52 protein-coding genes, 2 tRNA genes, 1 other RNA gene and 1 pseudogene (2 of these 56 only partly in view) are annotated in these 56,443 nt (G+C 56.9%); 33 read left to right on the top strand and 23 right to left on the bottom strand.

Annotated elements, in window-relative coordinates; genetic code table 11:
- The 4 genes from ACF8PE_RS01680 to ACF8PE_RS01665 form a co-directional block, all read right to left on the bottom strand.
- Positions 1-1,257: the 5' portion of a TonB-dependent hemoglobin/transferrin/lactoferrin family receptor gene (locus tag ACF8PE_RS01680; protein ID WP_144883169.1), read on the bottom strand. The gene continues 729 nt to the left of window position 1, outside the view; 1,257 of the gene's 1,986 nt are visible here — the first part of the coding sequence; it begins with the start codon at positions 1,255-1,257; its stop codon lies off the left edge, out of view.
- A 68-nt stretch (positions 1,258-1,325) separates the two neighbouring features.
- Entirely contained in the window at positions 1,326-1,562 is a 237-nt protein-coding gene (hemP, locus tag ACF8PE_RS01675) for a hemin uptake protein HemP (RefSeq protein WP_032617757.1), read from the bottom strand.
- A gap of 167 nt (positions 1,563-1,729) precedes the next feature.
- Positions 1,730-2,776 (bottom strand): 3-deoxy-7-phosphoheptulonate synthase AroH, encoded by a 1,047-nt coding sequence (gene aroH / locus ACF8PE_RS01670; RefSeq protein ID WP_392494369.1) that lies wholly within the window; start codon positions 2,774-2,776, stop codon positions 1,730-1,732.
- Positions 2,777-2,930: 154 nt separating this feature from the next.
- Entirely contained in the window at positions 2,931-3,764 is an 834-nt protein-coding gene (locus ACF8PE_RS01665) for a pyruvate, water dikinase regulatory protein (protein ID WP_032617758.1), read from the bottom strand.
- Between the two features lie 338 nt (positions 3,765-4,102).
- Between ACF8PE_RS01665 and ppsA the strand changes: the two genes are divergently transcribed.
- Positions 4,103-6,481: a phosphoenolpyruvate synthase gene (gene ppsA / locus ACF8PE_RS01660; protein ID WP_392494367.1), complete on the top strand. Its 2,379-nt coding sequence runs from the start codon at positions 4,103-4,105 to the stop codon at positions 6,479-6,481.
- Positions 6,482-6,704: 223 nt separating this feature from the next.
- Here the strand turns inward: ppsA and rprA are convergent.
- Positions 6,705-6,815, bottom strand: an RNA gene (gene rprA / locus ACF8PE_RS01655) — antisense sRNA RprA.
- 188 nt (positions 6,816-7,003) lie between these two features.
- Positions 7,004-8,116, bottom strand: coding sequence for an AI-2E family transporter YdiK (ydiK, locus tag ACF8PE_RS01650; RefSeq protein WP_059308143.1), 1,113 nt, complete (start codon positions 8,114-8,116; stop codon positions 7,004-7,006).
- A gap of 207 nt (positions 8,117-8,323) precedes the next feature.
- Here ydiK and ACF8PE_RS01645 point away from each other — a divergent pair, with 207 nt between their 5' ends.
- The 9 genes from ACF8PE_RS01645 (at position 8,324) to ACF8PE_RS01605 (ending at position 19,143) form a co-directional block, all read left to right on the top strand.
- Positions 8,324-11,380 (top strand): FAD-binding and (Fe-S)-binding domain-containing protein, encoded by a 3,057-nt coding sequence (locus ACF8PE_RS01645; RefSeq protein WP_059308142.1) that lies wholly within the window; start codon positions 8,324-8,326, stop codon positions 11,378-11,380.
- Positions 11,377-11,787 (top strand): 1,4-dihydroxy-2-naphthoyl-CoA hydrolase, encoded by a 411-nt coding sequence (gene menI / locus ACF8PE_RS01640; protein ID WP_032617763.1) that lies wholly within the window; start codon positions 11,377-11,379, stop codon positions 11,785-11,787. Before ACF8PE_RS01645 ends, menI begins: the two co-directional genes overlap by 4 nt.
- A 724-nt stretch (positions 11,788-12,511) precedes the next feature.
- Positions 12,512-12,880, top strand: coding sequence for a Fe-S cluster assembly scaffold SufA (gene sufA, locus ACF8PE_RS01635; protein WP_032617764.1), 369 nt, complete (start codon positions 12,512-12,514; stop codon positions 12,878-12,880).
- An 8-nt stretch (positions 12,881-12,888) separates the two neighbouring features.
- On the top strand, positions 12,889-14,376 hold the full coding sequence (gene sufB / locus ACF8PE_RS01630; RefSeq protein WP_032617765.1) for a Fe-S cluster assembly protein SufB: 1,488 nt from the start codon (positions 12,889-12,891) through the stop codon (positions 14,374-14,376).
- A gap of 16 nt (positions 14,377-14,392) precedes the next feature.
- Entirely contained in the window at positions 14,393-15,139 is a 747-nt protein-coding gene (sufC, locus tag ACF8PE_RS01625; protein ID WP_032617766.1) for a Fe-S cluster assembly ATPase SufC, read from the top strand.
- Positions 15,114-16,385: a Fe-S cluster assembly protein SufD gene (gene sufD, locus ACF8PE_RS01620; RefSeq protein ID WP_103793171.1), complete on the top strand. Its 1,272-nt coding sequence runs from the start codon at positions 15,114-15,116 to the stop codon at positions 16,383-16,385. The genes sufC and sufD overlap by 26 nt, the downstream gene beginning before the upstream one ends.
- Positions 16,382-17,602 carry a cysteine desulfurase SufS gene (gene sufS, locus ACF8PE_RS01615; RefSeq protein ID WP_059308140.1) on the top strand — a complete coding sequence of 407 codons (1,221 nt, stop codon included), beginning with the start codon at positions 16,382-16,384 and terminating at the stop codon, positions 17,600-17,602. The genes sufD and sufS overlap by 4 nt, the downstream gene beginning before the upstream one ends.
- A gap of 13 nt (positions 17,603-17,615) precedes the next feature.
- Positions 17,616-18,032 carry a cysteine desulfuration protein SufE gene (gene sufE, locus ACF8PE_RS01610; RefSeq protein WP_032617769.1) on the top strand — a complete coding sequence of 139 codons (417 nt, stop codon included), beginning with the start codon at positions 17,616-17,618 and terminating at the stop codon, positions 18,030-18,032.
- Between the two features lie 97 nt (positions 18,033-18,129).
- The gene (locus ACF8PE_RS01605) at positions 18,130-19,143 is read left to right on the top strand and encodes a L,D-transpeptidase family protein (RefSeq protein ID WP_392494364.1); all 1,014 of its coding nucleotides are present in this window, start codon (positions 18,130-18,132) and stop codon (positions 19,141-19,143) included.
- Between the two features lie 63 nt (positions 19,144-19,206).
- On the opposite strand, the gene lpp is transcribed toward ACF8PE_RS01605, so the two are convergent.
- Both lpp and pykF read right to left on the bottom strand, forming a co-directional pair.
- Positions 19,207-19,443: a murein lipoprotein Lpp gene (gene lpp, locus ACF8PE_RS01600; protein WP_001082307.1), complete on the bottom strand. Its 237-nt coding sequence runs from the start codon at positions 19,441-19,443 to the stop codon at positions 19,207-19,209.
- Between the two features lie 310 nt (positions 19,444-19,753).
- Positions 19,754-21,175: a pyruvate kinase PykF gene (pykF, locus tag ACF8PE_RS01595; protein ID WP_032617771.1), complete on the bottom strand. Its 1,422-nt coding sequence runs from the start codon at positions 21,173-21,175 to the stop codon at positions 19,754-19,756.
- Between the two features lie 111 nt (positions 21,176-21,286).
- Here pykF and ACF8PE_RS01590 point away from each other — a divergent pair, with 111 nt between their 5' ends.
- The 5 genes from ACF8PE_RS01590 to fumD all read left to right on the top strand — a co-directional run bounded on the left by ACF8PE_RS01590 (position 21,287) and on the right by fumD (position 24,602).
- Complete coding sequence (locus ACF8PE_RS01590) at positions 21,287-21,556, top strand: hypothetical protein (RefSeq protein WP_155166630.1); 270 nt, start codon at positions 21,287-21,289, stop codon at positions 21,554-21,556.
- A 204-nt stretch (positions 21,557-21,760) separates the two neighbouring features.
- Complete coding sequence (locus ACF8PE_RS01585) at positions 21,761-22,783, top strand: methionine ABC transporter ATP-binding protein (RefSeq protein WP_144837701.1); 1,023 nt, start codon at positions 21,761-21,763, stop codon at positions 22,781-22,783.
- Positions 22,776-23,444, top strand: a complete 669-nt coding sequence (locus ACF8PE_RS01580; protein ID WP_032617773.1) for a methionine ABC transporter permease — start codon at positions 22,776-22,778, stop codon at positions 23,442-23,444. The genes ACF8PE_RS01585 and ACF8PE_RS01580 overlap by 8 nt, the downstream gene beginning before the upstream one ends.
- A gap of 25 nt (positions 23,445-23,469) precedes the next feature.
- Positions 23,470-24,282, top strand: coding sequence for a MetQ/NlpA family ABC transporter substrate-binding protein (locus tag ACF8PE_RS01575; protein ID WP_032617774.1), 813 nt, complete (start codon positions 23,470-23,472; stop codon positions 24,280-24,282).
- A gap of 110 nt (positions 24,283-24,392) precedes the next feature.
- Positions 24,393-24,602 carry a fumarate hydratase FumD gene (fumD, locus tag ACF8PE_RS01570; RefSeq protein ID WP_032617775.1) on the top strand — a complete coding sequence of 70 codons (210 nt, stop codon included), beginning with the start codon at positions 24,393-24,395 and terminating at the stop codon, positions 24,600-24,602.
- A gap of 4 nt (positions 24,603-24,606) precedes the next feature.
- On the opposite strand, the pseudogene ACF8PE_RS01565 reads toward fumD, so the two are convergent.
- A pseudogene (locus ACF8PE_RS01565) lies at positions 24,607-24,767 on the bottom strand (amino acid ABC transporter permease); the annotation flags it as partial.
- A 206-nt stretch (positions 24,768-24,973) separates the two neighbouring features.
- Between ACF8PE_RS01565 and ACF8PE_RS01560 the strand changes: the two are divergent.
- From ACF8PE_RS01560 to ACF8PE_RS01545, 4 genes are all read left to right on the top strand, one after another.
- A complete protein-coding gene (locus ACF8PE_RS01560) occupies positions 24,974-25,129 on the top strand; it encodes a hypothetical protein (protein ID WP_165717320.1) in 156 nt (51 codons plus the stop codon).
- Positions 25,130-25,289: 160 nt separating this feature from the next.
- Positions 25,290-26,618: a sensor histidine kinase gene (locus tag ACF8PE_RS01555; RefSeq protein ID WP_392494354.1), complete on the top strand. Its 1,329-nt coding sequence runs from the start codon at positions 25,290-25,292 to the stop codon at positions 26,616-26,618.
- Positions 26,611-27,234 carry a response regulator transcription factor gene (locus tag ACF8PE_RS01550; RefSeq protein ID WP_032617778.1) on the top strand — a complete coding sequence of 208 codons (624 nt, stop codon included), beginning with the start codon at positions 26,611-26,613 and terminating at the stop codon, positions 27,232-27,234. Before ACF8PE_RS01555 ends, ACF8PE_RS01550 begins: the two co-directional genes overlap by 8 nt.
- A gap of 77 nt (positions 27,235-27,311) precedes the next feature.
- The gene (locus tag ACF8PE_RS01545; protein ID WP_032617779.1) at positions 27,312-27,794 is read left to right on the top strand and encodes a heme-binding protein; all 483 of its coding nucleotides are present in this window, start codon (positions 27,312-27,314) and stop codon (positions 27,792-27,794) included.
- 73 nt (positions 27,795-27,867) lie between these two features.
- Here the strand turns inward: ACF8PE_RS01545 and ACF8PE_RS01540 are convergent, their stop codons facing one another.
- Positions 27,868-28,008: a hypothetical protein gene (locus tag ACF8PE_RS01540; RefSeq protein WP_032617828.1), complete on the bottom strand. Its 141-nt coding sequence runs from the start codon at positions 28,006-28,008 to the stop codon at positions 27,868-27,870.
- A gap of 127 nt (positions 28,009-28,135) precedes the next feature.
- Here ACF8PE_RS01540 and ACF8PE_RS01535 point away from each other — a divergent pair, with 127 nt between their 5' ends.
- The gene (locus ACF8PE_RS01535) at positions 28,136-28,954 is read left to right on the top strand and encodes an MBL fold metallo-hydrolase (protein ID WP_392494353.1); all 819 of its coding nucleotides are present in this window, start codon (positions 28,136-28,138) and stop codon (positions 28,952-28,954) included.
- Between the two features lie 43 nt (positions 28,955-28,997).
- On the top strand, positions 28,998-29,633 hold the full coding sequence (locus ACF8PE_RS01530; protein ID WP_032617781.1) for a carbonic anhydrase: 636 nt from the start codon (positions 28,998-29,000) through the stop codon (positions 29,631-29,633).
- A 40-nt stretch (positions 29,634-29,673) separates the two neighbouring features.
- On the opposite strand, the gene ACF8PE_RS01525 is transcribed toward ACF8PE_RS01530, so the two are convergent.
- From ACF8PE_RS01525 to ACF8PE_RS01500, 6 genes are all read right to left on the bottom strand, one after another.
- A complete protein-coding gene (locus tag ACF8PE_RS01525) occupies positions 29,674-30,840 on the bottom strand; it encodes a hypothetical protein (protein WP_032617782.1) in 1,167 nt (388 codons plus the stop codon).
- Between the two features lie 11 nt (positions 30,841-30,851).
- A complete protein-coding gene (locus tag ACF8PE_RS01520) occupies positions 30,852-31,640 on the bottom strand; it encodes an HpcH/HpaI aldolase/citrate lyase family protein (RefSeq protein WP_032617783.1) in 789 nt (262 codons plus the stop codon).
- Complete coding sequence (locus ACF8PE_RS01515) at positions 31,627-32,355, bottom strand: alpha/beta fold hydrolase (protein ID WP_032617784.1); 729 nt, start codon at positions 32,353-32,355, stop codon at positions 31,627-31,629. The genes ACF8PE_RS01520 and ACF8PE_RS01515 overlap by 14 nt, the downstream gene beginning before the upstream one ends.
- Before the next feature lie 8 nt (positions 32,356-32,363).
- Entirely contained in the window at positions 32,364-33,128 is a 765-nt protein-coding gene (locus tag ACF8PE_RS01510) for an SDR family NAD(P)-dependent oxidoreductase (protein ID WP_032617785.1), read from the bottom strand.
- 3 nt (positions 33,129-33,131) lie between these two features.
- Positions 33,132-34,454 (bottom strand): histidinol dehydrogenase, encoded by a 1,323-nt coding sequence (gene hisD, locus ACF8PE_RS01505; protein WP_051916137.1) that lies wholly within the window; start codon positions 34,452-34,454, stop codon positions 33,132-33,134.
- A gap of 73 nt (positions 34,455-34,527) precedes the next feature.
- Complete coding sequence (locus ACF8PE_RS01500) at positions 34,528-35,772, bottom strand: MFS transporter (protein ID WP_032617786.1); 1,245 nt, start codon at positions 35,770-35,772, stop codon at positions 34,528-34,530.
- A gap of 351 nt (positions 35,773-36,123) precedes the next feature.
- Between ACF8PE_RS01500 and ACF8PE_RS01495 the strand changes: the two genes are divergently transcribed.
- From ACF8PE_RS01495 to ACF8PE_RS01475, 5 genes are all read left to right on the top strand, one after another.
- On the top strand, positions 36,124-37,194 hold the full coding sequence (locus ACF8PE_RS01495) for a LacI family DNA-binding transcriptional regulator (protein ID WP_392494349.1): 1,071 nt from the start codon (positions 36,124-36,126) through the stop codon (positions 37,192-37,194).
- A complete protein-coding gene (locus ACF8PE_RS01490; protein WP_059308126.1) occupies positions 37,191-38,162 on the top strand; it encodes a nuclear transport factor 2 family protein in 972 nt (323 codons plus the stop codon). Before ACF8PE_RS01495 ends, ACF8PE_RS01490 begins: the two co-directional genes overlap by 4 nt.
- A 131-nt stretch (positions 38,163-38,293) precedes the next feature.
- On the top strand, positions 38,294-39,433 hold the full coding sequence (locus ACF8PE_RS01485) for an ester cyclase (RefSeq protein WP_032617790.1): 1,140 nt from the start codon (positions 38,294-38,296) through the stop codon (positions 39,431-39,433).
- Positions 39,433-40,743 carry a histidinol dehydrogenase gene (gene hisD, locus ACF8PE_RS01480; RefSeq protein WP_032617792.1) on the top strand — a complete coding sequence of 437 codons (1,311 nt, stop codon included), beginning with the start codon at positions 39,433-39,435 and terminating at the stop codon, positions 40,741-40,743. The genes ACF8PE_RS01485 and hisD (ACF8PE_RS01480) overlap by 1 nt, the downstream gene beginning before the upstream one ends.
- Positions 40,744-40,809: 66 nt before the next feature.
- Positions 40,810-42,123: an amidase gene (locus tag ACF8PE_RS01475; RefSeq protein WP_392494346.1), complete on the top strand. Its 1,314-nt coding sequence runs from the start codon at positions 40,810-40,812 to the stop codon at positions 42,121-42,123.
- Here ACF8PE_RS01475 and ACF8PE_RS01470 read toward each other — a convergent pair.
- On the bottom strand, positions 42,110-43,720 hold the full coding sequence (locus ACF8PE_RS01470) for an FAD-NAD(P)-binding protein (RefSeq protein ID WP_392494344.1): 1,611 nt from the start codon (positions 43,718-43,720) through the stop codon (positions 42,110-42,112). The two genes, ACF8PE_RS01475 and ACF8PE_RS01470, sit on opposite strands and share 14 nt — an antisense overlap.
- A gap of 297 nt (positions 43,721-44,017) precedes the next feature.
- Here ACF8PE_RS01470 and ACF8PE_RS01465 point away from each other — a divergent pair, with 297 nt between their 5' ends.
- Genes ACF8PE_RS01465 through ACF8PE_RS01450 form a run of 4 tightly spaced genes read left to right on the top strand, consistent with a single transcriptional unit; the run spans position 44,018 to position 48,734 of the window.
- Positions 44,018-46,417 carry a DMSO/selenate family reductase complex A subunit gene (locus ACF8PE_RS01465; protein ID WP_392494342.1) on the top strand — a complete coding sequence of 800 codons (2,400 nt, stop codon included), beginning with the start codon at positions 44,018-44,020 and terminating at the stop codon, positions 46,415-46,417.
- On the top strand, positions 46,401-47,033 hold the full coding sequence (locus ACF8PE_RS01460; protein WP_059308121.1) for a DMSO/selenate family reductase complex B subunit: 633 nt from the start codon (positions 46,401-46,403) through the stop codon (positions 47,031-47,033). Before ACF8PE_RS01465 ends, ACF8PE_RS01460 begins: the two co-directional genes overlap by 17 nt.
- On the top strand, positions 47,026-47,859 hold the full coding sequence (locus tag ACF8PE_RS01455) for a DmsC/YnfH family molybdoenzyme membrane anchor subunit (RefSeq protein WP_150870646.1): 834 nt from the start codon (positions 47,026-47,028) through the stop codon (positions 47,857-47,859). Before ACF8PE_RS01460 ends, ACF8PE_RS01455 begins: the two co-directional genes overlap by 8 nt.
- Entirely contained in the window at positions 47,859-48,734 is an 876-nt protein-coding gene (locus tag ACF8PE_RS01450; protein WP_392494340.1) for a 4Fe-4S binding protein, read from the top strand. The genes ACF8PE_RS01455 and ACF8PE_RS01450 overlap by 1 nt, the downstream gene beginning before the upstream one ends.
- A 61-nt stretch (positions 48,735-48,795) precedes the next feature.
- On the opposite strand, the gene ACF8PE_RS01445 is transcribed toward ACF8PE_RS01450, so the two are convergent.
- From ACF8PE_RS01445 to mdtK, 3 genes are all read right to left on the bottom strand, one after another.
- A tRNA-Val gene (locus ACF8PE_RS01445) sits at positions 48,796-48,872 on the bottom strand.
- Positions 48,873-48,883: 11 nt separating this feature from the next.
- Positions 48,884-48,960: transfer RNA gene (locus ACF8PE_RS01440), tRNA-Val, on the bottom strand.
- Between the two features lie 151 nt (positions 48,961-49,111).
- Entirely contained in the window at positions 49,112-50,485 is a 1,374-nt protein-coding gene (mdtK, locus tag ACF8PE_RS01435) for an MdtK family multidrug efflux MATE transporter (RefSeq protein ID WP_032617830.1), read from the bottom strand.
- A gap of 221 nt (positions 50,486-50,706) precedes the next feature.
- Between mdtK and ACF8PE_RS01430 the strand changes: the two genes are divergently transcribed.
- Complete coding sequence (locus ACF8PE_RS01430; protein WP_032617799.1) at positions 50,707-51,351, top strand: riboflavin synthase; 645 nt, start codon at positions 50,707-50,709, stop codon at positions 51,349-51,351.
- 33 nt (positions 51,352-51,384) lie between these two features.
- On the opposite strand, the gene cfa is transcribed toward ACF8PE_RS01430, so the two are convergent.
- Positions 51,385-52,533 (bottom strand): cyclopropane fatty acyl phospholipid synthase, encoded by a 1,149-nt coding sequence (cfa, locus tag ACF8PE_RS01425; protein ID WP_148569051.1) that lies wholly within the window; start codon positions 52,531-52,533, stop codon positions 51,385-51,387.
- A 276-nt stretch (positions 52,534-52,809) separates the two neighbouring features.
- On the bottom strand, positions 52,810-54,006 hold the full coding sequence (gene punC / locus ACF8PE_RS01420; protein ID WP_148569052.1) for a purine nucleoside transporter PunC: 1,197 nt from the start codon (positions 54,004-54,006) through the stop codon (positions 52,810-52,812).
- Positions 54,007-54,121: 115 nt separating this feature from the next.
- On the opposite strand from punC, the gene punR reads away from it, so the two are divergent.
- The gene (punR, locus tag ACF8PE_RS01415; protein ID WP_032617803.1) at positions 54,122-55,054 is read left to right on the top strand and encodes a DNA-binding transcriptional activator PunR; all 933 of its coding nucleotides are present in this window, start codon (positions 54,122-54,124) and stop codon (positions 55,052-55,054) included.
- On the opposite strand, the gene purR is transcribed toward punR, so the two are convergent.
- The gene (gene purR, locus ACF8PE_RS01410) at positions 55,051-56,076 is read right to left on the bottom strand and encodes an HTH-type transcriptional repressor PurR (RefSeq protein ID WP_032617804.1); all 1,026 of its coding nucleotides are present in this window, start codon (positions 56,074-56,076) and stop codon (positions 55,051-55,053) included. The genes punR and purR overlap by 4 nt on opposite strands.
- 295 nt (positions 56,077-56,371) lie before the next feature.
- On the opposite strand from purR, the gene ACF8PE_RS01405 reads away from it, so the two are divergent.
- Positions 56,372-56,443, top strand: partial view of a YnhF family membrane protein gene (locus tag ACF8PE_RS01405; protein WP_032617805.1) — the 5' portion only. It continues 18 nt past the right edge of the window; 72 of the gene's 90 nt are visible here — the first part of the coding sequence; the start codon lies at positions 56,372-56,374; its stop codon lies beyond the right edge, outside the window.

The following is a 56,443-nucleotide window of genomic DNA, read 5'->3' as shown; positions in this document are numbered from 1 at the left end:
GATGGTGATCCCGGCGCGGGATGACCATTTATCCGCATCCACATCCTCGTAGCCATCGCTGCTGCCGCGATAATTATCGTAGCGGGTGCCGCCCAGCAGAGTGACGGGCAGATCGCGCAGGGTGATCTCATCCTGCAGCCAGCCGGAGCTGAAATCGATACGCGCATCCGGGAAGCCGGTGGTGGCACCGGACGGCTCCTGCTCCTGACGATAATACTCCCCGCCGTAAGTCAGCAGGTGCGAGGCGAAGGAGTCGGCGAACAGGCGGGTGCGGTTCTCGACTTTGCCGCCTTTGGTGGTCTGCTGGCGGAATTCGCCGGTGCCGTCGATATTCTGGGCATTGATACGCGCTTCAGACCAGTAGATGCGGGCATCGGCGTTTAGCCAGTCATTGCCCGCCGGAGCGATATGATATCCCAGCTGCACGTCCCGCTGAATGGTGGAGCGGTCGGTCATCGGGTTGCTGCTGTCATCGGCCGCGATAGTTTGCGGGTTCTTCGGCTCCTGCGCCGCGTTGTTGTAATAGCGCAACGATCCGCTCAGGGACTGGGCCTGATCCAACTGCCAGCTGCCTTTAGCCAGCATGTTGTTGATGGATTCGTCATTCGGCGCGGTACCGCCGCCGCCCTGACGGATATCCCCGCGATCCCGGCTCGACCAGGCCACAAGGCCATCGAGGGTATCAGTGCGGCCAAAGGCGCTGGCACCCATCCCGAGGCTGTGATCGCCGGTGGCGGCAGTGCCAAATACGCGATAGCCGCTGGTTTGTCCGGCCTGGAGCAGGTCTTTCGCATCGGCAGTGTCATAGGCGATCACCCCGCCCATCGCGCCGCTGCCATACAGCAGGGCCGATGGCCCGCGCACGATCTCAATGCGCTTAATCAACGCCGGGTCGAGGAAGGTACTGTTCAGGTGACCGGTATCAGTGCCCTGACGCACGCCGTCAACCAGCACCAGCACGCCGCGACGATCGTAGCCGCGCAGATTGACGTCCTGGCCATTGGTACGACCGGTCCCGTCGAGCGTCAGACCGGGCACGTGGCGTAGCAGATCGGTGGCAGAACTGGCGGTTTGATTTTCCGGGGCGCTGGCGTCAATGACGCTGACCATCATCGGGGCTTCGAAGGCGCTGCGGGCATTACCGGTGGCGGTAACGGTCATGTCGTCGGTGGCGGCAACAGCCGCTCCCGGCAGGGCACTGACGATCGCCAGCGCCAGCAGCGACGGGCGTAAAGACGCGGTGTTCAGGTATGGCATGAGCCACTCTCCATTTAAAAGTGAAAAGCGCTGGCTGCCTGGGGAACCTGGGTGGCTGGCGGGGGGGCTTATTTTGTGAGAATTAATTTTCCGGCATGTGTCTGACGCAGCAGGTAGTGCTGGCCGTCATGCTCGATAATGACGCGGCCCTCTTTGCCCAACAGTTGTTTACTGTCGATGCGACGGTCGGTCGCGCCTGGTGCAGGCTGTGTTTTGTCTTCAGGACGAGTGAGCGTTGCAGCAGTGTTATCCATACGTGACATAGTGTTTTTCAAAATAGCAATCAATGTAACAATGATAATCATTATCAACAAATCGATTTTGACGGCAAGCGTTTTATGAAAAAACAGTGACGTGAGGGAGGTGCGGGGTAACGCGGTCTGTAAAAAAGCCCGGTGGCATGGCGCTTACCGGGCCTGTGAAGGGAGATTGAGCAGGCCGGGCAAGACGCAACTGCTACCCGGCGCAGGCATTAAAAACGGGAATTTACCGCCGCAGCAAGTTTATCCAGCAGGACTTCGGTATCTTCCCAGCTCAGGCAAGGGTCGGTAATCGACTGACCGTAGGTGATAGGCTGACCGACCACCACTTTTTGCGTGCCTTCGCGCAGGAAGCTCTCGGCCATAATCCCGGCAATAGCGGTAGAGCCGTTGCGGATCTGCTGGCAAACCTCATCGCAAACGTCCAGCTGACGGCGGTGCTGTTTCTGGCAGTTGCCGTGACTGAAATCCACCACCAGTTGCTCGGGCAGATCAAATTCACGCAGGGTATCGCAGGCTTCGGCCAGATCCTGAGCGTGATAATTTGGCTGTTTGCCGCCGCGCATAATGATATGGCCGTATGGGTTGCCGCTGGTCTGATAGATGGTCATCTGACCGTTCTTATCCGGCGACAGGAACATATGGCTGGCACGGGCTGCGCGGATGGCATCCACCGCAATACGCGTATTGCCGTCGGTGCCGTTTTTAAAGCCCACCGGGCAGGAGAGCGCCGAAGCCATTTCACGGTGGATCTGGCTTTCAGTGGTGCGGGCACCAATAGCCCCCCAACTGATCAGATCGGCGATAAACTGTCCGGTCACCATATCGAGGAATTCGGTAGCAGTGGGAACGCCCAGCTCGTTAACCTGCAACAGCAGCTTGCGCGCCAGCTGAATGCCGTGATTTACCCGGTAGCTGCCGTTCAAATCGGGATCGGAGATCAGCCCTTTCCAGCCCACTACGGTGCGCGGCTTCTCGAAGTAGGTGCGCATAACGATTTCCAGGCGGGCGTGGTGTTTGTCCCGCAGCCCTTTCAGGCGCTGGGCATAGTCCATTGCGGCATCAAGGTCGTGAATAGAACAGGGGCCAACAATCACCAGCAGGCGGCGATCTTCACCGTTAAGGATTTTTTCAATACGCTTACGTGACGTTGTCACGTTTTCTGCCACTGCCGCAGAAACAGGGTACCGCTGGGCCAGTTCAGCTGGCGTGACCAGGCTATCGATACGCGCTGTGCGGAGTTCATCGGTTTTATTCATGGTATTTCTCAGAATGTAGTGCTTCATCGGTAACTTACCGGGAAGTGATGGGCATCACCTTAAACCAATCCCCGCTGAATTCAAGTGCAGGGCACAAGCGGTGCCCTGTGATGGAGTGCGAGTATAAAGGATTATGGACTAATGTACTAGCCTGTTAGTACATGCGGCGATTGAGACCCATAATATCGAGGATTTTGGTGGCGATCTCTTCTACCGAATAGTTAGTGCTGTTCAGACACGGGATGTTGTTCTTACGGTACAAGGCTTCCACTTCAGCCACCTCCAGCCGGCACTGGCGCATCGAGGCGTAGCGGCTGTTCTCCCGGCGCTCTTCGCGGATCGCCGCCAGTCGTTCCGGGTTAATGGTCAGCCCAAACAGCTTATGCTGCAGGGGTTTGAGCGCCGCGGGAAGGACAAGGTTATCCATATCGTCGGCGATAAAGGGATAGTTTGCTGCGCGGATCCCGAACTGGAGGGCCAGGTAAAGGCTGGTGGGGGTTTTGCCGCAACGCGAGACGCCGAGCAGGATGACCTGCGCCTGATCGAGGTTACGCATTGAGATGCCGTCATCGTGGGCGAGGGTATAGTCAATGGCGGCGATTCGGGCGTCGTACTTGATAAGATTGGCCGGGTTCAGGCCGTGGGTGCGGTGCGCCACTGGTGTAGGGTCCAGCTTCAGCTCTTCCTGCAGTGGGGCCACCAGCGCCTGGACAATGTCCTGACAGAAGCCTTCGCTTTGCAGAATGATATTGCGAATTTCCGGGATCACAATCGAGTAGAACACCAGCGGACGCTCGCCGGTCTGCTGGAAAATGGCGTCGATTTGATCTTTAACCGCTCTGGCTCGGCTCTCGTTTTCCACGAACGGCAGCGTGATGCTGTTGATAGACACCGGGAATTGCGACATCACCGCATGGCCTAACACTTCGGCGGTGATGGCCGTACCATCGGAAATATAAAAAACGTGGCGATCGACAGCATTATCCATTTGGCACACTCTGTATATCAGATGTAATTGACTGAAAGCTTAAATTAAAAAAGTAAAATACAACAGTCAATGCCGCACCTAAATTAAAAATGAAACGCTATTTTTATTTTTAATGAAAGGGGTGTTTCATTTTTCAAAATCACCCTAAAGTCTGATGTTTTTTGTGGGATTCTATAATAATCATCAGGTTAGGATTTAAGCGGGAACAGTCTGAAAAGCTAAAAAATAAAAGTGCTTACACGATTCACCGTTTTTTTAGCGCGGATAAATATGACAGTATAAATACGCAGTAAGGAGTTTCTTAAAACCCGTTCATATATCACAAAAGGATTGTTTCGATGTCCAACAATGGCTCGTCACCGCTGGTGCTTTGGTATAACCAACTCGGCATGAATGATGTAGACAGAGTTGGAGGCAAAAATGCCTCCCTGGGTGAAATGATTACGAATCTGTCCAGTATGGGTGTCTCCGTACCGAATGGATTTGCTACTACCGCCGATGCCTTTAACTATTTTCTGGATCAAAGCGGCGTAAACCAGCGCATTTACGAACTACTGGATAACACGGACATTGATGATGTCTCTGAGCTTGCCAAAGCCGGGACCCAAATCCGCCAGTGGATCATCGATACACCTTTCCAGCCTGAACTGGAAAAAGCCATTCACGACGCCTACAACCAGCTTTCTGCTGATGATGCTCAGGCCTCCTTTGCCGTGCGCTCATCTGCCACCGCAGAAGACATGCCGGACGCCTCGTTCGCCGGGCAGCAGGAGACCTTCCTCAACGTGCAGGGCTACGATGCCGTGCTGGTGGCGGTAAAACATGTGTTTGCCTCCCTGTTTAACGATCGTGCGATCTCCTATCGCGTGCATCAGGGTTATGACCACCGCGGCGTTGCGCTGTCGGCTGGCGTGCAGCGCATGGTGCGTTCGGATCTGGCCTCGTCAGGCGTGATGTTCTCTATTGATACCGAATCGGGTTTCGATCAGGTGGTCTTTATCACTTCCGCCTGGGGTCTGGGCGAGATGGTGGTGCAGGGTGCTGTCAACCCGGACGAATTCTACGTTCACAAACCAACCCTGGCCGCGGATCGTCCGGCAATCGTGCGTCGCACCATGGGTTCGAAAAAAATCCGCATGATCTATGCGCCGACCCAGGAGCATGGCAAGCAGGTGCGGATCGAAGATGTGCCACAGGAGCAGTGTGACCGCTTCTCGCTGACCGATGCCGAAGTGCAGGAGCTGGCGAAGCAGGCGGTGCAGATCGAGAAGCACTATGGCCGTCCTATGGATATCGAGTGGGCCAAAGATGGCAACACCGGCAAACTGTTTATCGTCCAGGCGCGTCCTGAAACCGTGCGTTCCCGCGGTCAGGTAATGGAGCGTTACACGCTGCATGCGCAGGGCAACATCATCGCTGAAGGCCGTGCTATCGGTCACCGCATCGGCGCAGGTCCGGTGAAGGTGATCCACGACATCAGCGAAATGAACCGTATCCAGCCGGGCGACGTGCTGGTCACCGACATGACCGACCCGGACTGGGAACCGATCATGAAAAAGGCGGCGGCGATTGTCACCAACCGTGGCGGCCGTACCTGTCACGCGGCCATCATAGCTCGTGAGCTGGGCATCCCGGCCGTGGTCGGCTGCGGTGACGCCACCGAACGCATGAAGGACGATCAGAACGTTACCGTCTCCTGTGCCGAAGGCGATACCGGTTACGTCTATGCCGAGATCCTCGACTTTAGCGTGAAGAGCTCCAGCGTTGACACCATGCCGAGTCTGCCGCTGAAGATCATGATGAACGTCGGTAACCCGGATCGTGCCTTTGACTTCGCCTGTCTGCCAAACGAAGGGGTGGGCCTGGCGCGTCTGGAGTTCATCATCAACCGTATGATCGGCGTTCACCCGCGAGCGCTGCTGGAGTTCGACGACCAGGATCCGAAGCTGCAGAAAGAGATCCGCGAGATGATGAAGGGCTACGACTCGCCGAAAGAGTTCTACGTTGGCCGTCTGACCGAAGGGATCGCCACGCTGGGCGCAGCTTTCTACCCGAAACGCGTCATCGTGCGTCTCTCTGATTTCAAATCTAACGAATACGCTAACCTGGTGGGCGGCGAGCGTTACGAGCCGGAAGAAGAGAACCCGATGCTGGGCTTCCGTGGTGCCGGTCGTTACGTTTCCGACAGCTTCCGCGACTGCTTTGCGCTGGAGTGCGAGGCGGTAAAACGCGTGCGCAACGATATGGGGCTGACCAACGTCGAAATCATGGTGCCGTTCGTGCGTACCGTCGATCAGGCGAAAGCGGTTATTGACGAGCTGGCCCGTCAGGGGCTGAAGCGCGGCGAGAACGGCCTCAAAATCATTATGATGTGTGAGATCCCGTCCAACGCCCTGCTGGCAGAGCAGTTCCTGGAACACTTCGACGGCTTCTCTATCGGCTCCAACGATATGACGCAGCTGGCGCTGGGTCTGGATCGTGACTCCGGCGTGGTCTCTGCGCTGTTTGATGAGCGTAACGAGGCAGTCAAAGCGCTGCTGTCGATGGCCATCCGTGCCGCGAAGAAACAGGGCAAGTACGTCGGCATCTGTGGTCAGGGGCCGTCCGACCATGAAGACTTTGCTGCCTGGCTGATGGAAGAGGGGATTGATAGCCTGTCCCTGAACCCGGACACCGTGGTGCAAACCTGGCTGAGCCTGGCGGAACTGAACAAGTAACGTCACGCTTCTGCAATATAAAAAGGCGAGGACTTAGGTTCTCGCCTTTTTATTTTTCCCTGTTTGCTCAATCTAAAGAGACTGGAATGCGGCAGCTCTGTTTTTCAGATACAAGGTAAATTATTGATTATTAGAAATTAAAATTTTGATAATTTGCGCTTCCGGTGTTTGCATGCATATTGCTCACCTCAAAACGTAAAACGCATAACCGCCTGAAAAATTGATAAAAAAAAGCCCATCGTGGGAGATGGGCAAAGACTACACACAGCAATTCGTTGTTTCACTCAGGGGATTTCCATGCTTATAAATCAAGGTGTTGTTGATTCATAACCGTGACCTAATAGTAGGCATGGTGGATTTTTGCGTCGATCAGATTCGTCTCAATAGTTTAAAGAAAATGAAGATTTTATTAGAGGAATGAGGCAATTGCGGATAAAAACGGCTTTAGCTGCGCTTAAGGGAAATCTGAATGATAAGTGACGCTTAACATTCTGGTGGGCGAACCCACCAGAAGCATGAGCATTACTTTTTAAGCTCTCGTTCGTCCTGAAGCGTCTGGAACAGGACATCCGGGTCGGTCGGCGGCAGCGGAACTTCATGCACCCACGCGGAAAACAGTCGCCAGGAGACCGCCAGCAGCACCGGCCCGATAAACAGCCCGATCATCCCGAAAGCAATTAACCCGCCGATAACGCCGGAGAGGATCAGGATTAACGGCAAGTCGGCACCCATACGAATCAGAATCGGTCGGATCACGTTGTCCATCGTGCCCACCACGCAGCTCCAGACCAGCAGCACCGTGCCCCAGGTGGTATCCCCGCTCCAGTAGAGCCACACAATCGCCGGGACCAGTACCAGCAGAGGGCCAAGCTGCATCAGGCAGGTCAACAGCATCAGCACCGTAAAGAGCGTGGCGTAAGGCACGCCAGCAAGCGCCAGACCAATCCCACCCAGCACCGACTGTACCAGCGCCGTCACGACCACGCCCAACGCTACCGCGCGCACGGCCTGCGCCGCCAGCAGCATCGCCGCATCGCCACGCGCTGACGCCAGACGTGTCGCAAAATGACGAACCCCGAGGGCAACCTGCTCGCCGCGCCAGTACAGCAAGGCGCTGAACAACAGCATCAGGACACAGTGGACAACAAAGCGACCCAGGTGCGCAGCAGTCCCCACAAACCAGGTGGTGGTCGCGCCAATATAGGGCCGAACTTTGGCCATAATGGCGCTGCCACCCATGTCCAGCAGGTTGTGCCAGCCGGCATAGAGCTTATCGCCAATCAGCGGAATATCGTTGAGCCAGTCCAGCGTCGGGAGCGTCATATCCCCGCTGGTAATGCTGGAGATGAGCGGGCCGCTGCCGTCCACCAGGCTGTTCACCAGTAACGCCACCGGGATCACAAAGAGCAGCACCAGCAGCAGCGTCATAACCAGCACGGCCAGCGCGCGGCGACCAAAAAGTAAACGTTCCAGCCGAAGAAACAGCGGCCAGGTGGCGATAACCACCGTGCCTGCCCAGGCAAAGCCCAGAATGAAGGGTTGTACAATCCACAGACACGCAATAATCATGATTGCCAGAAACAGCACCGACAGCAAAACTTGCGCAACGTCCCTGGGCTGGTGTCGATTGACCATATATGAATTTCACCTTTGAATTACACCGGAAAGGCCGGTGAGAACAGGAAACCGCATCACTACAATCATTAGTGATTTCAGCGATTTTTAACAGGCAGATTCTGCCTGTAATTCTGTCGGGCGCATAAGAAAAAAATGTGATACAAACAGGGAAGCACAACGCAAACGATTATCTACAACAATTCAGATGGGGCAGGGTCGACAGTAATGATCCCACAAATTTCTCAGGCACCTGGCGTCGTTCAGCTGGTGCTCAATTTTTTGCAGGCTTTGGAGCAACAGGGTTTTACCGGCGATACCGCCACACGTTATGCCGACAGGCTGACCATGGCGACCGACAACAGTATCTACCAGCTACTTCCCGATGCAGTCGTTTTTCCCCGTTCTACCGCTGATGTGGCCCTGCTGGCCCGTCTGGCTTCCCAGGAGCGTTTCGCTTCGCTGATCTTTACCCCACGCGGCGGTGGCACTGGCACCAATGGCCAGGCGCTGAATACGGGGATCGTTGTCGATATGTCCCGCTATATGAACCGCATCATTGAGATCAACCCGGAAGAGGGGTGGGTGCGGGTAGAGGCCGGGGTGATTAAGGATCAGCTTAACCAGTACCTGAAGCCCTTCGGCTACTTTTTTGCGCCGGAGCTATCGACCAGTAACCGCGCCACTCTCGGTGGGATGATCAACACCGACGCCTCCGGCCAGGGGTCGCTGGTGTACGGCAAAACCTCCGATCACGTCCTTGGCGTGCGGGCGGTGCTGCTGGGTGGGGATATTCTCGATACCCAGCCCGTACCGGTCGAACTGGCCGAGACGCTCGGCAAAGACAAGACCACCACCGGTCGCATCTACCGCACCGTGCTGGAAAGCTGTCGCGACAATCGCCAACTGATTATCGATAAATTCCCAAAACTGAACCGCTTCCTGACGGGCTACGATCTGCGCCATGTGTTCAATGATGACCTCAGCCAGTTCGATTTGACCCGCATCCTGACCGGCTCCGAAGGCACGCTGGCCTTTATCACCGAGGCGCGCCTTGATATCACCCGTCTGCCGAAAGTGCGACGTCTGGTGAATGTGAAGTACAACTCCTTTGACTCTGCGCTGCGCAATGCACCTTTCATGGTCGATGCCCGCGCCCTGTCGGTAGAAACCGTCGACTCGAAAGTGCTCAACCTGGCGCGGGAAGATATCGTCTGGCATTCGGTCAGCGAGCTGATCACCGACGTACCCGACAAAGAGATGCTGGGTCTGAATATCGTTGAGTTTGCCGGTGATGACGCTGAACTCATTGAAAGCCAGGTCGAAGCTCTGTGCCAGCGTCTGGACGAGCTGATTGCCCGGGGCGAAGGCGGGGTCATTGGCTGGCAGGTGTGCAACGAGCTGGCAGGCATCGAGCGTATCTATGCGATGCGTAAAAAAGCGGTGGGCCTGCTGGGGAACGCTAAAGGCGCGGCCAAGCCGATCCCCTTTGCCGAAGATACCTGCGTCCCGCCGGAAAATCTCGCTGACTATATTGTCGAATTCCGCGCGCTGCTCGACAGCCACGGCCTGAGCTACGGCATGTTCGGCCACGTTGACGCCGGGGTGCTGCACGTTCGCCCGGCGCTGGACATGTGCGATCCGCAGCAGGAGATACTGATGAAACAGATCTCCGACGAGGTGGTGGCACTCACGGCCCGGTACGGCGGCCTGCTGTGGGGCGAACACGGAAAAGGGTTCCGCGCGGAGTACAGCCCGGCCTTCTTTGGCGAAGCGCTGTACGACGAACTGCGCAAAATCAAGGCGGCCTTTGATCCGGACAACCGCCTCAATCCGGGTAAAATCTGTCCGCCAATGGGCGTTGATGCGCCGATGATGCAGGTGGATGCGGTGAAACGCGGCACCTTCGATCGCCAGATCCCGATTGCGGTGCGATCCTCCTGGCGTGGCGCCATGGAGTGTAATGGCAACGGGCTGTGCTTTAACTTTGATGCCAAAAGCCCGATGTGCCCGTCGATGAAGATCACCAGCAACCGAATCCACTCTCCGAAAGGGCGTGCGACGCTGGTGCGCGAGTGGCTGCGTCTGCTGGCCGATCGCGGCGTGGATCCGCTGGCGCTGGAGAAAGAGCTGCCGGAGAAACGCGCCAGCCTGCGCACTCTCGTCGAACGCACCCGCAACAGCTGGCATGCGCGCAAAGGGGAGTACGATTTTTCCCATGAAGTAAAAGAGGCGATGTCGGGCTGCCTGGCCTGTAAAGCCTGTTCCACGCAGTGCCCGATCAAAATCGACGTGCCGGAGTTCCGCTCGCGCTTCCTGCAGCTCTATCACAGCCGTTACCTGCGTCCGGTGCGCGATCACCTGGTGGCAACGGTCGAGAGCTATGCGCCCTTGATGGCCCGCGCACCACGCACTTTCAACTTCTTTATCAACCAGCCGCTGGTACGCAAGCTGTCTGAGAAGCATATCGGCATGATCGATCTGCCTCTGCTCTCCACGCCTTCTCTGCAACGCCAGCTGGTGGGGCACCGCTCCGCCAACCTTACCCTTGAGCAGCTTGAAGCGCTGAGTGACGAGCAAAAGGCGAAAACGGTGCTGGTGGTTCAGGATCCGTTTACCAGCTATTACGATGCGCAGGTGGTGGCTGACTTTATCCGCCTGGTGGAGCGGTTGGGCTATCAGCCGGTACTGCTGCCGTTCTCGCCGAACGGCAAAGCACAGCATATTAAAGGTTTCCTCAATCGTTTCGCGAAAACGGCGCAGAAGACTTCTGACTTCCTTAGCCGGGTGGCGCTTCTGGGGATGCCGATGGTGGGCGTCGATCCGGCCCTGGTGCTCTGCTATCGCGATGAGTACAAGCAGACCCTGGGCGACAAGCGCGGCGAATTCCACGTGATGCTGGTGCACGAGTGGCTTCCGACCATTGTCGACGGGCAAGCGCCCCAGGAAATCAGCGGCGAATCCTGGTATCTGTTCGGCCACTGTACCGAAGTGACCGCACTGCCGGGTGCGCCTGCCCAGTGGGCCTCGATCTTTGCCCGCTTTGGCGCGAAGCTCGAGAGCGTCAGCGTCGGCTGCTGCGGCATGGCCGGAACCTATGGCCATGAGGTGGTGAACCATAAAAACTCGCTGGGGATCTATGAGCTCTCCTGGCACCAGGCGATGCAGCGTCTGCCGCGTAATCGCTGCCTGGCGACCGGTTACTCGTGCCGAAGCCAGGTCAAACGCGTCGAGGGTAGCGGCGTGCGCCATCCACTGCAGGCTCTGCTGGAGATTATGGGATGATCTGGAAACGTGCGGTCACCTTGCAGGCGTTAAACGCCATGAGCGACGGGAACATGGTGGGATTACTGGACATTCAGTTTACCCGCATTGGTGAAGATGAACTGGAAGCGACCATGCCGGTGGACAGTCGTACCCATCAGCCGTTTGGCCTGCTGCACGGTGGTGCGTCTGTCGTGCTGGCCGAAACCCTTGGCTCGGTGGCGGGGTATCTCTGCACCGAAGGAGAGCAAAAGGTGGTGGGGCTGGAGGTTAATGCCAACCACTTACGTTCCGTGCGTAGCGGTCGGGTACGGGGCGTTTGTCGCGCCCTGCATACTGGCAGGCGACACCAGGTGTGGCAGATTGATATCTTCGATGAACAGCAGAATTTGTGCTGCTCGTCGCGGCTGACCACCGCGGTCGTGTAAAAACTAAGGCCGCAAAAGCGGCCTTTTTTGTTTTCCATCCCGTTGATATCGCGCTGCTTTCAGAAAGGACGCAATTTTTGTTAATTCGCAGATCAACGTTTATGAGACTATTCCGGTGTTCCTTCAAGAGCTAAGCCATGATGAGTGCCGGAGATAAGCGCCGGATGGAACAAGAAGCCCTTAAGATTACCTGCGGTAGTCTTAAGGGCTTTCTTTTTTGCGCGTCTCAACCGCGGCCTTTTGTCCCTTCAATAATCATCTTTAATGTCCTGCATGGCTGACAGGAACACCAGACCGGTAATGACCACGGCAAGGATGGCGGTTATCAATAGTGCAGTAAGCATATCCCCTCCTTTTGCTGGCCCTATACAGCAAGGATAGCGCACCCCAGGCCTGTTATTAGCCCCCACCGGGCTGCTTTCGGAATACGCTTACAGGTACGAACAGCGAAGCCACCCCTCCTCCTATCTCAAAAATAGGCATTTTCTATACATATTTTGCATTTATCTCGTTCAGCCCTAGATAAAGCGAAAATTACGCTTTCGATCAATGTGTTAAGTAAATGTGATCATCCCTGTTAACCCTCGTAGCAGGGTCTATGCTTAATGAAAGTAGCCAAAAAGGGCGGTTAAGCCGAATGCCCCTGCAACTGAGGGGTTGAAGTGATAATCATTATCACTAACATGGTGTTATGCCCTGGGGGCGCACTACAAGAGGTGGATTTATGCAACAGCATTCAGAAACATTCGATCCAACAGAATTTGCGTGGCGTGGTTTATCGCTCACACCTTCCGCAGCGGCGCATATACGCGACCTGGTGAGCAAAAAGGAGGGCATGCTCGGTGTGCGGTTAGCCGTTAAGACGACCGGTTGTGCCGGTTTTGGTTATGTGCTGGATACCGTCAGCGAACCGGCTAAAGACGACCTGCTATTCGAGCAGGACGGTGCCCGGCTGTATGTTCCCTTGCAGGCAATGCCGTTTATCGACGGTACGGAAGTGGATTACGTGCGCGAAGGCTTAAACCAGTTATTCAAATTCAATAACCCGAAAGCCCAGAACGAATGCGGCTGCGGCGAAAGTTTTGGGGTATAGGCGGTATTATGTCTCGACATACTGAAGCAACTGACGATGTCAACACCTGGTCCGGCGGCCATATCAATTACAAAGAAGGCTTCTTCACCCAATTGCAGACCGATGAGATGGCAAAAGGGATCAATGAAGAGGTCATCCGAGCCATCTCTGCAAGGCGTAACGAGCCAGAGTGGATGCTGGAATTCCGACTCAATGCGTTCAAAGCCTGGCTGGAGATGGACGAGCCGCACTGGCTGAAGGCGCACTACGATAAGCTGAACTATCAGGATTACAGCTACTACTCTGCGCCGTCGTGCGGCAACTGCGACGATACCTGCGCCTCTGAACCCGGCGCGGTACAGCAGACCGGCACTAACGCCTTTTTAAGCAAAGAGGTGGAAGAGGCTTTCGAGCAGCTTGGCGTGCCGGTGCGCGAAGGGCGTGAGGTGGCGGTAGATGCTATCTTCGACTCCGTTTCGGTCGCCACCACCTACCGGGAAAAGCTGGGTGAGCAGGGGATCATTTTCTGCTCCTTTGGCGAAGCCATTCACGATCACCCCGAGCTGGTGAAGAAGTATCTCGGTACCGTGGTGCCGGGCAACGACAACTTCTTTGCTGCGCTGAACGCGGCGGTGGCCTCTGACGGCACCTTTATCTATGTACCTAAGGGCGTACGTTGCCCAATGGAGCTATCGACCTATTTCCGCATCAATGCCGAAAAAACCGGTCAGTTTGAACGCACCATTCTGGTGGCCGATGAGGGCAGCTACGTCAGCTATATCGAGGGCTGTTCCGCCCCGGTGCGTGACAGCTATCAGCTGCACGCCGCGGTAGTGGAAGTGATCATCCATAAAGACGCCGAGGTGAAATACTCGACGGTGCAGAACTGGTTCCCGGGGGATAACAACACGGGCGGCATTCTGAACTTCGTCACCAAGCGCGCCCTGTGCGAAGGCGAGAACAGCAAGATGTCGTGGACTCAGTCGGAAACCGGCTCCGCCATCACCTGGAAGTACCCGAGCTGCATTCTGCGCGGGGACAACTCCATCGGCGAGTTCTACTCGGTGGCGCTCACCAGCGGCCATCAGCAGGCCGATACCGGCACCAAGATGATCCACATCGGCAAGAACACCAAATCGACCATTATCTCGAAGGGGATTTCGGCGGGCAAAAGCCAGAACAGCTATCGGGGATTGGTCAAGATTATGCCAACCGCCACCAACGCCCGTAACTTTACCCAGTGTGACTCGATGCTGATTGGCCCTGACTGCGGGGCGCATACCTTCCCGTACGTCGAATGCCGTAACAACAGCGCTCAGCTGGAGCATGAAGCGACCACCTCGCGGATTGGTGAAGATCAGCTCTTCTACTGCCTGCAGCGCGGCATCAGCGAAGAGGATGCCATATCCATGATTGTGAACGGCTTCTGTAAGGATGTGTTCTCGGAACTGCCGCTGGAGTTTGCCGTTGAAGCGCAGAAATTACTGGCGATTAGCCTTGAACACAGCGTCGGTTAAGGATTAAGGAAAGCACATGTTAAGCATTAAAGATTTACAGGTCAGTGTGGAAGATAAAGCGATCCTGCGCGGCCTGAGCCTGGAGGTTCGTCCGGGTGAAGTGCACGCCATTATGGGGCCGAACGGCTCGGGGAAAAGTACGCTCTCGGCAACCCTTGCCGGACGCGAAGATTATGAAGTGGTTGGCGGATCGGTGGAGTTTAAAGGCAAAGATCTGCTGGAGCTGTCGCCGGAAGATCGCGCTGGCGAAGGCATTTTTATGGCCTTCCAGTATCCGGTGGAGATCCCGGGCGTCAGCAACCAGTTCTTCCTGCAGACTGCGCTCAATGCCGTGCGCAAATACCGTAGCGAAGAGGAGCTGGATCGCTTTGATTTTCAGGATCTGATGGAAGAGAAGATCCAGCTGCTGAAGATGCCGGAAGACCTGCTCACCCGCTCGGTCAACGTCGGTTTTTCCGGCGGGGAGAAGAAGCGCAACGACATTCTGCAGATGGCGGTGCTGGAGCCGGAGCTATGCATCCTCGATGAAACCGACTCCGGGCTGGACATCGACGCCCTGAAAATTGTCGCCGACGGCGTTAACGCCCTGCGCGACGGCAAACGGTCGTTCATTATCGTCACCCACTACCAGCGTATTCTCGATTACATCAAGCCGGATTACGTGCACGTGCTCTATCAGGGGCGTATTGTGAAATCCGGTGATTTCACGCTAGTGAAACAGCTGGAGGAGCAGGGCTATGGCTGGCTTAGCGAACAGCAGTAACGCGCTGCAGCAGTGGCACCGTCTGTTTGAGGCTCAGGGCGGGGCGCGCTCGGCGCAGGCCGAGCAGCACCTGCAGCAGATGCTGCGCCTGGGGTTACCGACGCGTAAGCATGAAAACTGGAAATACACCCCGCTGGAAGGGCTACTCAACGGCAACTTCGTGGCGCGTCCGGCAAGCGTCGCGCCTGCCGATCGGGATGCGCTGGCTCTTACCCTGGATGCCACCCGGCTGGTGTTTGTTGACGGGCGCTTTAACCCGGCGCTGAGCGACAGCACCGACAACAGCGGGTTTGAGGTTGTTATCAACGACGAGCATCAGAACCTGGCGGCACCGGTGCAGCCTGAGGTGTTCCTGCATCTCACCGAGAGCCTGGCGCAAAGCGTGACCCATATCAGCGTGAAGCGCAACACGCGCCCGGCGAAGCCGCTGCTTCTGCTGCATATCACCCAGGGGCTGGAAGGGGACGAGATCAACACCGCCCACTATCGCCATCATCTGGAGTTGGGCGAAGGGGCAGAGGCGACCCTTATCGAACACTACGCCAGCCTGACCCCGGCCAGGCACTTTACCGGCGGCCGTCTGACCATGAACGTGGCGGCTAACGCCCGGTTACACCACATCAAGCTGGCGTTTGAGAATGCGGCGAGCCACCACTTTGCCCATAACGATCTGCGGCTTGCCGCCGATGCGACGGCATTCAGCCACAGCTTCCTGCTGGGCGGAGCGGTACTGCGCCATAACACCAGTACCCAGCTGAACGGCGAAAATACCACGCTGCGCATCAACAGCCTGGCGATGCCAGTGAAAAACGAAGTGTGCGACACCCGCACCTGGCTTGAGCACAATAAGGGCTACTGCAACAGCCGTCAGTTGCATAAAACAATCGTCAGCGATAAGGGGCGAGCGGTCTTTAACGGGCTGATCAATGTGGCGCAGCACGCCATCAAAACCGACGGGCAGATGACCAACAACAATCTGCTGTTGGGCCGGCTGGCAGAGGTGGACACCAAACCGCAGCTGGAAATCTATGCCGATGACGTGAAGTGCAGCCACGGGGCAACGGTAGGCCGTATTGATGATGAGCAGATGTTCTATCTGCGCTCCCGCGGGATCGACAAGCAGGCGGCAGAGAAAATGATCATTTACGCCTTTGCCGCCGAGCTGACCGAAGCGCTCGGGGATGAAACCTTAAGACAGCAGGTGCTGGCGCGTATCGGTCAGCGTCTGCCCGGAGGTGTGGCATGACATTTCCTGTAGAGAGAGTGCGGGCGGATTTCCCTGTCCTGACCCGTGAAGTGAACGGTCTGCCGCTTGCCTATCTCGACAGCGCTGCCAGCGCGCAAAAGCCTGCGCAGGTGATCGAGGCCGAAGCGGAATTTTACCGGCATGGTTATGCGGCGGTGCACCGGGGGATCCATACCCTCAGCGCCGAGGCGACGCAGCGGATGGAGAACGTCCGTACCCGGGCGGCGGCATTTTTAAATGCCCGCTCGCCGGAAGAGCTGGTATTTGTACGCGGCACCACCGAGGGGATTAACCTGGTGGCCAACAGTTGGGGCAGTGCTGAGGTTCATGCGGGGGATAACATCATCATCACCCAGATGGAACACCACGCCAATATTGTGCCCTGGCAGATGCTGTGCGAGCGCGTCGGCGCGGAACTGCGGGTGATCCCTCTCAATCAGGACGGAACGTTACAGCTTGACCGGCTGGATACCTTGCTGGATGAACGTACCCGCCTGGTGACCCTCACCCAGATCTCCAACGTGTTGGGAACCGAAAACCCGGTGGCAGAGATCATCGCCAAAGCCCATCAGGTTGGCGCAAAAGTGCTGGTGGACGGGGCGCAGGCGGTGATGCACCACACCGTTGATGTTCAGGCGCTGGATTGCGATTTCTACGTTTTCTCCGGGCATAAGCTCTACGGACCGACCGGTATCGGCGTGCTGTACGTTAAAGACGACATTCTGCAAAAGATGCCGCCGTGGGAAGGGGGCGGGTCGATGATCGCCACCGTCAGCCTGAGCGAAGGCACCACTTACGCCCGCGCGCCGTGGCGTTTCGAAGCCGGAACGCCCAACACTGGCGGTATTATCGGCCTCGGGGCGGCGATGGAATATGTCTCGGCCATTGGCCTTGATGCCATTGCCGAGTACGAGCAGATGCTGATGCACTATGCACTGGCAGAGCTGGCCAGCGTGCCGGATCTGACCCTCTACGGCCCGGCCGACCGCCAGGGAGTGATCGCCTTTAATCTGGGGAAACACCACGCCTATGACGTCGGCAGTTTTCTTGATAATTACGGGGTAGCGGTACGCACCGGCCACCACTGCGCCATGCCGCTGATGGCGTTCTATCAGGTACCGGCGATGTGCCGCGCATCGCTGGTGATGTACAACACAATGGAAGAGGTCGACAGACTGGTGGCAGGGCTGAAGCGTATCCACCATCTGCTGGGCTAAAAGAGGGCAAAAGATGGCTGCGTTGCCAGACAGAGACAAATTACTGCGCAACTTTACGCGTTGCGCAAATTGGGAAGAGAAATACCTCTACATCATTGAGCTGGGGCAGCGTCTGCCTCCGCTGAGTCCAGAGGCGCACATCCCGGAAAACAGTATTCAGGGCTGCCAGAGCCAGGTGTGGATAATAATGCACCAGAATGACGCCGGGGTAATTGAATTAGCGGGTGATAGTGATGCGGCAATAGTAAAAGGCCTAATTGCTGTCGTGTTTATTTTATATCAGCAGATGTCCCCTCAGGATATTGTCGCTTTCGACGTGCGCCCGTGGTTTGAAAAAATGGCGCTGACCCAGCATTTAACGCCTTCCCGTTCGCAGGGACTTGAGGCGATGATCCGCGCAATCCGCACCAAAGCCGCCAACATTAGCTAGACTTACAGGACAGCTATCATTCTGTTTCACGAGGTGGTTCCCGCCTCGTGGATTTTTCAGCTTTCTGACGTCCAGTCAGTGAATAAGGAATCTCAGTATGAAGCGCGCGTCCCTTGTCACTCTCATTCTTTTTGGTTCGCTCAGCGCGCTTAATAGCGCCCGGGCGATGGATTATCCCTTGCCACCGGCGGGCAGTCGTCTTATTGGGCAAAACCAGACGTATGTCATTCAGGAAGGGGATAATAACCTGCAGGCAATTGCGCGCCGGTTTAATACCGCTGCGCACTTAATTCTCGAAACCAATAATACTATCGCCCCGGTTTATCCTGCGCCGGGAACGGTGATTACGATTCCGTCGCAAATGTTGCTCCCGGACACTCCCCGGGAAGGGATTGTGGTGAACCTGGCCGAACTGCGCCTTTACTACTATCCGCTGGGGGAAAACAGCGTGCAGGTTTATCCGCTGGGGATTGGGCAACTGGGTCTGGATACGCCGGTTACTGTCACCCGCATCAGCCAGAAAATCCCTAATCCGACCTGGACCCCCACAGCGGGCATCAGAGCGCGCTCGCTGGAGAAGGGCATCAAACTGCCCCCGGTAGTACCCGCAGGGCCGAATAACCCGCTGGGGCGCTTTGCACTGCGTCTGGGCGTGGGTAACGGCGAATACCTCATCCATGGCACCAGCGCACCGGATAGCGTCGGGCTGCGCGTCAGTTCCGGCTGTATGCGCATGAATGCCCCGGATATCAAAGCGCTTTTTGCCCAGACGTCCGTCGGGACGCGAGTGCAGATCATCAATGAGCCGGTGAAGTTCTCCGTGGAGCCGGACGGTAAGCGCTACGTTGAGGTGCATCGTCCTCTGGCGTCGGAGGAGGGGGAAAACCCACAAACTCTGGCAATCGCCCAATCCAGCGCGCTTGCGTCGTTTATGTCGCAAAGCGGGAGCGATAAGCTGCTGGTGAATAAAGCGTTGACACGGCGGGCGGGAATCCCGGTAGAAGTATCGACAGGCGTCGGGTCTCAGCTTCAGAGCACCGGCTTGTCAGCCCGGAACACGCCGCTGCCGGTATCAGCAAATCAGGGTGGGCATGAAAAGGCAATTCAGTAAAGCAAAATAGCGGGCAAAAAAAAATGGCGCACAATGTGCGCCATTTTATTAACACAGGTACTATTACTTACGGTATTTAGTAGCCTGGTTGTCCAGACGCTGGTTAGCGCGTGCTGCGTCATCTTTAGCAGCCTGAACGTCGGAACGCATTGCGTTCACGTCGTTGCTCAGCTGGTCAACTTTAGCGTTCAGAGTCTGAACGTCAGAAGACAGCTGATCGATTTTAGCATTGCTGGAGCAACCTGCCAGCAGAGTAGAACCCAGGATTACCGCGCCCAGTACCAGTTTAGTACGATTCATTATTAATACCCTCTAGATTGAGTTAATCTCCATGTAGCGTTACAAGTATTACACAAAGTTTTTTAGGTTGAGAATATTTTTTTGATGGGAATATGCCTATTTTTGATCGTTCGCTCAAAGAAACACCTGTTTTGACTATTTCGTGAAAAATATTGTGCAAAAACAGACTATTTTCATCGGATTCATCTTAGAAACCGTACCCGTTAAATAGAAAAACCCGATTTGCTTTTTTAATAACTTTGGCTGATAGCGGATATAAAAAAAGCGTCCCGAAGGACGCTTTTTAAACAAATTAATTCGTTCGATATTATTACAGCACGTGAACAGATGCGGTATTAGTGGTGCCACTTGGTACCAGCGCACCAGAAACCATCACCACAACGTCACCTTTCTGCGCCAGGCCACGCTCAACCAGCTGCAGGGCCACTTCTTTACCCAGACGGTAGAAATCATCCGTAGAAGCGATCTCTTTCACCAGGTGTGGCACAACGCCTTTGCTCAGTACCAGCTGACGAGCAGTGATCTCGTTAGTGGTCAGCGCCAGGATAGTCGCGTTCGGGAAGTATTTACGTACGGCTTTCGCAGATTTACCGCCCTGAGTAGCAACCACGATCAGTGGCGCTTCCAGTTTCTCGGCAGTTTCAACTGCACCACGGCACACGGCTTCGGTGATACGCAGTTTACGGCTGTCGTTGTTGTTATCCAGACGGCTAGGCATCACGCGGTCAGTACGCTCGCAGATGGTGGCCATGATGGAAACCGCTTCCAGCGGGTATTTACCCTTCGCGGATTCACCGGACAGCATTACTGCATCGGTACCGTCGAGGATGGCGTTCGCCACGTCGCCAGCTTCTGCGCGGGTTGGACGTGGGTTTTTGATCATTGAGTCCAGCATCTGGGTCGCGGTGATAACCACTTTGCGGGCACGAACACACTTCTCGATCATCATCTTCTGCGCGAAGATCACTTCTTCAACCGGGATTTCAACGCCCAGGTCACCACGCGCAACCATGATGCCGTCAGAGGCTTCAAGGATTTCGTCGAAGTTGTTGAGGCCTTCCTGGTTTTCGATTTTGGAGATGATCTGGATGTGCTCGCCGCCGTGCGCTTTCAGGTGCTCACGGATTTCAACTACGTCGGAACGTTTACGGATAAAGGACGCCGCAACAAAGTCAACGCCTTGTTCGCAACCGAAGATCAGGTCTTGTTTGTCTTTCTCTGCCAGCGCAGGCAGGGCAATGGAAACGCCTGGCAGGTTAACGCCTTTGTTTTCACCGAGGTCGCCGTTGTTCAGCACTTTACAAACAACGTTTTTGCCTTCGATGGCGGTCACTTCCATACCGATCAGGCCGTCGTCCACCAGGACGGTGTTGCCAACGGACAGATCGCTGGTGAAGCCTTCATAGGTCACAGCAACGATTTCATTGTTGCCGACAACGGACTTGTCTGTAGTGAACGTGAAGGTCTGGCCCGCTTTCAGAGAAACGTCGTTGCCGCCTTCCAGTTTAATGGTGCGAATTTCTGGACCTTTGGTATCCAGCAGGATTGCTGCTTTTTTACCGGTCTTGCTCATCACGTTGCGCAAGTTCTGGATGCGCTGACCGTGTTCAGCATAGTCACCGTGAGAGAAGTTCAGACGCATAACGTTCATGCCGGCGTCCAGCATTTTGGTCAGCATCTCTTCAGATTCGGTTTTCGGGCCGATGGTGCAAACAATTTTCGTCTTTTTCATGACAGTCTTAGTCTTTAAGTTGAGAAGGATATGGAAATCTCGCTCCGGGGGCGTATTGCCTCAGAGTCAAACCTGTGTTGCGAAATTTTTTATGACACGCAGTAAGGATAGGTGACATCAATTGAGCGTGCAGAAGAATGTGTGCCTGTGTTTCAGCCCAGGGAGAGAGGGAAAGTTGTATGCGTTGTTTTTTGTAGTCCAAGCGCTGAAACCATTCATCAGGGATTAGGCGCGCATTATACGCTTAAAGATGCGCAAAAGGGAAAGAAAAACAGCGTTTCAAAAATTTTATCTGGTGATTCACAAAGGATTGTTATCAAGGCGTTAAGGTTCCCTTTCAGGATGTTGCGCCAGCGGAAAACCTTCTGTCAAACGCCGTAAAAAGACTGGGCGAGTCCACATATTCGTTCCAAAACTATGGATTGCTGAATTTATGCATTGCGGCCCATACCAATGCCCACGCGGCATATCGCTGTAAGTTATAAGATATTCCATTTCATTCATTCAAAAGCTAATAACGGCTGTTTACTATCGTTTGGACATCCATACTGCTAAACCGCCACAGGCGAACGGATTACCTTAAGAATGATAGTACTCAGGAATATTTCGAAGATTTTTGACAACGGAAAAGTGGCGCTGACGGCCGTTGACAACGTGAACCTGGCGATAGAGCAGGGACAGATTTACGGCATTATTGGCTACAGCGGCGCGGGTAAAAGTACATTAATCCGCCTGCTTAACGGACTGGAAAAACCGACTACGGGCAGCGTGACCATTAATGGGCAGGATATCTCCGCAGCGAAAGGCGAAGCCCTGCGCCAGGCGCGGCTGAAGATCAGTATGGTGTTTCAGCACTTCAACCTGCTGTGGTCCCGTACGGTGAGCGAGAACATCGCTTTCTCAATGCAGATTGCCGGGGTGCCAAAAGCTAAAATTAAAGCCCGGGTGGCGGAACTGGTAGAGCTGGTGGGTCTGAAAGGCCGCGAACAGGCGTATCCCTCCCAGCTCAGCGGCGGGCAAAAGCAGCGTGTCGGCATTGCCCGTGCGCTGGCGAACAGCCCTGACGTTCTGCTCTGCGACGAAGCCACCTCAGCGCTGGATCCGCAGACCACCGATCAGATCCTCGATCTGCTCCTCGACATTAACCGTCGTTTCAGGCTGACCATTGTTCTCATCACCCATGAAATGCACGTGGTGCGCAAAATCTGCGACCGCGTGGCGGTGATGGAAAATGGCAAAGTGGTGGAAGAGGGCGAAGTGCTGCAGGTCTTTACCCACCCGCAGCAGCCGATTACGCAACAGTTTGTGCGTCAGGTCAGCCAGTACGCTGAAGAAGAGACCTTTAATACGGAGCTGGCGAACGCGCTGGAAGGCACCGTCATCAAGCTGACCTTCACCGGCCACAGCACCCACAAGCCGATTGTCGGGGAGCTGACCCTGCGCTACAGCCTGCCGTTCAACATCCTGCACGGCAAAATGACCCAAACCGCTCACGGCGTGTTCGGCCAGCTCTGGCTTCACGTGGTGGCAACAGAAGAACAACTGAACAATATCCTCGCCGATTTGCAGCACAGTGATATTGAAGGCGAGGTAATTAAACATGGCTGAGAATCTTTTTCCGCACCTGAAATGGGACCAGCTGTGGGCCGCCACGCTGGAAACGCTCTACATGACAGCGCTCTCTGGCGTCGCGACCTTTGTGCTTGGCCTGGTCCTCGGCCTGGCGCTGTTTTTAACCGCCCGGGGTGGCATGTTCCACAACCGCACGGTTTACAGCGTGATTTCGATTGTGGTGAACGTGTTCCGCTCGATCCCGTTCATCATCCTGATTGTGCTGCTGATCCCCTTCACCAAAACCGTGGTGGGAACCATCCTCGGGGCGAATGCGGCGCTGCCCGCGCTGATTGTTGGTGCTGCGCCGTTCTACGCCCGTCTGGTGGAGATCGCCCTGCGTGAGGTGGACAAAGGGGTGATCGAGGCGACGCGCTCAATGGGCGCCCGTCTGAGTACCTTAATTTTTCGGGTTTTACTGCCGGAATCATCCCCAGCGCTGGTCTCAGGGATCACGGTAACGCTGATTGCACTGGTCAGTTACAGCGCAATGGCAGGGGTGATTGGTGCCGGTGGTCTGGGAAATCTGGCTTATCTGGAAGGATTCCAGCGTAACCATGGTGACGTCACGCTGGTGGCAACGGTGACCATTCTGATCATCGTTTTCATTATCCAGTTCTGCGGCGACATCATTACTTCACTGTTAGATAAACGCTAATAATACAAACACAGGAACCATCATCATGAAAAAAACACTGACGTTGATTGCCGCAGCAACCCTGAGCGCCCTGAGCTTTGCCGCCTGGGCTGATACCCTGACCGTGGGGGCGTCCAACACCCCGCACGCCGAAATTCTGGAGCAGGCGAAGCCGATTCTGGCGAAGCAGGGTATCGACCTGGAGATCAAACCGTTCCAGGATTACATCCTGCCGAACACCGCGCTGGCGGGTCGTGACATCGACGCCAACTACTTCCAGCACATTCCCTATCTCAACAGCGTGCTGAAAGATCACGCCGGTGATAAAGAGTACGATTTCGTCAGCGCCGGTGCGATCCACATCGAGCCGATCGGCATCTACTCCAAAAAATACAAATCGCTGAAAGACCTGCCGGAAGGCGGCAAAATCATCATGCGTGATGCCGTCTCTGAAGAAGGCCGTATCCTCTCTATCTTCGAGAAAGAGGGTGTGATCAAACTGAAGCCGGGCATCGACAAAGTGACCGCGCGCATCAGCGATATCGTAGAGAACCCGAAAAAACTGCAGTTCACCCCGAACGTTGAAGCCTCTCTGCTGCCGCAGATGTACAACAATGACGAAGGGGCTGCGGTGGTGATCAACGCCAACTACGCCATCGACGCCGGTCTGGATCCGGTTCACGACCCGATCGCGGTTGAGAGCGGTGAAAACAACCCGTACGCCAACATCATCACCGTGCACCGTGGCGATGAGAAGAAGAAGGACATCGTGGCGCTGGTCGATGTCCTGCACTCAAAAGAAATTCAGGACTGGATCCGCACCAAATACAAAGGCGCAGTGATCCCGGTTAACAACTAATCCCCTGATTCTGCTTTTAAAAAGCCCGGTGAGTTTCTCGCCGGGCTTCTTTTTTGTATAAGACTAATGAATGCTTTAAGCTGGCGTTTTCGGGCAATGGAGTGAAGATCATGGGCAATGTAACCAAAGACGAAGCGCTGTATCAGGAGATGTGTCGCGTGGTAGGCAAAGTCGTTCTTGAGATGCGCGATCTCGGGCAGGAGCCAAAGCATATTGTTATCGCCGGGGTCCTGCGCACCTCGCTGGCGAACCAGCGAGTAAAACGCAGTGAGTTAACCACCCAGGCGATGGAAACCGTGGTGAAAGCGCTGGCCGGTTAAACCGTCAGCGTTTTGCCAGCTGTTCAATCCCACTGCACAGCAGGTAATACACCACGCCTGTATAGACAAAATAGCCGCCGGGTAAATCTGCACCCGGTTGTTCACCTGACCTGCCACTGTCGTCAGTTCCGGCACGTTAACGATAAAGGCCAGCTGGATACGCTTCCATCATCACCCCTGGCCGCCAAATGCCAAGTTTGTCTTTGCTCTATAAAAACACGCATGAACAGTCTGTTACGCTTCAATAAACGGATGGCGTGCTTTTGCAATTCACGCAAATCCTCTGCCGGAATCGGCATTTCACTGGGCAGGCGATTGCTGTTTAACTGCATTCAGGTTGAGCAAAGAGGAACACAGCATTGAACAGACTGATGAGTAGGTTACGGCGGTTTTTTGCAGCGCCACCGGAAGGCACAGAGAACAGCGCGCAACGTATTATTGAATCCATTTTGCCGGTTGCCAGCCTCTATGGCGTGGACATCGCCACCATCGACCCGGAGTGGTTCCATGAGCAAACGCAACGCTGAACACCGCCTGGTGCGGGAAACCTACTGGAACGAGGTGTGCGTTCTACCGCGCACATCTCGCCATTCTGGACGCTAACATCCAAAAAACACCGCAAGTTTTGTCCCCGGCCTGGCTTCCTGCTAAGGTCTCTGGCGTCTTCTCCCTGCGCCAGTTAAATGAATGAACAGCCAAAATTTTCAAAAACGTGGGATCCTGATCTGGCTTGTGCTCTGTCTTCTGAGCAGCGTGTTGCTGTATGCCGAACAGATACGCCGTCAGTTCTGGGATCTGGACCGGGATTTTGCCCTGGCCTTTACTGAGGCTGGCGCGGTTCTCACCCAGAATGAGTCGGTACTGCCGCTGTTGAATGGCGATGAAGATCTTGCGGCGCTGCGTAAAAAATTCCCGCAAATCCTCGACCTGCAAAAGACCCAGGGACGCGCCCTCGACGCCGGGCGGGTGGAGCCTGTGGGTGACACGCAATACTGGCTCTACAACCCCTGGCGACAAATCCGCGTGCTGATCGATACCCGGTCGGTGATCAGTGCCAGGCCGCATTTTACCCGTCTCGCGCTCGATCTGCGTGGTGACGCGTCGCCACCCCCGGCAGACGCCTTCTGGCACTGGCAGCGTCAATTTACGCTGCATACCCAACCCTTTATCCTGCGGGCCGACGCCCGACCGGCGTGGCTGGACATTGCCCTGCTGCCGTTTTTACTGCTCTGGCTGGGGTGGGCCGTGGTGATTGCGGCGGGCGGGGTGATCCTCTGGCAGCGTAAGCAACGGCAAAACGCCGACCAGCGCGCCAGGTATTATCAGCATGCCCGGCTCAACACCCTGGGGGAGATCACCGCAGGGATTGTGCATGAGATCAACCAGCCCCTGACGGCAGCCCAGACCTGGATCCAGGGGGCGCAGCGCCAGTTGCGGCAGGGCAATCCAGAGGCGGTGTCTCAGACGCTCGGGTCGGCGTTGGTGCAAACCCGGCGGATAGATGATCTACTGACCCGCTTTCGCGAACACGTTACCCAGGAGACAGTCACCCTTGGCGACGTGGATCTGGTCAGTTGCTGGCAACAGGTCGGGAATTTGCTGGAGCACGAGCGCACCGCCAGACACATTCGCCTTACCCATGACTTTGCCGCGGATGCCCGCACGCTCTGTGCCGACCGGCTGTGGCTGGAGCAGGTGCTGCACAACCTTCTCAGCAACGCCATCCAGGCGCAGCAGGAACGTGCGGCGGGCTGGGTGCATATCCGCAGCTTGCGCAACGGCGATGTTATCCATATCGACATTACTGACGGCGGGCCGGGCTTTACCCCGGACGCCCTACACAACGCCTTTATGCCCTTTTACAGCGGGCGAGAGGGCGGTACTGGCCTGGGCATGACCCTAACGGAGTCGTTAGTCACCAGAATGAATGGCACGCTGGCGCTGGATAATGCCCCGGAAGGCGGCGCCAGGGTCCGGTTGCAGTTTGCTTATTACGGGAGTCAGGTAGATGGATAACGTCATCTGGTTAATTGATGATGATGCGTCGGTCAGGGAGTCGCTGGTTTTTCTGCTGTCGGGGATGAACTGGCGCGTCGAGCCATATGAAAGTATTGCGGCGTTTATGGCCGCCCACTGCGCTGAACAAGCGCTGACCGGCTGCCTGTTGCTCGATATGCGGATGCCGGGCAAAGGCGGCCTGGCCTGGCTGGAGGAGGGGGCATGGCCCTGGCCGCTGCTGCCGGTGATCCTGATGACCGGTCATGGCACGATCGATGCCTGTCGGCGGGCGTTTCATAATGGGGTGTTTGAGTTTTTCACCAAGCCGCTGGATGCCGACAAGCTAATCGAATCCATTACCGTCGCGCTGGCAGAGAGCCAGCAGCGGGTGGTGCGCTGGCAGGAGGCAAAACGGGTCAGGGCGCTCTTTGAACAGCTCACCGCCCGGGAACACGAGGTGCTACTGGCCCTGATGGAGGGGAGCAGTAACAAGGAGGTCGCCGCCCGCCTGAATCTCTCGCCCCGCACGGTGGAAGCCCACCGGGCAGCGGTGTTCGTTAAGCTGGGAGTCTCAAGTCTGGTGCAGGCCATCCGGGAATACGACAAATTGCCATCCGTAGAACTACCAGGATAACTGCGTAATCGACCGAATAACATTTCATCGCGCGCTTCGGTACGCTGCCTCTGTTTCCACTTACCAGAGGATGTGCGATGAAAAAGTTGATGATGGCGGCAGCATGTGTAGCAGGGATGGTCAGCATATCGGCGCATGCCCAGTCCGTTACGCAAAAGAGTCTCTCCCTGACCCAGGCGAACGCGTTAGCCAGCGCGGCCATTCAGGCCTGTACGGCCAAAAATTATCAGGTCAGCGTCACGGTGGTGGATCGTGCCGGGGTGGTGAAAGCGGTACAGCGCACGGACAATGCCGGTCCACATACCCTGAAAGCCAGCGAGATGAAAGCGTTCACCGCCCTCAGCACCAAAAATGCCTCGGGCAAAGTGATGGAGTCTGCCCAGAGCAACGCGGGCGCGCAGAACCTGCGTGATATTCCGGGCCTGCTGCTGCTGGCGGGTGGTTTGCCGGTTAAGGAAGGAGAGGAGGTGATCGGGGCTATCGGAATTGGCGGTGCGCCGGGTGGGCATCTGGATGAAGCCTGCGCTCAGCAAGCAATCGACGGTATGAATAAGTCGTAATCAGTGCCCGGCGGCGTTGCGCTTGCGTGGGCCTGAAACGTAACGCCCCGGCAATCGTCCGGGGCGTTTTACATCAGATCTTGCAGGCGTCGCCGCAGTCATCGTCCGCTACAATTGCCTGCGCTTTTTTATCAGCGTCTTCAAGGCGTTCTGCGTTACGTTCTTCTGCTTCATCCAGCCCGTCAAACACCAGATTGTTAAGATCAATTTCCATCATTTACCTGCTTTGTTCGGTTTTTGTTCCAGGTCGTATTATAGAGCAAAATACCGGGCTAAGGCACGCCAGCGCACATAAGGATAATCCTTGCCATACTCATGCAGTATTCGGCTAAGGAGACGTCATGATCACCATCTGCAAAACCTGCGGCACGTCGTACGACGTGGTCCGCGAACCGCAACAGTGCGCCATTTGCGAGGATGAACGCCAGTATGTGCCCGCGACGGGGCAGGAATGGGTGGATTTCACTACCCTGACTACCACCCACACGAATAAGTGGCAACAGCTCGAAGACGGTCTTTTGAGCCTCAAAACCGTTCCCGCCTTTGCCATAAGCCAGCGGGCGATCCTGCTGCGAACCCCGCAGGGTAACGTGCTGTGGGACTGCATCGCCAACCTCGATCCTGCCACCCACGCGCTGGTGACGGCGCTGGGCGGGATCGACGCCATTGCCATCTCGCACCCGCACTACTACACCACCATGCAGGACTGGGCCGCAGCCTTTGATGCGCCGGTGTATTTGCATGGAAGCGATCGGCAGTGGGTGATGCGGGACAGTCCCGCGCTGCGCTTCTGGGAGGGGGATTCTCTGGAGATTATGCCTGACGTCACCCTGGTCAGGCTTGGCGGGCATTTTGCCGGAGGCACGGTGCTGCACTGGAACCAGGACGGGGGCGTGCTACTGGCGGGCGATATCCTGCAGGTGACCCCGGGAAAAGACGCGGTCTCCTTTATGTGGAGCTATCCGAATATGCTGCCGCTGCCGGCAAGCGCGGTGAGCGAGATCGCTGCGCACCTGGACAATGCGCGCTTCGAACGTCTCTACGGCGCCTTTGAAGGGCAGAACATTTCTGCCGATGCGCGGGAGATTGTCATACGGTCCGTCCAGAAATATATTGCTTGTCTGAACTCGGGCGCGGTGGGTAAACTCAAAAAACCGTGATCTCGATCATGCCTGTACAATCACAAAAAAATGAGACATTGCTATGCAACATATCATTGAAGGTTTTCTCAGCTTTCAAAAAGAAGTTTTTCCGCAACGTAAAGACCTCTTCCGTAGTCTGGCCTCCAGCCAGAATCCCAAAGCGCTTTTCATCTCCTGTTCTGACAGCCGTCTGGTGCCGGAATTAGTGACCCAGCAGGATCCAGGACAGCTCTTTGTCATTCGTAATGCTGGCAACATCGTGCCGCCTTTCGGGCCAGAGCCAGGCGGTGTTTCCGCCACCATCGAATACGCCGTCGTGGCGCTGGGTGTCACTGACATCGTGATCTGCGGCCACTCCAACTGCGGCGCGATGAAAGCGATTGCCGACAACGCTAACCTGGAACCGATGCCTGCCGTGTCGCACTGGCTGCGTTACTCCGATGCCGCCAAAGCGGTGGTGGAAAATAAAAGCTGGGAAAACCCGACTGACAAAGTGAATGCCATGGTGCAGGAGAACGTTTTCGCCCAGCTTAGCAACATCAAAACTCACCCTTCCGTGGCGGTCGGTCTGCGTAACAACGCCATCCGCCTGCACGGCTGGGTTTATGATATCGAAAGCGGTAGGATCCTCGCCCTGGATAAAGATTCGAAAACCTTCGTCTCCCTGTCCGATAACCCGGGCGTTTACTTCGAGTAAATCTCCACGTTCAGGGCGGGATGACCCGCCCTGACTCCGCTTAAGGCAAGGCCTCCAGTCTGCGACCCGCGCGGCGCGCCGTTTCAGGCAACAGATCCACTGCCGTTACGTAACCGTCTGGATCAAGACAGCGATTGGCGGCTCTGGCCTGTTCAAGCACCTTCTCATCCCAGTAGATGCGCTTACGCTGATCGCCCTGGGTGGTCAGAATGCACTCCATGTCGCCGTCCAGCGCACGATAACGCCGCCAGCTGTTCTCCGGCACTGAAATAACGGAACGCTCAGGGGCGATAATACTCACCTCTTCCCCTTCCACATTCCACGTCACCTCCAGGGTTCCCTTAAAGACCATGATCACCTGCACATCCGGGCACAGGTGACGACCGACCACGTGATCTGCCGCCAGGCGCAGCCACTCTACCGAGAAGCCGTGTGGGTTGACGATGGCGGGGGCCGCGTGTTTGTCCTGGCTGATGCCGAACCCAATCACCGGCGCGATCTCACCGCCGTGGCCCGGCAGGACCGAATCAAGTAACCCCGCCGCAGACCATTGACGATCCTCCCCGGTCACCGCCCGCTGGCGCATTTCTTCAACAGAGTAGTGACGCAGGGCGGCGATCTCGTCTGCCGGCAGCGGCGCGAGCAGCGCCGACGGTTCAGGCAGGGTATCCCCCGCGTTCACGTCGATGAGCATATTCTCTTTGCTCAGGTACAGGCCGTACTCGCTGGCCGCGTCCAGAATCGACGGGTGCCAGATGATCCCCCCGGTGTGGTTACCGCCCAGCACCGTGTAGACCATGCCGCAGGTCTCTTCTTTACTGACGTTGGTAAAGCCGCGGAAGATCCAGGTCGGTATCGAAAGAATGGCCGGGGCGCTGAACTCCGCTTCGTTTTCACCGTTCGCTCCCCAGCGAAAACGCCAGGTGCCCTCATGAATTAAAAACACTTCGGCGGTGAAGTGCAGGTGCAGGTTATTGGTTACCCCTTTCGGCATGGCTGCGGCACCGATGTTAAAACCGTGCGGCTCCGGGATGTTTACCATCTGGGCAGACGACTGGGTTACGCCCGGGCCAATAAAGGAGTAGTTCTGCTTCAGGTGCGAGCCGGGAAGTTTGCAATCGATAAACGCCAGATTGCAGGAGACCATATCTTCAGGGGCAACCAGACGGCTTCTGGCCTGTTCCGGGGTAATGTGACGTGCTTTCATGTTCTCTCCTGTTAATAGCCTGATGCGCCGGTAGTGGGGATAGCGTTGCCGCGCGCCTGGGCGACAGCCTCGCGCGAGGCGCGGCCAAGTTGCATGACATCGTTGGCAGGGGTGACAAACTGGAAACCTTCGCTGATACGTCGGGCGGCAGCTTCGCCGGAGGTACAAAAGATCCCGGCGATTTTTTGCCTCTGGCGACACTGGCTGACCACCCGCTCAACGGCGGCCAGCATCTCCGGGTGACGGGATTCGGCGCTGGCGCTGCCGGTCAACGTCAGGGAGAGATCGTTAGGGCCGATAAACACCCCATCCAGCCCCTCGGTGGCCAGGATCGCGTCAAGATTCGCCAGCCCTTCGCGGGTTTCGATCATCGCCAGCGTCAGAATTTCGTCATTGGCGTGCTGCGGGTAATCGGCCCCGCCGTACAGCAAGCCGCGTGCCGGACCAAAAGAGCGGTTGCCCAGCGGCGGGTAGCGGCAGGCGGCGACAAAGCGTCGGGCCTCTTCCGGGGTGGAGATCATCGGGCAGATAATGCCGTAAGCACCGGCATCCAGCATGCGCATGATCTGCGCCGGATCGTTATCAGCAACCCGCACCAGCGGCACCGCCGGAGTGGCGGAGAGCGCCTGCAACATGGACAGGGCGCTGGCGAAATCGATCATGCCGTGCTGGAGATCGACGGTCACGGCGTCATAGCCCTGATGGCCGAGGATCTCGGCGCTGTAGCTGGAGGGGATCGCCAGCCAGCCGTTGATAATGGCGGCGTTGTTATGCTCCGCCCTGAGTTTATTCTTGCGCATCTGAACACTCCTGAATCCACTGGCGTAGCGGGGGCGCAACCTCTTCGGGCGCCTCCAGCAGCGTAAAGTGCCCGGCAGAGGTGAGGGTGACGCATCTCGCCTGCGGGGCGCTTTGGGCAACCAACTGGTGGTGATGGGGCGTGCAAATAGGGTCATGCACGCCGTTAATAACGATGATGGGGCAGGCGAGTGAGGCCAGCGCCCCGCGATTATCCCGCCGGGTCAGAGCGATCTCTGTTTGCGTGACGAAAGTATCGAGGCCACTTTCCTCTGCCATCCGGCAGATGAGATCGTGTAAGGCCTGATCATCCGTACGTGACGGCGCGACGTACTTCGGCCACAGGCTGGCGGAGAGCCAGTGCGTCAGCCCCTGTTGCCGGGCGGCGTTCACCGCCTCACGCCGGGGTGCGGTATTTTCCGGTCGGTCGGCAAGGGGGTTGACCGACAGCAGCGCCAGCCCGGCAATCCGCCCTGGGGCGTCGGCGGCCATCTGCAGCGCCACTATCGCCCCCAGTGAGAAACCGGCCAGCAGGAAACGCGGCGGCAGATTGGCGAGCAACCGCTGCGAAGCCTGCACAGCCGAGGTGTCTGTCGTTAGCTCAGGGCAGATCGCAGCAGACACATTGAGCTGGTCGAGAACCGGCTGCCAGAGCCGGGCGTTACAGAGCGTGCCGCCAATCAGCACCAGCGGCAGGGTGCGATGACTCTTTTCCATCTCATGCCTCACGTTGCGGTCCAGCCGCCGTCAACCATCAGCGCGCTGCCGGTGATCATCCCCGCGGCGTCGGAGGCCAGAAACACCACGGGTCCCATGATGTCTTCCAGTTTGCCCAGACGGCGCAGCGTAATGTTATCCAGCACGTAGCGGCGAAAATCGGGTTCGGCCAGCGACGGCGCAGAGAGTGCGGTCTCAATAAAGGTTGGACAGAGGGTGTTGACCCGGATCCCGTCTTCACCCAGCTCCAGCGCCATGGCTTTGGTTAACCCCTCCAGCGCAAATTTCGATGCGCAGTAGACGCTGCGACGCGGACCGCCGACGTGCCCCATCTGCGAGGAGAGATGAATGATCGACCCGGCGATCCGCTGGTCACGCATCCGCGCTGCTACCCGCTGGCTGATAAAGAAAGTGGCCCGCACGTTGACCGCCATTACCGCGTCGAAGCTGGCCTCGCTTGCATCCAGGAACGGCTCGTGGCGCGCCAGCCCGGCGCTGTTCACCAGAATGTCGAAAACGGGCAGTTCAGCGAGCACCGCCCCGACCTGCGCGACATCGGTAATATCCAGCGCCACCGGGTGCAATACCCGCCCGTGTTCTGCGGCGAATGCGGCGGCGGCCTCCAGCGCCTGGCGATCACGGGCGGCGATCCACACCTCCGCCCCGGCGTGGGCCAGCGCGATGGCGCAGGCGAACCCCAGTCCTCTGGAGCCGCCCGTCACCAGGGCGCGCTTGCCGTGCAGGCCAAAGGAGGGCATCTCAGGAAAGGTCATGGGTTACACCTTCTCTCTGACCGGGGCAGGGGTGGCGTAGGGCACCTCTGTCTGACCGTAGCGACGCACGCGAACGTTGGCCTGCTCGGCGTGTCCGGCAAAGCCCTCCAGCAGTGATAACCGCGAGCAGTAGCTGCCGATCTCCGCAGTTGCCTCATCGCTGAGGACCTTCTGCCAGGTACAGGTTTTCATGAATTTGCCGACCCACAGGCCGCCGGTGTAACGCGCGGCTTTTTGCGTTGGCAGGGTGTGGTTGGTGCCAATGACCTTGTCGCCGTAGGCGACGTTGGTGCGCGGGCCGAGGAACAGTGCGCCGAAATTGGTGAGGTTTGCGAGGAACCAGTCGTCGCGGTCGGTCATCACCTGCACGTGTTCAGAGGCGATGCAATCGGCCTCGGCAAGCATTTCGTCGTAGCTGTCGCAGACGATGATCTCTCCGTAGTCGTGCCAGGCCTGGCGGGCAATATCGGCGGTGGGGAGTTTTTCCAGCAGACGGTCGATCTCCCGCAGCGTCTCTTTGGCCAGTGCCATTGAGTTGGTCAGCAGAATGGCGGGGGTGGTAACGCCGTGTTCGGCCTGTCCCAGCAGGTCGGTGGCGCAGATTTCGGCGTCAACGGTGTCATCGGCAATCACCAGGGTTTCGGTTGGACCGGCGAAGAGATCAATGCCAACCCGGCCAAACAGCTGGCGTTTGGCCTCTGCCACAAAGGCGTTACCGGGGCCGACCAGCATATCCACCGGCGCCAGTGTATCGGTGCCCAGCGCCATCGCGCCAATCGCCTGAATGCCGCCGAGGGCGTAGATCTCCGTCGCCCCGGCCATTTTTTGCGCCGCCACGATCGCCGGAGCCGGCTCGCCACCGAACGGCGGGGCGCAGCTGACGATGCGGGAGCAGCCCGCGACGTTGGCAGTAATAATCGACATGTGCGCCGAGGCCAGCAGCGGATATTTCCCGCCCGGGACATAACAGCCCACGGCATTAATCGGGATGTTTTTATGGCCGAGGATCACCCCGGGGCGGGTTTCAATTTCCAGATCGCGCAGACAGTCTTTTTGCGCCCGGGCGAAATTAAAGACCTGCTCCTGGGCGAATTCAATATCGCGAATATCCTGACGACTTAATTTGCCGATGCAGGCATTGATTTCCGCCTCCGTCAGGCGATAATCTTGCCGGTCATAGCGATCAAATTTTACCGATAATTCGCGAATGGCTTTATTCCCGCGTTTTTCTATATCCGCCAGAATAAGCTCCACCGTCTCCCTTATTTGTCGCTGTGCATCCTGACGTTCCTGAATGGGTTTACTGGTTTTAAGTCTATAAGCCACACTATTTTCCTTCTGTATTTATGATGAGGGATACCCTCCCGGCGGGCCGGGATAATGTCATCGGAAATAAAATTTACTGGTCGCGCGCGGGCGCGAGGGAACTGGAACTGTTAATCGATAATTCAGCCGTTGCGGGTGTTTTACGGGAATTAACCCAGCGGACGGAGAGCGGGGTCGCCAGCGCCGCGACGACAGACAGGGCGGCAATAAACAGATAACCGGACGACAGGTTAATGTGTTGCATCATCACCCCCATGATCACCGGCCCGGCAAACATGCCGCAGGAGTAGATGGTCTGGAACAGCCCCATCCGCGTGGACTGTTCATCGGAGGTGGTGTTGACCACGCTCAGGGACATAAAGGCCGCAAACGCCATCCCGAAGGAGAATCCGGCCAGAGCCTGTAACAGATAGATCAGATACAGATTGCTGGTGAAGGGGATGCCAAAGGTCGACACCACCTGCAGCACAATGCCCAGCACCGCCGTTTTCATCAGACCCAGACGCTGATAGAACACGCTACTGCACAGGGCAATTGCCAGGGCATAGAAGATCAGATGGATATTGCTGAGCAGCGTTAAGATCCCGGCCCGCCCGCCCAGTTGCTCGGCGTAGATCGGCGTCAGCGTATCGCGGGTGGCAAAGGGCACCAGGATGACGAGGGTGGCCAGAATACCAATCAACCACACCGAACGGTCGGCCAGCTGCACGCGCGCACCGGCGATACAGGCTTTCAGCGTCGGGGCTTTGACCGGGTCATGCACGTCGCGAATGCGGGTGGTCAGGATCAGCGCCACCAGCGCCGAGACGCAGGAGACGAAAAAGGCGATGTTGTTATTAAAATAGTGAATTAACAGACCGCCGATGCAGTTGCCGAGGAACACCCCCAGCGGCCCGGCCAACGCCAGCAGCGCCACGGCGGCCGGCGCTTCTTTCTGGTCGAAGTAGCGAATAAACAGGATGTTGTAGAGTACCCAGGTAGCCGCGGTCACCCCGTCTGCCGCTTTCGCCAGATACAGGGTAAGGGCGTTCGGCTCCAGCCAGGCAAGAGGCCAGGCGATGATCGGCAGAACCAGCGCGAACTGGATGAAGATTTTTCGACTCTTCACCACATCGGAAACAATCCCCAGCGGGAAGCGGATTAGCAGGGTCGCCAGACCGCTGGCCCCCATGATGATCCCCATCACCTGCGGCTCCATCCCCTGATTGATCATCATCGGGGCCAGAAACGCATCAATGCTATGAATACAGATAAAAAACAATACGCTGATGATAAAGAACAGCCGGGCTTCCGGTCGGCGTAACAGTGCTCGAAACATGGTTGTGAACCTCTTAAAAAGTAATGGGTTATAACCAGCCAAGTACAACCTTTACCGGCTCACTCCTTTTGGATACTGCCCAATCTGCCCGGTACCATGACGGTGTGAAAACTGCGCTGCATACGTATTCAAAAATTGAAGTTACGAAAAGGTTTCAATTTTGTAAAGGCTGTTTGTAACCATTGTGAAAAAAATAATTCTGGCTGTTGCATACGCATGCAAAGATGGTGTAAGTATAAAAAGTACCCGCTTCCTGAGGCACCGTTTTGCGGGGAACAGGGCGGCTGTTCGGTTTAACGTCTTGAATCTGTGCCAGAATGGGGAAGCGAAAGGGATAAGGAACACAGAGTAATGAAACGTAAGACTTTTACAGCGGTGACCTCACAACAGGTGGCGCAACTGGCGGGCGTATCACAGTCGGCAGTCTCCCGCACCTTCACGCCCGGGGCGAGCATTTCACCGGCCACCCGTGAGAAAGTGCTGAAGGCGGCGCGGGAGCTGGGTTACCGGCCAAACGCCATAGCGCGTTCGCTCAACACCGCCCGCTCGCGGATCATCGGCGTAGTGATCTCCTACTTTGATAACCAGTTTTACCCGAAGGTGCTGGAGGCGCTGGCGCAAAAGCTGGACACGCTGAATTATCACCTGCTGCTGTTTGTCGGCGATCGGGAAGGAAACGTTGACCGCATTTTCGACCAGATCATGCAGTACCGTGTGGATGGGATTGTGCTGGCCTCGGTGACGCTGTCGCTGGATCTGTCGGAGGAGTGTCTGGCTGCGGGCATCCCGGTGGTGCTGTTTAACCGCAGCGAAGAGAGCGGCATGGCCTCGAGCGTTAACAGCAATAACGAGGCGGCCGCCCGGCAGATTGCCGAATTTTTACTGGCGGCAGGTCATCAGCGGTTTGCTTACGTGGGCGGCGTGGCGGATTCGTCCGTCAACCTGGCCCGTCAACGGGGGTATCTGGCCGCTCTGCAGGAGCAGGGGGTGGAGGACGTCCGGGTGGTTAATGGTAACTACGATGCGCACCAGACCGCCCGCGCGGCTTACGCGCTCTTTTCTGCCTCGCCCGCACCGGATGCGATCTTTGTCGCCAACGACCATATGGCCGTTATCGTGATGGACGTGGCGCGTTACGAGTTTGGCCTGCGCATCCCGGAGGATGTCTCCATCATTGGCTATGACGATATCGGCCCGTCCGGCTGGGCCTCATATGCCTTAACGTCGGCCTCGCAGCCGGTAGAGGCGATGGTTGCCGCCACGGTGGATCTCCTGCTGAAGCAGATCGACAGCGGCACTATTGAACCCGAACAGGTTATCGTCCCGGGCCGGCTGGTGGTTCGCCACTCAGCGCGCCGCCCGCATAGGGGCACTATCGACGCAGAGGGTAATTACGTGTTCCAGACCCAGGAGGACAAATGAGCAGATTGCCAGGGTTCAGCCCCCAGTTCGACTCCATTCAACAGTTTATTCGCACCCTGACGCACGTGGTCTGGGAGCAGAAGGACATTGGTCAACTGGCTGACTTTTACGCCACGCCGGTGGTCTTTATCACCCCGGAGAAACAGCTCACCGATCTGCCGCAGTTTATGCGCCTGACGCTGGAGGCGATGCACAGCTTCCCCCAGCGCACCGTGCTAACGGAAGACATCCTGGCGACGCAAAACCCAGGCGATGAGCATTACGCCGCCCAGCGAACCATCGCCTGTATTCGCCATCAGGGAGAGGGCTTCTTTGGCCCGCCGACCGGGAAAACCGTCTGGGTGCGCACCTGGGCAGATCGTATTTGCGCCGAAGGGGCAGTGCGCCAGGAGTGGCTGCTGCAGGACCGGGCGGCAATAGTGGCGCAGCTGGGGCTTAACGTGCAGGAGTTTGCCCGCAACCTGGGTGTTATGCAGAATCAACTGGGGATTGCCCGCGAAAGCGCCGAAACGCTCGACGCCCGCTGGGCGGGTGGGCCGGAAGGTGATGATGTTGAGGGGCCTGTCGCCGGCGTGGTGGAGCGTTATCTGACCATGTGGGCGGGAGGCAACAGTGGTACCGTGCCGGGCCTGTACCATCCTGCCGCCACGCTGTATGCGCCTGGGCACAGCATCGGCACCGGAGAGCAGGAGATCGCCGCGCTGCTGTCAGGCTATCGGGCATCCTTTGCGGACAGCGAAGTGCAGCTGCACCATTTGATCGTGCGCCGGGATCCCAACGAGCCGGTGCGCATTTCGCTGCGCTGGTCGCTCCTGACCTGGCACGACGGCTACGGTAAATTTGGCGTGCCAACCCGTAAACCGGTCTCCATTACCGGTATCAGCCAGCTTGAATTACGCGATGGTTTAATTATTCGCGAATATCTGGGTATTGATGAATTAGCTATCTGGTCACAAATCGTTAATTAAGCGGAGGTAAGTCTCCGCACTCTTTCTTATCTGAACGTGTGTTAAATCCGCCGCAATATTTATTGCGGCTCACTTCTCCATCCATTTCGGGTGCGGGATCGTATTGTCTGAAAACAGAAGCAGGAGAACGCATGTCTTCAACCGAAGCAACAAATAAAGCTCCAGCCGTACCTGAGAAAAATAATAAACTTATCCGCGAAGAACCCGTATTACAGGTTGAGCGCCGGGACTTTATCGATTTAGTGCCGGAGAAACGCCAGCGCGTACAATCATTACGGGGGTTCGATGATTGTTATACCGATATTGTCGATTACATCGTGCGTTGCACCCATAAAATATGGGATGAACGCGACGTGGGGTTAATTTATACCCACTATACGCACAACTGCGTCTTATATAACGCGCTGGGCACGCTCTATACCCGCGAGCAGGTGGTGCAGGATACGCTTCAGCGCCTGGTGGCGTTCCCGGAACGCCGCGGCATGGCGACACAGGTTATCTGGAACGGCAACGACGTCGATGGCTTCTATACTTCGCACCTGGTGACCGGCAGCGGCCGCCATACGCAGTTCAGCCATTTAGGTAAACCGACCAACCGCACCTTCGTTACCCGCACCGTGGCCGACTGCATGATCCACGAAAACAAAATCTACCGGGAGTGGGTGGTGAGCGACAACATGTCGCTGATGAAGCAGCTGGGGCTGAACACCGACGAGATTGCCTTCAACATGGCGAAGGAGCAGTTTGACAAGGGCTTTCGCGTCACCGACATCGGCGAAAATGGCCGCATGCTGGGGCAGTATCCCCCGGAAATGGTCTGCGATGTCTCCATTGCCCATACCGATACCGAAGAGCAGTGCCTGCGCTGGCTGCACGAAATCTACAACCGCCGGATGCTGGGCAAGATCAAAGAGGTCTATGCGCCGAACGTCCAGTGGCACGGTCCGCTGATGAAAGAGCTGTACGGCACGGCTTCCGTGACGCACCAGACGCTGGCGCTGATCGGCATGATCCCTGACGGCGCCTGGCTGCCGCAGCATATCTGCTCCAACCCGTGCGATGAGGGCGGCACCAAAGTGGCGGTTCGCTGGATCATTGAGGGCCACCACCTGGGCTATGGCGAGCTGGGTAAACCGACCGGCGAACGCCTGTTCGTGATGGGCATGTCTCACTACCACATTATCAACGGCAAAATCGTCGATGAGTGGGTAATTTACGATCACCTGGCGCTGCTGGCGCAAATCAAACTGGGTCAAATGGAGGAAGCGTAATGTCTGTACAGTCAATTGTTGACCAGGTGAGCTGGATCAAACGTCCTCAGGGGCAGGATGCCCAGGCCGACCGGTCGTTAACCGACACGGTAAGCGCCATTATTGAACGTGTTAAAGCTGAGGGCGACGAGGCGCTGAAAGCTTTCTCACAGCAGTTTGATAAGGTGGTTCCGGCGCAGTTTGAAGTCACCGCCCACGAGATCGAAACGGCGCTCAGCGAGATGGACCCCCAGACCCGCCGGGACAGCGAATTTGCTATCCAGCAGGTGCGCCGCTTTGCTGAGGCCCAGCTCGCCACCATACAGCCGCTGGAGGTTGAAACCCTGCCAGGCGTCCATCTCGGGCACCGCATTATTCCCGTCCAGACGGTGGGATGTTATGTGCCAGGGGGCCGCTACCCGATCCTCTCCGCGCCGGTAATGTCGATTGTGCCTGCCACGGTCGCCGGATGTGAACAGATTATCGCCTGTCTGCCGCCCGGGGCGCACCCGGCGATGATTGCGGTCTGCCATCTCGCAGGCGCACATCGGATCTTTAAAATTGGCGGCGCGCAGGCAATCGCTGCTATGGCCTGGGGAACCGAGAGCGTGCCGGTGGTGGATAAAATCGTCGGGCCGGGTAACGCCTTTGTCAACGAGGCCAAGCGCCAGGTCTTTGGCAAGGTGGGGATTGATGCCCTGGCCGGGCCGAGCGAGATCTTTACCATCGCCGACGACAGCGCCGATGCGCGCATTATCGCCGCCGATCTGCTGGCTCAGGCCGAGCATGATGTCCACACCCGCGTGGGGCTGGCGACCACCAGCCAGTCGATTGCCGAGGGCGTGCTTGCGGAAATCGAACGCCAGCTGACATCACTGCCTACCGCCGTCACCGCGGGCGAGGCCTGGCGTCGCCAGGGCGAAATTGTGGTCTGCGACAGCGAAGAGCAGCTGATTGCTTTTGCCGATTATATGGCGACCGAGCATCTGCAGGTGCATACCCGGGATCCACACGGCACGGCATCGAAAATCCGCAACTACGGATCGCTGTTTATCGGGCAGAATGCGAGTGTGGTGTTCTCAGACAAATGCTGCGGCACCAACCATACCCTGCCGACCATGGCGGCGGCGCGTTATACCGGTGGGTTGTGGGTGGGGGCTTACGTTAAAATCTGTACCCACCAGTGGATCGACGAGCAGGGTATTGCCGCGATTGCGGAACCGGCGATTCGCCAGAGCCGTACCGAGGGGATGCAGGGGCACCGTCGTGCCGCAGAGATCCGTCTGCGCCCGCACGATCTTGATGCCATCACCTCCGGGCTGCGGGACTAAATGCAACGGGAGGTCGGGCGCGGGCCTGGCCTCCGGCATGGCGGCGTTGAACAGGAAGAGAACCCTATGCAAAAAATGCGGCTGATACCACCCGAGGACTGTGTTGAGGAAATAACCCGGCGGCTGGCCATTATTGACGCGCACCCGCAGTTGAATGCCATTCTCGGGGTGAACCCGGTGGCCCTGGCTGAGGCGGCAGCGAGCCAGAAACTGCGGCGTCGCGGCCAGCTTACCGGGCCTCTGCACGGCGTGCCGGTGATCGTGAAAGATAACATTGCCTGCGCCGGGCTGCCCCTGACGCTGGGTTGCGCCTCGCTGGCTCAGCTGCGGGCGACCACCGATGCCCTGGTGGTCCGTCGCCTGCGCGAAGCCGGGGCGATTATTCTGGCCCGGGCGAATATGTCTGAGTTTGCCTTTGACGTCCGCTCCCGCAGCTCGCTGGGGGGCGACGTGCGCCACCCGCGGTTTCCGGCCATTACCGCAGGCGGCTCCAGCGGAGGCAGCGCTGCGGCGGTGGCGGCCGGGATGGCGGAAGGGGCGCTGGGCACCGATACGGGCGGATCGATCCGTATTCCCTGTAGCTATACCGGGCTGGTGGGGTTAAGGCCGCGGGTGCGCAGGGCGCAGATGCAGGGCATTGCCCCCCTCTCCCTGAGTAAAGATACGGTGGGGCCGATGGTGCACAACGTGCAGGACGCGGCCCTGCTGCATGCGATCATCCATGGTCAGACGTCGGGGGCCGTTACACCGTTGTCGCTGAAAGGCGTGCGCTTGGGAGTGATCCGTGCTCTGGAGGGAGAGGACCCTGAACAACTGGCCGTCTGGTATGACGCCATCGCAACCCTGAGACGGCACGGCGCCACCGTCGTCAACGTTGCCCTGCCAATCCTGCCTGAAGTGGCCCGAGCCACATGCCTGAGCCTGTATGAGTTTCGCGTGGCGTTTGACGCCTGGTTACAGCAGCATCCGGGCGCACCCGCGGATCTGAACGCGATTATCGCCTCGGGGCAGTTTTTGCCGGAATTCATGCCGCTTCTGACGCAGATGATCGCCAGCGAAAGGTTAAAAACGCCCCAGTGGCTGGCCGGACGGCAGCTGCGGCGTCGGCTGCGCCAGACCCTGGGCCTGCTGGCGGAGCAGGGGCGACTCGACGGTTTTCTCTATCCGACGGTAGGCCGGGTCCCGGTAAGCCTTGAGAAAATGCCGCCCGGCTGTGCGCCTGAGCTGGCGGCCATCAGCGGATTCGCCGCTATCACGCTTCCCTGCGGCACAACACGAACCGGCTTTCCCGTGGGACTGGAAATTCTTTCCCCCGCCGGGGAGGAATCAGCGCTGCTGGCGCTGGCCGCCGCCTGCGAAACCGCGTTTACTGTGCCGTAAAGGGTAGCCGTCTGCGCACGCGCGAGGCGGGTTGCACCGCGGCTTTAGCCATCGCCTCACCGATTTCGGCGCACACCACCAGTCCCTGCACAAAGGGGCGATCGTGCATCAGGTACGGCAGAGCGCCGAAGGCAATTTTTCCGCGCAGGTAGTCAGGGGCGAGCAGGGTGTAATCGTCGCCCACCTCGGGGATATCTTCTCCGGCAGACTCCAGCTGGTGGCGCAGGACCGGGAACGGCAGGTCTTTCGTTTTGAGCGGTTGCTGCCCGCGCGCATCGATAAACACATCGAAGTACCAGGCTTTACCCTGGGCATGGATCACCGTCCGGTCCTCTTTTAAGGCCAGTTCATAATCGGGACCCAGGGTAAGGATGCTGATAATACCGGCTTCGCGCAGGGCCAGCAGTCGGCGGATCGACTGGGACGGGATTGCCGCATAGTTGTCGATGAAAATACGTGCCAGACCCGACTTAAAGCGCTCTCTATCCTGTTCAGTCAGGTGGGGCACTATTTTTTCAACAGCCTCGTGCAACCGCAGGATCGTATAGCGCCACGGCACCGTGCGTTTGTCGCGCTTGTTGCGTTCCACTTCATCAAGATTTGAGACCGCCCAGCGGAACGGGCCGTGTTTTTCTCTGTCGGCAAACCAGGCCTCACGAATACTATCGGCCGTGAGGGAGTGCAATGCCACCGCCTCGCTCCACTGCGGGTCAGCGTTCTGCAATTCGGCCACGATAAGATCAAAGATGCGGTCGAGCAGACCCTCCGAACCCTGTGCGATAGCAGCGTCTATCGCCGTTTCCGTGGCGATGGTTAATGGCTCATAGGGGATTGGGCAGTAAAAGTCGGCTTCAGGCAGGATACCCGAGCGGGACATCAGCACGATTTTCAACGCCTCGCTGCCTTCATCCAGCTGGTAATGGATCTGTTCATTATCGGTCTCAATGAATTTGCCATGCTGGACGGCGACAGCCATTGCCGCGTCCAGGCCACTCAGCGAGGTGCCCATAATCCCCACGTTGCAGGCGCGAATGTCGGCCTCCATCAGCCCGGACCAGGGGCTGGGGAAGTAGGAACGCGACGTGGTGTCCTCATCAGGCCAGACGTGCCCGGTGGCGATAACGGCCAGATCGAACAGCTTCGGTGCGGCGTCATCGTCAGTCAAAATATTAACCCCGTCAGGGGTGGCTTCCACATCGGTAACCTGACAGGACTCGCGCACCTCAACGTCAAAGCCCGCTTTTTTCGCCTGCTCCACAAGAAGCAAAAACTGATCGCGAAAATACTCCCCCAGCAGAATGCGCGGCAGGAACTGGCGCACGTGCAGGGTCGATTTCTCCACGCCGTAGCGCGCCAGATGCGCATCGTCCTGGCTGCGCAGCCAGTCAATGTAAGTGGAAAAAATAGGCGGGATTTCAATGCTGGCAATATTGGCCAGCATCAGTCTTGAATTGTCTTCGTCGCTGTAGGGCATGCCGACGCCCGCTTTTTCAGTCTGCTCATAAACGGTGATGCAAAGCGGCGTCCGTTGGTTAAGTAGCGAGAAAAACGTATAAATGCCGGTCGGCCCTGCGCCGATAATTGCGATCCTTTTCATCAGTGCTTACCCTTTTTTGCCTGCCTGCAGCGTTGCCTCAGGCACACATATTATTAATCCATGAAAAATAAGTGTGGATGAAAACGCAAAATGAGCAAACCGGCAGCACAGGGATACCTCTAAATCATTAGTTTTATGAATATGTATCTAAGGTGGTATTCACGTACTCAATTGTTTTAGTTGAATAAAGCAAAAATAACGCATCTGGCGAGCAGCACTTTTTCTCTATTGATTCATATCAATTACCAAATTGGGGTTATAGGGAAGAATGCACCTCTTTTTTTGAGAGGGAACAACATGTCAGAACGCAAAGAAAAAAGGGACGCGCTTTTTCCCGAAATCACGCGCCGAGGACTGCTCAAGGCCAGTTCCGCTCTGGTGACGCTGCCCTTTGTGATGTCCGGCAAGTCTTTTGCCGCCAAATCCGAAGCCGCTACGACGGCAGAGGCCGTTGGCTCCACTGAGCGTGTTGTCCAGACCTGCAGCACCTTTGACTGCGGCGGTAAATGCGATATTCGCGCCCACGTCGCTGACGGTGTGGTCACGCAGATTACGACGCGCCCGGATAGCGCGCTCGATCCCGAGATGCCCGTCATGCGCGCCTGCGTGCGCGGCCGCAGTTACCGCAAATTTGTCTATCACCCGGATCGTCTGAAATATCCGATGAAGCGCGTGGGCAAGCGGGGCGAGGGGAAGTTTGAGCGCATCTCCTGGGACGAAGCCACTACGCTTATCGCCGACAATCTGCAACGCATTACCGCCAAATATGGCCCAGAGAGCCGCTTTGTGCACAACAATACCGCGACCAGCGGGGGCACCTTCTCTGGCGATAAAATGATGCGTCGTCTGCTCAATCTCACCGGCGGTTATCTGGAGTATTACCACTCGGTGAGTATGGGCAACACGGCCGCCGCCACGCCTTATACCTATGGCACGGTCGCCAGCGGTAACTCGCTGGATACCCTGGCGGACACGAAGCTGGTGATCCTGTGGGGGCACAACCCGACGGAAACCATTTTCGGGCATACCAATCACTATTTTCAGCAGATGAAGCAGAACGGCACGCGCTTTATCGTCGTCGATCCGCGCTACTCCGATACCGTGGCATCGCTCGCCGATGAGTGGATCCCGCTGCTGCCCGCCACCGATAACGCGCTGATGGACGCGATGATGTACGTCATCGTCAGCGAAAATCTGCATGATAAAGCCTTTATCGATCGCTATACCCTGGGCTTTGACGAGACGTCTATGCCGGAAGGCGTGCCTGCCAACGAGTCGCTGGTGGCCTATCTGATGGGCAAAAAAGACGGTCAGGTTAAAACCCCTGAATGGGCTGAAAAGATTACCCGTGTCCCGGCACAAACCATTCGCCAGCTGGCGCGCGATTATGCCAACACCAAACCGGCAGCGTTAATTCAGGGCTGGGGGCCGCAGCGACATAACTGTGGTGAACGTACCGCCCGTGGCTCGACGCTGCTGGCAACCCTCACCGGTAATGTCGGGATCAAAGGCGGCTGGGCGGCAGGCTACGGCGGCTGCGGCAACCGTAAGTTCGCGGCAGGCCCGGAGATGCCAGATAACCCGGTCAAAGAGAGCATCTCGATCATGAACTGGGTGCAGGCCGCCGACGATGCCAACAAAGTGACGCCAGAGGCGGGGCTGAAAGGGGCAGATAAGCTCAAAAGCAATATCCGCATCCTCTTCTCGCTGGCAGGCAACTACCTGGCGAACCAGAACCCGGATCTGCATCAGGCGGTGAAGGTGCTGGAGGACGAGTCGAAAATCGAGTTTATCGTCGTTAGCGATCTCTATATGACGCCAAGCGCCCGCTATGCGGATCTGTTATTGCCGGAAACCAGCTTTATGGAACGCTGGAACATCGGGGAAACCTGGGGGACGGCAAGCTACCTGATCCTGTCAGAAAAACTGATTGAGCCAGAGTTTGAACGCCGCTCTGACTATGACTGGCAGCGTGAAGTTGCCGCTAAACTGGGAATGGAGCCGCAGTTCAGCGAAGGCCGTACCGAGCAGCAGTGGATTGAACATATCTGGGAGCAGACCCGCCTCTCCATGCCAGATGAGCATCTGCCGACGTTCGCTGAGCTGCGGGAAAAACGCCAGCATCTCTTTAAGAGCAAGCCGCATGTGGCCTTTGAAGACAACATCCGCGATCCGCAGAATCATCCCTTCCCGACGCCATCCGGGAAAATTGAGATCTTCTCGAAGCGTCTGTACGACATGAATAACCCGGAAATACCGGCGCTGTCGCATTATGTTCCGGCCCATGAAGGCCCGGAGGATAGGCTGGCGAAGCAGTTCCCGCTCCAGCTGATCACCTGGAAAGGGAAAAACCGCGCCAACTCCACGCAGTATGCCAACCCCTGGCTGCAGGAAGTGCAGATCCAGAAGCTGTGGATCAACCCGGCGGATGCCCAACAGCGGGGGATCCGTCAGGGGGATACCGTGCGTATTCACAACCAGCGCGGCGTCTGCCAGGTCCCGGCGGAAGTCACCATGCGCATCATGCCTGGGGTGGTCGCCATGCAGGCCGGCGCCTGGTGGCAACCGGATGCCGAAGGCGTCGACCACGGCGGATGTGCCAACGTGCTGAGCTCTGCACGTATTACTCCGCTTGCGAAAGGCAATTCTCATCAAACCATGCTTGTGGAGGTCGCAAAGTATGAGTCAGCAGTATAAGGAATACCCACCGGTCAGTGATAAGCAGCTTGGCTTTTTCATTGACTCGTCACGCTGCTCCGGGTGTAAAGCCTGCCAGGTGGCCTGCAAAGATAAACATAACCTTGAGCCAGGACGCCGTTTTCGCCGCGTCTATGAGGTGAAAGGCGGGGGCTTTATCCCGACCGGGCAGGGCGGATTTGCCAATAACGTGTACGCCTACACTCTGTCGATCTCCTGCAACCACTGCGCCGATCCGATTTGCACCAAAAACTGCCCGACCACGGCGATGCATAAGCGCCCGGGCGATGGCATTGTCCGCGTTGATACCAACAAATGCGTTGGCTGCGGGTACTGCGCCTGGTCCTGCCCTTACGGTGCGCCGCAGATGAATGAAGAGACCGGGCAGATGTCAAAATGCGATTTCTGCGTGGATTTGCAGGCCAAAGGCGAGCAACCCATCTGCGTCGCTACCTGTCCACTGGGGGCGATTAAGTTCGGGCCAATTGAGGAGCTGCGCGCGAAGTACGGCAATCTCTGCGACGTGCAGGGCCTGCCGGCGTCATCCATTACGCAGCCTAACCTGGTGATTAAGCCGCATCAGGGCGCAGAAAAAGAGGAAAACCCGCATGCATGAGTTACCGCTCCTGATCTTTACCCTGCTGGTGCAAGGCTCGGTTGGCATGGCCGTCTTTCTGACCTTATCCGCCCGCGCGGCGTCGCGCATACCGGAGGTTAAACACCAGCTGTTGCCTGGCATGTTGCTAGCCTGCGTGGTCGGGGGGCTGGGGCTGATGGTCTCCACCCTGCACCTTGGCTATCCGCTGAATGCGTTCAATGCCCTGCGCCACGTCGCCAGCTCCTGGCTGAGCCGTGAAATTGTATTTGCCAGCGTCTATCTGGCGGCATTGGGGCTATGTACGTTGGTTATGATGGTCAAAAAACAGCTAATTCCGCTGTTGCTCCCCCTGGCCGCCGTGCTGGGACTGATTGATGTCTGGTGCATGAGTGCAATCTATGCCCATACGTCGGTTATTACCTGGAGCCATTTCAATACCTGGCTGATGTTTTACGGTGCCGTTGGTGTGCTGGGCGCGGTGGCGGTGGCATGGCTGCCGATACTGAAAGCACGCTCCATGGCCCGGGATCGACAGGCCGTGATGCGCTTCGCCGCGGTAGTGGTGGTGTCGATTGTGGCGATCCGTCTACTGGCGCAGCCGGACTATATGGCTTATCTGGCGAGCGCCAGCCTGAGCGGCATTGTCACCTTACCGCATCAGCCGTTGGAGAGCTTCACCCAGTTAAGCGGTCTGCGGCTGTTTAGCTGGACCTTATCCGTACTCGGCGCGCTGCTGTTTGCCGTTGGCGCATGGCGTCAGGGCAAGTCCGGGATGGTCTTTGGCAGTCTGCTGCTGGTGCTGTCTGAAGTGTTGTTCCGCTTTATCTTCTTCAGCATTAACTGATGGCGCTATTTCGCCTGTCACACCCCCCTGCGCCGCCCGGCGTGGGGGAACCCTGTTTACGCAACCGGCTTCCTCGCCACGACTGCCAGGCATGCGTGGCGGCATGTCCGGTGCAAGCCATTACTGCAACGGCCAGCACGCCGTCCATTGACGAGGGGGAGTGCCTGCAATGCGGCCGCTGCCTGTTCGCCTGTCCGACAGATGCGCTGCAAAACATTCGCCCTGAAACCCGCCGCTTTACCGGAACAACCCTGGTTGCGCCATTTTCCACGCTGGAGCCGTCTGTTGATGAGTTACTGATGTGGCATCAGGAGCACGGGATCCGGGCGGTGGAAATGGAGATGGAGAGGTTTCCCGGCTGGGTGCGCGCCGTTGCGGCATTGAATATCCAACTCCGGGAGTTAAATGCCCCCGTCTGGCAAATCCTCCCCCCGCAGCAAAAAGCGATCAACGCGGCGCGCCGACACTTTATCAAAGCCAATGAGGTGGACGTAGAGTCTGCCACTGCGCGTACCGGGCGACGGGCACGTCGTCAGGCTTTTTCCACACTTAGCGAGTATCACCTGGCACTGGACAGGGCGTTGTGTACGGCCTGTGGTGCCTGCGCCAGGATCTGTGGGGAGAACGCGTTGAGCCTGAGGGACGGGGCGCTGATGTTTTCATCTTCATCCTGCACCGGCTGTAACAGCTGCGCCGTGGTATGCCCTGTGGATGCTATTCGTATCGTCCGGCAGTTGGGTGAAAACAGGGTGTTACGCTTTGAATGGCTACGAAAATCCTGCCGTTGCTGTCAGCGTGAATTTTATACCTTTACCCCGGAAACGGAACAGTGTGCGGTATGTCAGCGGCATAAGTACGGTATGCGGGAAGCATAAAAAATCGATTAACAGGGACGTTTATAAGGAAGAGAAAGGTATTGCTGAGAACTTACTGAAATGGTGCGTCCGAGTGGACTCGAACCACCGACCCCCACCATGTCAAGGTGGTGCTCTAACCAACTGAGCTACGGACGCACTGTAGAGAATGGTGCGTTCAATTGGACTCGAACCAACGACCCCCACCATGTCAAGGTGGTGCTCTAACCAACTGAGCTATGAACGCATTGTTGTGTGTGACAACGGGGACGAATATTAGCGGCAGTGCGGGCATCAGGCAAGAGGAAAACTGCAAATTTCTTCACGATTTCACGCGATTGCTTCATTCCCGCGCAAAATGCGGAGAAAGTAGCCGCCCGCAGGCGGCTACTGTGCAATTAGCGTGCAGCGCGTTGCAAAATCACGCTCGATGGCTGGCGTTGCAGGAAACGCATGCGCAGCATCATCATGATTGCAGCTGAGGTTAAGCCGATAATAAAGCCCATCCAGAAGCCGGCAGGACCCATCCGATCCACCACCAGGTCGGTGAGGGCGAGAATATAACCGCTCGGCAGCCCCAGCACCCAGTAAGCGATAAAGGTGATAAAGAAGATCGAGCGAGTATCTTTATAGCCACGCAGTACCCCGCTGCCGATGACCTGGATGGAATCAGAGATCTGATACACCGCCGCCAGCAGCATCAGCTGGGAGGCGAGGAGCACCACTTCCGGGTTGTCGTTATAGAGCAGGGCGATCTGTTCGCGTAACGCGACCGTGAACAGCGCGGTGCAGACTGCCATGCACACCCCGACGCCAATTCCGGTGCGGGCCGCGGTTTGCGCATCCAGGGTCGATCCCTGACCAAGGCGATACCCCACGCGAATGGTTACGGAGGCTGCGAGCGACAGTGGCAGAACGAACATCAGCGAACTGAAGTTAAGGGCGATCTGGTGGCCAGCCACATCCACGATTCCCAGCGGAGAAACCAGCAGCGCAACCACCGCGAACAGCGTCACTTCGAAGAACAACGCCAGCGCGATAGGCAGGCCCAGTTGCACCAGACGTTTAACCACCGCCATGTCCGGCTTGCTGAAGCCAGCTTCATAGCGAATATCGCGCATTGACCGGGCACGTTTCACGTACGACAACATGCTCAGGAACATCACCCAGTAAACCGCCGCTGTCGCTACGCCGCAGCCAACACCGCCCAGCTCAGGCATGCCGAAATGACCATAAATAAAGACATAGTTCACCGGAATATTCACTAACAGCCCGATGAATCCCATTACCATGCCCGGTTTGGTCTTTGCCAGACCTTCGCACTGGTTACGCGCCACCTGGAAGAATAAATAACCTGGCGTCCCCCAGAGCAGGGCGCGCAAATAACCGACGGCTTTATCGGCCAGGGCCGGATCAATATTGCGCATGGCGTGAATAATATAGCCCGCGTTCCACAGGACGATCATGATCAGCACTGAGACAAAACCGGCCAGCCAGAAGCCCTGGCGGATCTGGTGGGCGATACGCTCCCGGCGCCCGGAGCCATTGAGCTGCGCAATAGTCGGGGTCAGGGCCAGCAGCAGGCCGTGACCGAATAAAATTGCCGGCAACCAGATAGAGGTGCCAATGGCTACCGCGGCCATATCGGTGGCGCTGTAGCCGCCCGCCATGACGGTATCGACGAATCCCATTGCGGTTTGGGCAATTTGCGCGAGTATTACCGGGATCGCCAGAGCTAATAACTGACGCGCTTCAATGAAGTACTTCTGCACGTAAACACCTTTGATATTGTTGTTATTTGAGATAAAAAAAGCCGCTGCGAAAAACAGCAAGAAGAAATGCGGGGAATTCCAGCTATTGTAGCGGGGATGCGCCAATTATCTAGTGAAAAAATCGCCAGAAAAGGTGGGGTACTGGCAACCTCTATTTTCAACTGTTATTGTGGTGCGATAAAACGGTGTCATCACCGAAGGAACAAACAGGAGTCGTAAGCATGTTTACTGGTATTGTGCAGGGCACCGCGAAACTGGTGTCCATTGATGAAAAACCCAACTTCCGAACCCATGTTGTGGCCCTGCCGGATGAGATGCTTGATGGGCTGGAGACGGGAGCATCGGTTGCACACAACGGTTGTTGCCTGACGGTCACCGAAATTAACGGAAACCTGATCAGTTTCGACTTAATGAAAGAAACGCTGCGCATCACCAATCTGGGCGAGCTGGCTGAGGGTGATATTGTTAACGTTGAGCGCGCGGCGAAATTCAGCGATGAAATCGGCGGCCATTTAATGTCGGGCCATATTATGACCACGGCAGAAATCGCCAAAATCCTGACCTCGGAAAATAACCGCCAGATCTGGTTTAAAGTTCAGGATCCGTCCTTAATGAAATACATCCTCTATAAAGGATTTATTGGCGTGGACGGCATTAGCCTGACGGTGGGTGAAGTGACACCAACCCGTTTCTGCGTACACCTGATCCCGGAGACGCTGCAGCGTACCACCCTCGGGAATAAAAAGCTGGGCCATCGGGTTAATATTGAAATCGATCCGCAAACCCAGGCGGTAGTCGATACCGTTGAACGTGTGCTGGCGGCCAAAGAGGCCGCAGCCATCCAACAGACGCTCAACGACGCGTAATAAAAAACACCCCGGCTTGCCGGGGTGTTTTGTTTAGCGAGCCACCCGCAGGCCGTGCTCCACGCCGCGGCTGAATACCACCTGCCACAGATGAATATCACGGGCGCGAAACGCCCCGGCACAGGCATTCAGGTAATAGCTGAACATCCGTTTAAATCGTTCGGAATAGTTGTCTGCGATCTCCGGCCAGGCGGCGAGGAAACGTTCATGCCATGCCATCAACGTCGTATCGTAGTCAGCGCCAAAATTATGCCAGTCCTCCATCACAAAATGGGGTTCACTGGCATTTGCAATCTGGCGGACGGAAGGTAAACAGCCATTCGGAAAGATGTATTTATCGATCCACGGGTCGACGCGATGATCGGTTTTCTGTGAACCTATGGTGTGCAACAGAAACAGACCATCCGGCTTCAGGTTATGGTCCACGACTTCGAAATAGGTGCGGTAGTTCTTTGGTCCGACATGTTCGAACATCCCCACGGAGACGATACGATCAAACTGATCGCGCAGGTCGCGGTAATCCTGCAGCAGGATGGTGACATCCAGACCGGCACAGCGCGCCTGCGCCAGACGTTGCTGCTCCGCTGAAATGGTCACGCCCACCACGCTGACACCGTAATGTTTAGCCATAAACTCTGCCAGACCACCCCAACCGCAGCCGATATCCAGCACCCGCATGCCGGGTGTAAGCTGCAATTTTTCGCAGATAAGACGGAGTTTATCCTGCTGCGCCTGTTCAAGGGTGGTCGCCTCTTTCCAGTAACCGCAGGAGTATTGCATGGTGGGGTCGAGCATCCGGCTGAACAGGTCATTACCCAGATCGTAATGCTCTTTACCGACGATCCAGGCGCGCTTTTTACTTTGCAGGTTGAACAGGCGGGCAGTGGCGATCCGAAGCGTATCCTTCAGGTGGCTGGGCAGTTGCGTTTCCAGGCCAGCGCGTAAGACGTTATGGAAAAAAATATCCAGCCGCTCGCACTCCCACCAGCCGTCCATGTAGCTCTCGCCAAGACCCAGCGAGCCTTGCTTCAGGACGCGTTTAAAAAAATCCGGGTGTTTAACCTGTAGATCGGAGGATGCCGGGCCGTTGATGGTGATACCTGCGCGGCTCAGCAATTCATTGACTATACGGAACCAGTCATCGTTCCGTATGCTGACTTCTTCTATACACGATGAACTCATAGCTTCTCCATCACCTGATGTAATCAGAATCCATAAACAGCGTAGATGCTCTTTATGGAGAGTGATAAATCTCACGGGAACCGTGAGGCTAATATCCGACGTAGAACAGAGGAAGGGAGGGGACCCTTGCCGAAAGGCCATCCATGGAAAAACGGGAGCACTCCGGCTCCCGTTAATACATAATATTTTAGTATTTATCAGAACGCTTCAGTCAGTATAGGACTGATATCGCACTGATTCAACAGGGTATCGTTAGCAAGCTAACGGCTTATTTTGTTATACCCGGGTCGATTCAGCTTGCAGACTATTATCCTGCTGATCAGCACGCACATACTGCATCCGATAGCCAAGCGCCGCCAGCACCACGGTTGCCACCATCACGCTGGTGGTGGTCAGCAGTGGGGTGGCAATCAGCCACGACACCAGCAGACTCGCCAGGAAGCAGAGGCCGAGCTGTAACGTGTTTTGCAGGGCAGCGGCACTGCCCGTCGCCTGTGGGAAAGGACGCAGTGCCTGCGCCACCACAATGGGGTAGATTGCACCGTTCGCCACCGCCATCAGGCAGAAGGGGATCAGCAGCTCTGCCAGGCTCGCGCCCGGAATAAACCCAACCGCCCAGGTGCCGATTACGCTAAGGGCAAACAGACCCAGCAGCCACGGCAGCATCTGATGCCCCTGCCATTTTTGCAGCGCGGCGCGACAGCCATAGCCACCAATCAGGAACGCAATAGTCTGCGGCACATAGCTCAGGCCAATCACCGCCGGGCTGTAGCCCATGTCGCTAAGAATAAACGGCGAGCCGGTCAGCCAGGCGAAGAAGCTCGCTGAGCAGGCGGCGTAAATCAGCACGTTCCCGCGGTAGGTGCGCGAACGTAACAGCGATAAAAAGGTTACGCGTTCTTTGGGTTGCTCATTTTTGACCGTCGCTGGCTTCAGGCTTAAGGCCGGGATCATCAGTACCAAAGTGATCACAAACAGCACGGCGAAAATTGCCTGCCAGCTAAAGTGGGAGAGGATCCAGCTACCGAGCAGCGGTGCCAGGGCCGGAGAAAGCCCGACCAGCGGCATGATGGTGGCGAAGATACGGTTGGTGCGCGACGCCGGGTAATAATCGGTGACCAGTGCCTGCCAGGTGACCGCTGCAGCGCAGACGCCTACCGCCTGGATAAAGCGCAGCACCAGCAGCCAGGTCGCATCGCGAACCCACAGCATGCCGAGGCAGCCGAGGGCGAAAATGGCTAAGCCCGCCAGAAGTACCGGCTTACGTCCGAAGCGGTCGGACATCGGTCCCCACAGCAACTGGGCAAAGGCAAACCCGGCCAGAAACAGGCTCAGGCTGGCGCTGATCGCAGCCGCAGGGGTTTGCAGATCCGCCTGCATAATCGAGAAGGCAGGCAGATACATATCGGTGGCGAGAAAGCCCAGCACGCTTAAGCCGCCGAGCCAGACTAAAAATCCTTTCCCGGGTTTCACTGTTTTATTTTCCTTATGGGCGCAGGTTGTCATTGCCGCAAAGTGTAGGGAGTGCAAACAGGCTTGTGAAACGCTAATATTTGGCGGTTGCGTTCAAAAATTTTGCAGGCAGAAAATGTGGTCAGAATATTCTCTTGAAGTGGTGGATGCGGTCTCGCGTAACGGCAGTTTCAGTGGTGCTGCGCAGGAGTTGCATCGCGTACCTTCAGCCATCAGCTATACCGTGCGTCAACTGGAGGAGTGGCTGGCAGTGCCGCTGTTTGAGCGTCGCCATCGCGATGTGGTTCTCACCCCGGCCGGGCTGTGGTTTCTGAAAGAGGGGCGGTCTGTTATCAAAAAAATGCAGATCACCCGCGAACAGTGTCAGCAGATCGCCAATGGCTGGCGGGGGCATATCTCTATTGCGGTGGACAACATTGTTCGTCCCGAGCGCACCCGCCAGATGATTGTCGATTTTTACCGCCACTTTTCTGACGTTGAGCTGCGGGTTTCTCAGGAGGTCTTCAACGGCGTCTGGGATGCGCTGGCAGACGGCAGGGTTGAGATGGCGATAGGTGCCACGCAGGCGATCCCGGTAGGTGGCCGCTATGCGTTCCGCGATATGGGAATGCTGAGCTGGTGCTGCGTGGTGGCCAGCCATCATCCTCTGGCTGCTCTGGACGGGCCGATCAGCGACGATATTCTGCGCAACTGGCCGTCGCTGGTACGAGAAGATACCTCCCGCTCACTGCCGAAACGGATCACCTGGCTGCTTGATAACCAGCGGCGAATTGTCGCGCCGGACTGGGAATCGTCCGCCACCTGCCTCTCGGCAGGATTGTGCGTGGGCATGGTGCCGGTTCATTTTGCCCGCCCGCAAATAGCCAGCGGGAAATGGGTAGAGCTGGCGCTGGAGAATCCCTTCCCGGATGCGGCGTGCTGCCTGACCTGGCAACAAAACGATATGTCACCGGCCCTGGAATGGCTGCTGGATTATCTGGGAGACAGTGAAACGATGAACAGGGAGTGGCTGCGGGAGCCAGAGGTGCTGGCTCCCGGAGAAGATTAACGGCGATAGTCGCGGAACGGACCATCCGCAACGGAACGGCGTTCAATCAGGCGCGGATGCACTTCAATTGACTGGGACTCTTCGCGCTTGTTGACGATACGGTCCAGCAGCATGTTGAAGGCGGTCTCCCCCAGCGAATCTTTTGGCTGGTGGATGGTGGTCAACGCCGGGGTAAAGAAGCGCGCGTTGCGCACGTTATCATACCCGATCAGCGAAACGTCCTGCGGGACGCGCAGGCCCATCTCATCGGCGGCACAGAGCGCACCCATGGCCATAATATCCCCGCCACAGAAGATGGCAGTAGGGCGCGGGCTTTGGGAGAGGATCTGCTGCATTGCGCGGTAGCCGGACTCCGGTTCAAAGTCGCCCTGCACGATCCAGCTCTCTGGCACGGTAATCAACGCTTCTTCCATGGCTTTCATAAAGCCCGCCAGACGGCCGGCACCGGTGTTGCGCTCCAGCGCGCCCGGGATCACGCCGATTTCGCGGTGACCGCGTTCGATGAGGTAACGACCGGCCATGTAGCCGCCTTCAAAGGCGTTATCGATCACCGAGTCGGTGAAGTCGGCCTTCGCTTCGCCCCAGTCCATCACCACCATAGGAATATTGCGATACTCTTCCAGCATAGACAGCAGCGATTCTGGGTATTCGGAACACATCACCAGCAGACCATCGACGCGCTTTTGCGCCATCATCGACAGATAAGCCCGCTGTTTTTCGAGGCTGTTCCAGGCGTTGCCGAGGATCAGGGTGTAGCCTTTCTGGAAGCAGTTCTTCTCTACCGCTTCAATGATTTCTGCGAAATAGGGCGCTTCGCTGCTGGTCGCCAGCAGGCCGATCGATTTAGTGTGATTGACCTTCAGACTGCGGGCCACGGCGCTGGGTGAGTAATGCAGCTCTTTAATGGCCGCCCAGACATTATTTCGGGTCTCTTCCGCGACAAAGCGGGTTTTGTTAATAACATGTGATACGGTTGTAGTGGAAACGTTTGCGCGTTTCGCCACGTCTTTAATTGTTGCCATCAGATGTCACTCCAGACCATATCTAAGCTCCTGAAAAACCGGTAGGTAAACGTTTGCCTTCACTCGCCCTAATTGCGCAATTTGAATTGCGGTACGCCGGGAAAACGACACAGGACGTCAGGAGGGGGTCAATGGCCGGTACGCTAATAAATTTAGCGTGGAATTTTGTCTTATCTTGGCCAAAAGGGGAAGAGCAAAAAACGATATCAATCTAAATCCAGCAAGATTTTTACCCTGAACTGTGTAAAAATGAGCAGGCTCACTCTTCATAGGGTGATTAAAAGGAGAAAAATTGATGAGTACCGATCTTAAGTTTTCGCTGATTACCACCATTATTGTTCTGAGTCTGATTGTCGCCAGCGGTCTG

Origin of the sequence: Leclercia sp. GLN_9 (genome assembly GCF_043105735.1) — a bacterium.
GTDB lineage: Bacteria > Pseudomonadota > Gammaproteobacteria > Enterobacterales > Enterobacteriaceae > Enterobacter > Enterobacter adecarboxylatus.
This window is presented reverse-complemented; position numbering and strand designations above follow the sequence as displayed.

Bases quoted from the DNA above. Each gene is read 5' to 3' on its own strand.
- lpp (WP_001082307.1), bottom strand. From the start codon at position 19,443: ATGAATCGTACTAAACTGGTACTGGGCGCGGTAATCCTGGGTTCTACT.
- ACF8PE_RS01665 (WP_032617758.1), bottom strand. From the start codon at position 3,764: ATGGATAATGCTGTCGATCGCCACGTTTTTTATATTTCCGATGGTACG.
- ACF8PE_RS01555 (WP_392494354.1), top strand. From the start codon at position 25,290: ATGAACAGCCAAAATTTTCAAAAACGTGGGATCCTGATCTGGCTTGTG.
- ACF8PE_RS01525 (WP_032617782.1), bottom strand. From the start codon at position 30,840: ATGAAAGCACGTCACATTACCCCGGAACAGGCCAGAAGCCGTCTGGTT.
- sufE (WP_032617769.1), top strand. From the start codon at position 17,616: ATGGCTGCGTTGCCAGACAGAGACAAATTACTGCGCAACTTTACGCGT.
- ACF8PE_RS01530 (WP_032617781.1), top strand. From the start codon at position 28,998: ATGCAACATATCATTGAAGGTTTTCTCAGCTTTCAAAAAGAAGTTTTT.
- ACF8PE_RS01475 (WP_392494346.1), top strand. From the start codon at position 40,810: ATGCAAAAAATGCGGCTGATACCACCCGAGGACTGTGTTGAGGAAATA.
- ACF8PE_RS01485 (WP_032617790.1), top strand. From the start codon at position 38,294: ATGTCTTCAACCGAAGCAACAAATAAAGCTCCAGCCGTACCTGAGAAA.
- ACF8PE_RS01605 (WP_392494364.1), top strand. From the start codon at position 18,130: ATGAAGCGCGCGTCCCTTGTCACTCTCATTCTTTTTGGTTCGCTCAGC.
- purR (WP_032617804.1), bottom strand. From the start codon at position 56,076: ATGGCAACAATTAAAGACGTGGCGAAACGCGCAAACGTTTCCACTACA.
- ACF8PE_RS01495 (WP_392494349.1), top strand. From the start codon at position 36,124: ATGAAACGTAAGACTTTTACAGCGGTGACCTCACAACAGGTGGCGCAA.
- ydiK (WP_059308143.1), bottom strand. From the start codon at position 8,116: ATGGTCAATCGACACCAGCCCAGGGACGTTGCGCAAGTTTTGCTGTCG.
- hemP (WP_032617757.1), bottom strand. From the start codon at position 1,562: ATGATTATCATTGTTACATTGATTGCTATTTTGAAAAACACTATGTCA.
- sufC (WP_032617766.1), top strand. From the start codon at position 14,393: ATGTTAAGCATTAAAGATTTACAGGTCAGTGTGGAAGATAAAGCGATC.
- ACF8PE_RS01500 (WP_032617786.1), bottom strand. From the start codon at position 35,772: ATGTTTCGAGCACTGTTACGCCGACCGGAAGCCCGGCTGTTCTTTATC.
- pykF (WP_032617771.1), bottom strand. From the start codon at position 21,175: ATGAAAAAGACGAAAATTGTTTGCACCATCGGCCCGAAAACCGAATCT.
- hisD (WP_032617792.1), top strand. From the start codon at position 39,433: ATGTCTGTACAGTCAATTGTTGACCAGGTGAGCTGGATCAAACGTCCT.
- ACF8PE_RS01465 (WP_392494342.1), top strand. From the start codon at position 44,018: ATGTCAGAACGCAAAGAAAAAAGGGACGCGCTTTTTCCCGAAATCACG.
- ACF8PE_RS01455 (WP_150870646.1), top strand. From the start codon at position 47,026: ATGCATGAGTTACCGCTCCTGATCTTTACCCTGCTGGTGCAAGGCTCG.
- ACF8PE_RS01450 (WP_392494340.1), top strand. From the start codon at position 47,859: ATGGCGCTATTTCGCCTGTCACACCCCCCTGCGCCGCCCGGCGTGGGG.
- ACF8PE_RS01560 (WP_165717320.1), top strand. From the start codon at position 24,974: ATGAGTAGGTTACGGCGGTTTTTTGCAGCGCCACCGGAAGGCACAGAG.
- sufD (WP_103793171.1), top strand. From the start codon at position 15,114: ATGGCTGGCTTAGCGAACAGCAGTAACGCGCTGCAGCAGTGGCACCGT.
- ACF8PE_RS01575 (WP_032617774.1), top strand. From the start codon at position 23,470: ATGAAAAAAACACTGACGTTGATTGCCGCAGCAACCCTGAGCGCCCTG.
- sufA (WP_032617764.1), top strand. From the start codon at position 12,512: ATGCAACAGCATTCAGAAACATTCGATCCAACAGAATTTGCGTGGCGT.
- ACF8PE_RS01545 (WP_032617779.1), top strand. From the start codon at position 27,312: ATGAAAAAGTTGATGATGGCGGCAGCATGTGTAGCAGGGATGGTCAGC.
- ACF8PE_RS01535 (WP_392494353.1), top strand. From the start codon at position 28,136: ATGATCACCATCTGCAAAACCTGCGGCACGTCGTACGACGTGGTCCGC.
- fumD (WP_032617775.1), top strand. From the start codon at position 24,393: ATGGGCAATGTAACCAAAGACGAAGCGCTGTATCAGGAGATGTGTCGC.
- ACF8PE_RS01430 (WP_032617799.1), top strand. From the start codon at position 50,707: ATGTTTACTGGTATTGTGCAGGGCACCGCGAAACTGGTGTCCATTGAT.
- ACF8PE_RS01585 (WP_144837701.1), top strand. From the start codon at position 21,761: ATGATAGTACTCAGGAATATTTCGAAGATTTTTGACAACGGAAAAGTG.
- ppsA (WP_392494367.1), top strand. From the start codon at position 4,103: ATGTCCAACAATGGCTCGTCACCGCTGGTGCTTTGGTATAACCAACTC.
- menI (WP_032617763.1), top strand. From the start codon at position 11,377: ATGATCTGGAAACGTGCGGTCACCTTGCAGGCGTTAAACGCCATGAGC.
- aroH (WP_392494369.1), bottom strand. From the start codon at position 2,776: ATGAATAAAACCGATGAACTCCGCACAGCGCGTATCGATAGCCTGGTC.
- sufS (WP_059308140.1), top strand. From the start codon at position 16,382: ATGACATTTCCTGTAGAGAGAGTGCGGGCGGATTTCCCTGTCCTGACC.
- ACF8PE_RS01540 (WP_032617828.1), bottom strand. From the start codon at position 28,008: ATGGAAATTGATCTTAACAATCTGGTGTTTGACGGGCTGGATGAAGCA.
- ACF8PE_RS01470 (WP_392494344.1), bottom strand. From the start codon at position 43,720: ATGAAAAGGATCGCAATTATCGGCGCAGGGCCGACCGGCATTTATACG.
- cfa (WP_148569051.1), bottom strand. From the start codon at position 52,533: ATGAGTTCATCGTGTATAGAAGAAGTCAGCATACGGAACGATGACTGG.
- ACF8PE_RS01490 (WP_059308126.1), top strand. From the start codon at position 37,191: ATGAGCAGATTGCCAGGGTTCAGCCCCCAGTTCGACTCCATTCAACAG.
- sufB (WP_032617765.1), top strand. From the start codon at position 12,889: ATGTCTCGACATACTGAAGCAACTGACGATGTCAACACCTGGTCCGGC.
- ACF8PE_RS01460 (WP_059308121.1), top strand. From the start codon at position 46,401: ATGAGTCAGCAGTATAAGGAATACCCACCGGTCAGTGATAAGCAGCTT.
- ACF8PE_RS01580 (WP_032617773.1), top strand. From the start codon at position 22,776: ATGGCTGAGAATCTTTTTCCGCACCTGAAATGGGACCAGCTGTGGGCC.
- ACF8PE_RS01515 (WP_032617784.1), bottom strand. From the start codon at position 32,355: ATGGAAAAGAGTCATCGCACCCTGCCGCTGGTGCTGATTGGCGGCACG.
- ACF8PE_RS01550 (WP_032617778.1), top strand. From the start codon at position 26,611: ATGGATAACGTCATCTGGTTAATTGATGATGATGCGTCGGTCAGGGAG.
- ACF8PE_RS01520 (WP_032617783.1), bottom strand. From the start codon at position 31,640: ATGCGCAAGAATAAACTCAGGGCGGAGCATAACAACGCCGCCATTATC.
- punR (WP_032617803.1), top strand. From the start codon at position 54,122: ATGTGGTCAGAATATTCTCTTGAAGTGGTGGATGCGGTCTCGCGTAAC.
- ACF8PE_RS01510 (WP_032617785.1), bottom strand. From the start codon at position 33,128: ATGACCTTTCCTGAGATGCCCTCCTTTGGCCTGCACGGCAAGCGCGCC.
- ACF8PE_RS01645 (WP_059308142.1), top strand. From the start codon at position 8,324: ATGATCCCACAAATTTCTCAGGCACCTGGCGTCGTTCAGCTGGTGCTC.